50 protein-coding genes are annotated in these 52,036 nt (G+C 74.3%); 27 read left to right on the forward strand and 23 right to left on the reverse strand.

The genetic code is table 11. The annotated features are described in order from the left end of the window. Positions 1-325: 325 nt before the first annotated feature. Positions 326-943 (forward strand): class I SAM-dependent methyltransferase, encoded by a 618-nt coding sequence (locus ACFFHU_RS24015; RefSeq protein ID WP_377342463.1) that lies wholly within the window; start codon positions 326-328, stop codon positions 941-943. A gap of 43 nt (positions 944-986) precedes the next feature. Here the strand turns inward: ACFFHU_RS24015 and rnhA are convergent, their stop codons facing one another. Next, a complete protein-coding gene (rnhA, locus tag ACFFHU_RS24020) occupies positions 987-1,472 on the reverse strand; it encodes a ribonuclease HI (RefSeq protein ID WP_377342464.1) in 486 nt (161 codons plus the stop codon). Positions 1,473-1,482: 10 nt separating this feature from the next. After that, a complete protein-coding gene (locus tag ACFFHU_RS24025; RefSeq protein ID WP_377342465.1) occupies positions 1,483-2,055 on the reverse strand; it encodes a GNAT family N-acetyltransferase in 573 nt (190 codons plus the stop codon). A 120-nt stretch (positions 2,056-2,175) separates the two neighbouring features. Here ACFFHU_RS24025 and ACFFHU_RS24030 point away from each other — a divergent pair, with 120 nt between their 5' ends. Both ACFFHU_RS24030 and ACFFHU_RS24035 read left to right on the forward strand, forming a co-directional pair. After that, positions 2,176-3,321, forward strand: coding sequence for a WXG100 family type VII secretion target (locus ACFFHU_RS24030; protein ID WP_377342466.1), 1,146 nt, complete (start codon positions 2,176-2,178; stop codon positions 3,319-3,321). 19 nt (positions 3,322-3,340) lie between these two features. After that, positions 3,341-3,652, forward strand: a complete 312-nt coding sequence (locus ACFFHU_RS24035) for an immunity protein CdiI family protein (RefSeq protein WP_512699505.1) — start codon at positions 3,341-3,343, stop codon at positions 3,650-3,652. Between the two features lie 110 nt (positions 3,653-3,762). Here ACFFHU_RS24035 and ACFFHU_RS24040 read toward each other — a convergent pair whose 3' ends face one another. Further along, positions 3,763-4,284: an NUDIX hydrolase gene (locus ACFFHU_RS24040; protein WP_377342468.1), complete on the reverse strand. Its 522-nt coding sequence runs from the start codon at positions 4,282-4,284 to the stop codon at positions 3,763-3,765. Between the two features lie 89 nt (positions 4,285-4,373). Between ACFFHU_RS24040 and ACFFHU_RS24045 the strand changes: the two genes are divergently transcribed. After that, the gene (locus ACFFHU_RS24045; RefSeq protein WP_377342469.1) at positions 4,374-4,604 is read left to right on the forward strand and encodes a hypothetical protein; all 231 of its coding nucleotides are present in this window, start codon (positions 4,374-4,376) and stop codon (positions 4,602-4,604) included. 80 nt (positions 4,605-4,684) lie between these two features. Further along, positions 4,685-5,104, forward strand: a complete 420-nt coding sequence (locus ACFFHU_RS24050) for a YchJ family protein (protein WP_377342470.1) — start codon at positions 4,685-4,687, stop codon at positions 5,102-5,104. A gap of 103 nt (positions 5,105-5,207) precedes the next feature. On the opposite strand, the gene ACFFHU_RS24055 is transcribed toward ACFFHU_RS24050, so the two are convergent. Then, positions 5,208-6,656, reverse strand: coding sequence for an MFS transporter (locus ACFFHU_RS24055; protein WP_377342471.1), 1,449 nt, complete (start codon positions 6,654-6,656; stop codon positions 5,208-5,210). Positions 6,657-6,758: 102 nt separating this feature from the next. Between ACFFHU_RS24055 and ACFFHU_RS24060 the strand changes: the two genes are divergently transcribed. Together ACFFHU_RS24060 and ACFFHU_RS24065 are read left to right on the forward strand one after the other, a co-directional pair. After that, positions 6,759-7,142 (forward strand): MarR family winged helix-turn-helix transcriptional regulator, encoded by a 384-nt coding sequence (locus ACFFHU_RS24060; protein WP_377342472.1) that lies wholly within the window; start codon positions 6,759-6,761, stop codon positions 7,140-7,142. Positions 7,143-7,170: 28 nt separating this feature from the next. Then, positions 7,171-7,938 (forward strand): LLM class flavin-dependent oxidoreductase, encoded by a 768-nt coding sequence (locus ACFFHU_RS24065; protein ID WP_377342474.1) that lies wholly within the window; start codon positions 7,171-7,173, stop codon positions 7,936-7,938. 150 nt (positions 7,939-8,088) lie between these two features. Here ACFFHU_RS24065 and ACFFHU_RS24070 read toward each other — a convergent pair whose 3' ends face one another. Beyond that, complete coding sequence (locus tag ACFFHU_RS24070; RefSeq protein WP_377342475.1) at positions 8,089-8,412, reverse strand: hypothetical protein; 324 nt, start codon at positions 8,410-8,412, stop codon at positions 8,089-8,091. Positions 8,413-8,586: 174 nt separating this feature from the next. Beyond that, positions 8,587-8,826 (reverse strand): hypothetical protein, encoded by a 240-nt coding sequence (locus tag ACFFHU_RS24075; protein ID WP_377342476.1) that lies wholly within the window; start codon positions 8,824-8,826, stop codon positions 8,587-8,589. A gap of 167 nt (positions 8,827-8,993) precedes the next feature. Here ACFFHU_RS24075 and dinB point away from each other — a divergent pair, with 167 nt between their 5' ends. Continuing rightward, positions 8,994-10,181: a DNA polymerase IV gene (gene dinB, locus ACFFHU_RS24080; RefSeq protein WP_377342477.1), complete on the forward strand. Its 1,188-nt coding sequence runs from the start codon at positions 8,994-8,996 to the stop codon at positions 10,179-10,181. Positions 10,182-10,293: 112 nt separating this feature from the next. Then, positions 10,294-10,632: an MmcQ/YjbR family DNA-binding protein gene (locus ACFFHU_RS24085; protein ID WP_377342478.1), complete on the forward strand. Its 339-nt coding sequence runs from the start codon at positions 10,294-10,296 to the stop codon at positions 10,630-10,632. A gap of 69 nt (positions 10,633-10,701) precedes the next feature. Here ACFFHU_RS24085 and ACFFHU_RS24090 read toward each other — a convergent pair whose 3' ends face one another. Further along, entirely contained in the window at positions 10,702-11,256 is a 555-nt protein-coding gene (locus ACFFHU_RS24090) for an Lrp/AsnC family transcriptional regulator (RefSeq protein WP_377342479.1), read from the reverse strand. An 86-nt stretch (positions 11,257-11,342) separates the two neighbouring features. Between ACFFHU_RS24090 and ACFFHU_RS24095 the strand changes: the two genes are divergently transcribed. From ACFFHU_RS24095 to ACFFHU_RS24125, 7 genes are all read left to right on the forward strand, one after another. Further along, the gene (locus tag ACFFHU_RS24095) at positions 11,343-12,311 is read left to right on the forward strand and encodes an EamA family transporter (protein ID WP_377342480.1); all 969 of its coding nucleotides are present in this window, start codon (positions 11,343-11,345) and stop codon (positions 12,309-12,311) included. 1 nt (position 12,312) lies between these two features. Further along, positions 12,313-12,495 (forward strand): hypothetical protein, encoded by a 183-nt coding sequence (locus tag ACFFHU_RS24100; RefSeq protein WP_377342481.1) that lies wholly within the window; start codon positions 12,313-12,315, stop codon positions 12,493-12,495. After that, on the forward strand, positions 12,495-12,725 hold the full coding sequence (locus ACFFHU_RS24105; protein WP_377342482.1) for an aldo/keto reductase: 231 nt from the start codon (positions 12,495-12,497) through the stop codon (positions 12,723-12,725). Before ACFFHU_RS24100 ends, ACFFHU_RS24105 begins: the two co-directional genes overlap by 1 nt. 181 nt (positions 12,726-12,906) lie before the next feature. After that, entirely contained in the window at positions 12,907-14,751 is a 1,845-nt protein-coding gene (locus tag ACFFHU_RS24110) for a hypothetical protein (RefSeq protein WP_377342483.1), read from the forward strand. Between the two features lie 155 nt (positions 14,752-14,906). Next, complete coding sequence (locus ACFFHU_RS24115) at positions 14,907-15,764, forward strand: class I SAM-dependent methyltransferase (RefSeq protein WP_377342484.1); 858 nt, start codon at positions 14,907-14,909, stop codon at positions 15,762-15,764. A gap of 148 nt (positions 15,765-15,912) precedes the next feature. Continuing rightward, a complete protein-coding gene (locus tag ACFFHU_RS24120) occupies positions 15,913-18,639 on the forward strand; it encodes an FtsK/SpoIIIE domain-containing protein (RefSeq protein ID WP_377342485.1) in 2,727 nt (908 codons plus the stop codon). Between the two features lie 26 nt (positions 18,640-18,665). Next, positions 18,666-19,355 carry a hypothetical protein gene (locus ACFFHU_RS24125; RefSeq protein ID WP_377342529.1) on the forward strand — a complete coding sequence of 230 codons (690 nt, stop codon included), beginning with the start codon at positions 18,666-18,668 and terminating at the stop codon, positions 19,353-19,355. Between the two features lie 222 nt (positions 19,356-19,577). Here ACFFHU_RS24125 and ACFFHU_RS24130 read toward each other — a convergent pair whose 3' ends face one another. The 6 genes from ACFFHU_RS24130 to ACFFHU_RS24155 form a co-directional block, all read right to left on the reverse strand. After that, the gene (locus ACFFHU_RS24130) at positions 19,578-20,585 is read right to left on the reverse strand and encodes a sugar phosphate isomerase/epimerase family protein (protein ID WP_377342486.1); all 1,008 of its coding nucleotides are present in this window, start codon (positions 20,583-20,585) and stop codon (positions 19,578-19,580) included. Next, positions 20,582-21,781: a Gfo/Idh/MocA family protein gene (locus ACFFHU_RS24135; RefSeq protein ID WP_377342530.1), complete on the reverse strand. Its 1,200-nt coding sequence runs from the start codon at positions 21,779-21,781 to the stop codon at positions 20,582-20,584. The genes ACFFHU_RS24130 and ACFFHU_RS24135 overlap by 4 nt, the downstream gene beginning before the upstream one ends. A gap of 44 nt (positions 21,782-21,825) precedes the next feature. Continuing rightward, a complete protein-coding gene (locus tag ACFFHU_RS24140) occupies positions 21,826-22,887 on the reverse strand; it encodes a substrate-binding domain-containing protein (protein ID WP_377342487.1) in 1,062 nt (353 codons plus the stop codon). 87 nt (positions 22,888-22,974) lie between these two features. Further along, positions 22,975-24,087, reverse strand: coding sequence for an ABC transporter permease (locus tag ACFFHU_RS24145; RefSeq protein ID WP_377342488.1), 1,113 nt, complete (start codon positions 24,085-24,087; stop codon positions 22,975-22,977). Continuing rightward, on the reverse strand, positions 24,084-25,760 hold the full coding sequence (locus ACFFHU_RS24150) for a sugar ABC transporter ATP-binding protein (protein ID WP_377342489.1): 1,677 nt from the start codon (positions 25,758-25,760) through the stop codon (positions 24,084-24,086). The genes ACFFHU_RS24145 and ACFFHU_RS24150 overlap by 4 nt, the downstream gene beginning before the upstream one ends. 102 nt (positions 25,761-25,862) lie before the next feature. Next, positions 25,863-27,053, reverse strand: coding sequence for an ROK family protein (locus ACFFHU_RS24155; RefSeq protein WP_377342490.1), 1,191 nt, complete (start codon positions 27,051-27,053; stop codon positions 25,863-25,865). 348 nt (positions 27,054-27,401) lie between these two features. Between ACFFHU_RS24155 and ACFFHU_RS24160 the strand changes: the two genes are divergently transcribed. Then, a complete protein-coding gene (locus tag ACFFHU_RS24160) occupies positions 27,402-30,380 on the forward strand; it encodes an AfsR/SARP family transcriptional regulator (protein ID WP_377342491.1) in 2,979 nt (992 codons plus the stop codon). A gap of 76 nt (positions 30,381-30,456) precedes the next feature. Then, positions 30,457-30,630, forward strand: a complete 174-nt coding sequence (locus tag ACFFHU_RS24165) for a hypothetical protein (RefSeq protein ID WP_377342492.1) — start codon at positions 30,457-30,459, stop codon at positions 30,628-30,630. Here the strand turns inward: ACFFHU_RS24165 and ACFFHU_RS24170 are convergent, their stop codons facing one another. Beyond that, entirely contained in the window at positions 30,631-31,227 is a 597-nt protein-coding gene (locus ACFFHU_RS24170; RefSeq protein WP_377342493.1) for a TetR/AcrR family transcriptional regulator, read from the reverse strand. It lies immediately after the preceding gene. A gap of 69 nt (positions 31,228-31,296) precedes the next feature. On the opposite strand from ACFFHU_RS24170, the gene ACFFHU_RS24175 reads away from it, so the two are divergent. Both ACFFHU_RS24175 and ACFFHU_RS24180 read left to right on the forward strand, forming a co-directional pair. Beyond that, positions 31,297-31,734, forward strand: coding sequence for a DoxX family protein (locus ACFFHU_RS24175; RefSeq protein WP_377342494.1), 438 nt, complete (start codon positions 31,297-31,299; stop codon positions 31,732-31,734). A gap of 68 nt (positions 31,735-31,802) precedes the next feature. Next, positions 31,803-32,336 (forward strand): DUF6817 domain-containing protein, encoded by a 534-nt coding sequence (locus tag ACFFHU_RS24180; RefSeq protein ID WP_377342495.1) that lies wholly within the window; start codon positions 31,803-31,805, stop codon positions 32,334-32,336. Position 32,337: 1 nt separating this feature from the next. Here the strand turns inward: ACFFHU_RS24180 and ACFFHU_RS24185 are convergent, their stop codons facing one another. Further along, the gene (locus tag ACFFHU_RS24185; RefSeq protein WP_377342497.1) at positions 32,338-33,225 is read right to left on the reverse strand and encodes an aminoglycoside phosphotransferase family protein; all 888 of its coding nucleotides are present in this window, start codon (positions 33,223-33,225) and stop codon (positions 32,338-32,340) included. A 16-nt stretch (positions 33,226-33,241) separates the two neighbouring features. Further along, on the reverse strand, positions 33,242-33,751 hold the full coding sequence (locus ACFFHU_RS24190) for an NUDIX hydrolase (RefSeq protein WP_377342498.1): 510 nt from the start codon (positions 33,749-33,751) through the stop codon (positions 33,242-33,244). A gap of 91 nt (positions 33,752-33,842) precedes the next feature. Between ACFFHU_RS24190 and ACFFHU_RS24195 the strand changes: the two genes are divergently transcribed. From ACFFHU_RS24195 to ACFFHU_RS24210, 4 genes are all read left to right on the forward strand, one after another. Next, the gene (locus ACFFHU_RS24195) at positions 33,843-34,340 is read left to right on the forward strand and encodes a hypothetical protein (RefSeq protein WP_377342500.1); all 498 of its coding nucleotides are present in this window, start codon (positions 33,843-33,845) and stop codon (positions 34,338-34,340) included. Between the two features lie 141 nt (positions 34,341-34,481). Then, a complete protein-coding gene (locus ACFFHU_RS24200) occupies positions 34,482-37,127 on the forward strand; it encodes a zinc dependent phospholipase C family protein (protein WP_377342501.1) in 2,646 nt (881 codons plus the stop codon). 506 nt (positions 37,128-37,633) lie between these two features. Beyond that, positions 37,634-38,692, forward strand: coding sequence for a hypothetical protein (locus tag ACFFHU_RS24205; protein WP_377342502.1), 1,059 nt, complete (start codon positions 37,634-37,636; stop codon positions 38,690-38,692). Positions 38,693-38,951: 259 nt separating this feature from the next. After that, positions 38,952-39,617, forward strand: a complete 666-nt coding sequence (locus ACFFHU_RS24210; protein WP_377342503.1) for a DUF998 domain-containing protein — start codon at positions 38,952-38,954, stop codon at positions 39,615-39,617. A gap of 117 nt (positions 39,618-39,734) precedes the next feature. On the opposite strand, the gene ACFFHU_RS24215 is transcribed toward ACFFHU_RS24210, so the two are convergent. After that, positions 39,735-40,769 carry a hypothetical protein gene (locus ACFFHU_RS24215; RefSeq protein ID WP_377342504.1) on the reverse strand — a complete coding sequence of 345 codons (1,035 nt, stop codon included), beginning with the start codon at positions 40,767-40,769 and terminating at the stop codon, positions 39,735-39,737. A 157-nt stretch (positions 40,770-40,926) separates the two neighbouring features. On the opposite strand from ACFFHU_RS24215, the gene ACFFHU_RS24220 reads away from it, so the two are divergent. Together ACFFHU_RS24220 and ACFFHU_RS24225 are read left to right on the forward strand one after the other, a co-directional pair. After that, positions 40,927-41,415, forward strand: a complete 489-nt coding sequence (locus ACFFHU_RS24220; RefSeq protein WP_377342505.1) for a hypothetical protein — start codon at positions 40,927-40,929, stop codon at positions 41,413-41,415. Between the two features lie 520 nt (positions 41,416-41,935). Then, the gene (locus ACFFHU_RS24225) at positions 41,936-45,073 is read left to right on the forward strand and encodes an AfsR/SARP family transcriptional regulator (protein WP_377342506.1); all 3,138 of its coding nucleotides are present in this window, start codon (positions 41,936-41,938) and stop codon (positions 45,071-45,073) included. A gap of 8 nt (positions 45,074-45,081) precedes the next feature. Here ACFFHU_RS24225 and ACFFHU_RS24230 read toward each other — a convergent pair whose 3' ends face one another. From ACFFHU_RS24230 to ACFFHU_RS24245, 4 genes are all read right to left on the reverse strand, one after another. Next, positions 45,082-45,720, reverse strand: a complete 639-nt coding sequence (locus ACFFHU_RS24230; protein WP_377342507.1) for a dihydrofolate reductase family protein — start codon at positions 45,718-45,720, stop codon at positions 45,082-45,084. 127 nt (positions 45,721-45,847) lie between these two features. Next, positions 45,848-46,789 (reverse strand): sugar phosphate isomerase/epimerase family protein, encoded by a 942-nt coding sequence (locus tag ACFFHU_RS24235; protein ID WP_377342508.1) that lies wholly within the window; start codon positions 46,787-46,789, stop codon positions 45,848-45,850. A gap of 68 nt (positions 46,790-46,857) precedes the next feature. Continuing rightward, complete coding sequence (locus ACFFHU_RS24240) at positions 46,858-48,039, reverse strand: DUF993 family protein (protein ID WP_377342509.1); 1,182 nt, start codon at positions 48,037-48,039, stop codon at positions 46,858-46,860. Continuing rightward, a complete protein-coding gene (locus tag ACFFHU_RS24245; RefSeq protein ID WP_377342510.1) occupies positions 48,036-49,211 on the reverse strand; it encodes a Gfo/Idh/MocA family protein in 1,176 nt (391 codons plus the stop codon). Before ACFFHU_RS24245 ends, ACFFHU_RS24240 begins: the two co-directional genes overlap by 4 nt. A 107-nt stretch (positions 49,212-49,318) precedes the next feature. Between ACFFHU_RS24245 and ACFFHU_RS24250 the strand changes: the two genes are divergently transcribed. Further along, positions 49,319-50,377, forward strand: a complete 1,059-nt coding sequence (locus tag ACFFHU_RS24250; RefSeq protein ID WP_377342511.1) for a LacI family DNA-binding transcriptional regulator — start codon at positions 49,319-49,321, stop codon at positions 50,375-50,377. A 156-nt stretch (positions 50,378-50,533) separates the two neighbouring features. Here ACFFHU_RS24250 and ACFFHU_RS24255 read toward each other — a convergent pair whose 3' ends face one another. Beyond that, positions 50,534-51,370, reverse strand: coding sequence for an SMP-30/gluconolactonase/LRE family protein (locus ACFFHU_RS24255; protein WP_377342512.1), 837 nt, complete (start codon positions 51,368-51,370; stop codon positions 50,534-50,536). A gap of 156 nt (positions 51,371-51,526) precedes the next feature. Beyond that, positions 51,527-51,910, reverse strand: a complete 384-nt coding sequence (locus ACFFHU_RS24260; protein ID WP_377342513.1) for a hypothetical protein — start codon at positions 51,908-51,910, stop codon at positions 51,527-51,529. Positions 51,911-52,036 lie beyond the last annotated feature (126 nt).

A 52,036-nucleotide genomic window follows, 5' to 3' on the forward strand; every position in this document is an offset into this window, starting at 1 on the left:
CGGCGGCCGGGTGGGGACGCGCGCGATGATCGGCCGGTACGGCGGCCGCGCCGGAAAGCCTGGGATCGAGCCGTACGTCAGGCGACGGATACGGCTACTACTCGGCGTACTCGCAGGGGTCGGCGACGGGCAGCAGGCATGTCTCCGCACTCCTTCCGGGCGAGCGCCAGCAGTGGCTCGCCGACGGCACTCGTCGGCGCTGCCTCCCATGCTACCCGCTCGGCCCGCCCGCCGGGGTGCGCGGCTCGCGTACCCTGATCTTGCGCAATCTGGACGGACCTCGACGGACGGAGGCGGCGCGGTGGCCACGAAGGTTTCGCATCCGATGTTCGCTCGGATGTTCGAGCGGCAGATCGTGCGGCTGGACGCGGCCGGCGGGGCCGAGCTGCGGCACCGGCTGCTGGCCGGGCTGGCCGGCCGGGTCCTCGAGGTCGGCGCCGGCAGCGGCAGCAACTTTCCGCACTACCCGCCGACCGTGACCGGGGTGCTGGCGGTCGAGCCGGAGCCGCGGCTGCGGGCGGCCGCGGCGCGGGCGGCACCCGCCGCGCCGGTGCCGGTCACCGTCGTGGACGGGGTGGCGGACGCGCTGCCGGCCGCCGACGGCGAGTACGACGCGGTGGTGTTCTCCCTGGTGCTCTGCTCGGTGCCGGACCAGACCGCCGCGTTGGCCGAGGGCCGTCGGGCGCTGCGGCCCGGTGGCCAGGTGCGGTTCCTGGAGCATGTCCGCGCCGAGCGGCCGGGCGGGCTGCGCCGGGTGCAGCGGGCGGTGGACGCCACCGTCTGGCCGCTGTTCTGCGGCGGCTGCCACACGTCCCGGGACACCATCGGGGCCATCGAGGCCGCCGGGTTCGAGGTCACCGCGCTGGACCGGTTCCGCTTCCCCGAGACCCAGGTGCCGGTGCCGGCGGCCCCGCACGTGCTCGGCACGGCCGTACGCCGCTAGCTCAGCCGCGCGCCCGGGCCGGCGCGGCCATAACGCCGCTAACTCATCCGCGCGCCCGGGCCGGTGCCGCGGCGGCGCGGGCCTCGGTCATGCCGCGGTTGGCCAGGCCGTCGGCCCGGTCGTTCTCCGGGTGCCCGCTATGGCCCTTCACCCACAGCCAGGTGACGTCGTGCCGGGCGCACGCCGACTCCAGCCGCTGCCACAGGTCCGCGTTCTTCACCGGCTGCTTGGCGGCGGTCTTCCAGCCGTTGCGCTTCCACGACGCCAGCCAGCCGGTGATGCCGTTGCGCACGTACGTGCTGTCGGTGTGCAGCCGCACGGTGACCGGCCGGGTGAGGCTCTCCAACGCCTGGATGGCGGCCATCAGCTCCATCCGGTTGTTGGTGGTGCCGGCCGGCTCGCCGCCGCACAGCTCCCGCTCGTGCCCGCCGTACCGCAGCAGCGCGCCCCAGCCGCCCGGGCCCGGGTTGCCGCTGCACGCGCCGTCGGTCCAGATCTCCACGGCCCCACCGGCCGCCGCCTCCACCATGCCCGGCAACCTACCGGCCGGTCGGCGGCCCCGGTGCGACCGCCCCGCCGGCCCAGGCTTCGCGGCTCACCCGGTAGACCACCTGGCGGCGGTACGGTCCCTCCGGGGCGTCGGGGTCGTCATGGTCGTCGGCCGAGTCGGTGGTCATGCCGAGCCGGCGCATCACCGCCTGGGACCGCAGGTTGCCGGCCGCCGTGATGGCCAGGATCTCGGCCAGCCCCAGGGTCTCGAAGCCGTACGCCAGCACCGCCCGGGCCGCCTCGGTGGCGTACCCGTGCCCCCACGCCGATCGGGCCAGCCGCCAGCCGGCCTCGATCCCGGTCACCGGCAGCCCGTCGTCCACCCGGTCCAGACCGGTGAAGCCGATGAACTCGCCGGTGTCGCGCACCTCCGCCGCCCACAACCCGAAGCCGTTCCGGTCCAGGTCCGACTGGAAGTTGCGGACCGACGCCGCGGCCTGCTCCGGGGTGAGCACCGGGCCCAGGTACTCCCGGACGGCCGGGTCGGCGTTCATGGCGGCCCAGGCCGGCAGGTCGGAGTCGCGCCAGTCCCGCAGGACCAGGCGTTCGGTGGTGATCAGCACGCCGGAAGGCTACGCGGGGAGCGGCCGGGCGGCAGCCGGATTTCGCCGGCTTCCGAGGGTCGAGGCCCGTCGATGCAAGCTGATACCGTACGGGGACGGCTCGGGCACGGACGGTGAGCGATGACGGTCAACCCGCTGGTCGCCGGCCGGCTGGACACGCCGGTGGACGCCTGGTCCGGCGTCTGGATCGCCGAGGACATCGAGCTGATCAACCAGGGGATCCGCTTCGGCAGCTGGATCGACACCGGACTCGGCGTGATCGGCGCCGGACTGGACGCCCTGGCCGCCGTCTCCGACCCGATCGGCACGCTGCTGCAGTACGGCGTCGCCTGGATCATCGAGCACGTCAAGCCACTCAGCCAGGCGCTCGACTGGCTCGCCGGCGACCCGGGCGCCATCGCCGGGCACGCGCAGACCTGGCGCAACGTCGCCACGAGCCTGCATCAGCAGGCCCAGCAGGCGGCGACCAGCGTCCGGCTCGACCTGACCGAGTGGAGCGGTGCCGCCAGCGACGCGTACCGGACCTGGGCCAACGAGCAGCAGCAGGCCGTCGCCGGGCTGGCCGGCGCGGCCGAGGCGATGGCGCTGATCACCGAGGGCGCCGGGGCGCTGATCGCCGCGGTCCGGCTGCTGGTCCGGGACGCCATCGCCACGTGCGTCTCGCGGCTCATCACGTACGCGGCCGAGGAGGCGGCCACCCTGGGCATCGCCACTCCCCTCGTGGTCGAGCAGGTCAGCACCCTGGTCGCCTCGTGGGCCGCGAAGATCGCGCGCTGGTTGAACGGCCTGCTGAGCAGCCTCCGGGCGCTGCTGCCGACCACCCGGCGACTGGCCCAACTCATCGAGCGGCTCAAGCAGATCCTCGGCCGTCTCCGTCGCGGCGAATCTGGCCCGGGTCGACCCGGCCGGAACAGCCGCGACCAACTGCTCGACGAGCTGAGGCGGCAGGGCGTGAAGCACAATCCCGAGGACATGGTCCACATCGGCCGGGATGCGGAGGGCCGGATCGTCTTTCTCGAGAACGGAAACGACCGCGCGGGTCTCCAGCACCTCCTCAATCGCCATGCCGGCGACTTCGACAAGGTTTGCGTCGTACGGGATAAAATCGGGGACCTCGTGTTCGCCGCGGTGACCACGGGAAAGCAGATCGGCCTGCAGCGGAGCCGACCGATATACGAGGTCTTGTTCGAGGGAAAGACATACCGGCTGGCCGTGTCGGTCGGGAACAACGGCTTCATCGTGGGGGCGAATCCGGTTGGACGCTGAGAGAGATGCGTTGCGGGTGATGGCCGACTACGGCTGCTTTCCGCTGTGGCTACGGCGGCCAGCTTCGAGCGAGAACACCGATCCCACGTCGCTGCCCATCTCCACCGGGCTTGTCGACGGGCTGATGGCTTGGGCGCAGCGTTACGATGCGACCCTTGATGAGGATGACCCGACGGCCTCGGGCTTCCCTGACGCCCGAAGCGAGTTGGAGTTCCGGGAGGAAGGCCTTCGACTGGCCAGGCAGCTCGCGGCCGAACTCGGCCCACGCTATCTCGTGGAGTACTACGACGAGGGCAGCGGCGCGCCTCACCCCGTCACCTCGGTCGGCTGAGCTGGCGATGCCGACGGCCGACGGGCTGGAGCGGACGCTACAACGCCAACCCCGCCCGAGGTGAGCCGGCGCCATCGGGTCTACCCGACACGCGTGGCGACTCCGGGTCTTCACCTCCCCCGGGCCAGCAGCCTGCGGTAGGCCTCGAGGCCGTCCGGCACCCAGTCCCACTCGTCGAGCCGGCGGGCCACCTCCGCCTCCGGCAGGAAGGCGTGCCAGGCCACCTCCTCGGCCTGCGGCCGGACCGGCAGCGCGCAGGTCACCTCGTACACGCCCGACCACCAGCTGTGCTCGGGCGTGTCATAGCAAAACCGGAACAGGGGCGTCGGGGCCGGCAGCCCGGAGACGCCCAGTTCCTCCTCGGCCTCCCGCAGCGCGGCCGCGTCGTACGTCTCCCCTGCCTGCAGCACGCCGCCCACGAACATGTCGTACCGGCCCGGGAAGATCAGCTTTGTGGTGGTCCGGCGGTGCACGAAGATTCGCCGCTGTGGGTCACGGGCCAGCACGAACGCGCACCGGTGCCGCAGCCGCCGGGCGTAGGCCTCGGAGCGGGTCGCCCGACCCACGACCCGGTCCTGCTCGTCGACCACGTCCACCAGCTCGCCCGCGGGCCCCTCGCGCCGTTCGGTCACGCCTCCCATCCAAGCGCATCCCGGTCGGCGATCCTCGCCACCGTCCCCTACCCTCGGGTCCTGATCGAAGACCGGAAGGGATCAATCCCGTGGGAAGGCTGATCACCGCTCGCAAGATCGCCGAGCGCCCGGACGAGGTGCGGTACGAGTTCGGGCAGAACAAGCGGTATGACCAGGTCCTGGTGATCGACCCGCGGACCATGAAGGCGCGGGCCGAGAACGGCGACTTCAACTGGCTCGCCAGCTCCATCGCCGCGAAGATCCTGCGCGCCCGGGCAGCCAGGGGAATCTTTCCGGACAGCATGACCTTCGTCGGCTGACCGGGCCGTCCCGGCTGGGGCTGCCGTGGGACGGTGACGCCGGGCCGGCCACCGGGGCCGCGATGCCGCACAATGGCGCCGTGCCGAAGCGTCCATCTCGCGCCGCCGGCGGGCCCGCCGCACCCTGCCCGTGCGGCACGGGCCAGCCGTACGTCGACTGCTGCGGCCCGCTGCACGCCGGGCGGGCGGCCGCCGCCACGGCCGAGCAGCTGATGCGCTCCCGGTACAGCGCCTTCGCGCTGGGCGAACCGGCGTACCTGCTGGAGACCTGGGCCGCGACCACCCGGCCGGCACGCCTGGAGCTGGATCCGGAGCAACGCTGGTTCCGGCTGGACATCGTGGCCGCGGACCGCGGCGGACTGCTCGACAGCGTCGGCACGGTGGAGTTCGACGCCCACTACCGGACCGGCGGCCGGCCGGGGACGCTGCACGAACGCAGCCGGTTCGTCCGGACCGACGGTCGCTGGCGGTACGTCGGTCCGCTGCCGGACCGACCCTGACGGCCGGTTGTTGCTCGGCCGGTTGTTGCCCGGCCGGCAACAACGGCCAGCGCCGGCGGACCGGCCTCCGCCGCGGACCGCGGGGCGCAGGCCGGCCCGGCCGTCAGGCGCGGTGGCTTCCCCGCGGCCGGCTCAGCACGGCCGCCAGGTTGAGCGCGAGCCCCACCAGGGCCACGCCGGTGACCAGGTTGACACCCGGGTGGTACGGGCCGAACCCGCGCCCGCCGGAGCCGCCGGTCACCAGCGCGGTGACCCCGGCCAGCACCAGGGCCGCGCCCACCTGACCGGAGGTCTGCACGAGGCCGGAGGCGAGGCCCTGTTCGGAGTCGCGGATCCCCTGCGTGGCCTGCGCGGTGATCGAGCTGAAGCCGAACGCGAAGCCGCCGCCCAGCAGCAGCATGGTGGGCAGGACCGTGGCCAGGTAGTGCGGCGCCGAGCCGGCGGTGGTCAGGAACCACAGGTAGCCGAGGCCGAGCGAGGCCATGGCGGCCAGGATGAGCCGCTGGCTGCCGTACCGGTCGATGAGCCGGCCGACGAACGGTGACCCGACCGCGACCAGCAGGCCCGCGGGGAGCAGCGCGAGCGCCATCCGCAGCGGCGACCAGCCCAGGGTCCCCTGCAGATAGAGGGTCATCATGAACTGGAAGCTGAGGTACGAGCCGAACAGCGCCACCATGCTGAGGTTGGCCCGCACCAGCGCGCCGGTGCGCAGGATGCCCAGCCGGATCAGCGGGTGGCGTACCCGGCTCTCCGCCGCGACGAAGCCGGCGAGCAGGAGCACGGCGACCAGCGCGGAGCCGAGGGTGACCGGGTCGGTCCAGCCGCGGTCGGGCGCCGAGACCACGGTGTAGACGGCCAGCATCATGCCGCCGGTCAGCGTGGCGGCGCCGAGCAGGTCGTGGCCGCCCTCGGCGGCCGGCCGGTCCCGGGGGATCAGGGCGAGGCCGGCCGTCAGCGCGGCGATCGCGATGGGTACGGGGATGAGGAAGGTCCACCGCCAGCCCAGACCGGTGAGCAGGCCGCCCATGACCAGGCCGGACGAGTAGCCGCTGGCGCCGAAGACCGAAAAGATCGACAGCGCCCGGTTGCGGGCGGGCCCCTCCGGGAACGTCGTGGTGAGGATGGACAGCGCCGTGGGCGCGGTGAACGCGGCGGCCAGGCCCTTGACGAACCGGGTGGCGATCAGCAGCGTCCCGTCGTCCACCAGGCCGCCGAGCAGCGAGGCGGCGGCGAACGCCGCCAGGGCGATCAGGAAGATCCGGCGCCGGCCGAGCAGGTCGGCGACCCGGCCGCCGAGCAGGAGCAGGCCGCCATAGCCGAGGACGTAGCCGTTCACGATCCACTGCAGCGAGGTGGTGGAAAGGTTGAGCTCGGTGCCGATGGACGGCAGTGCCACCCCGACCATGGAGACGTCGAGCGCGTCGAGGAACAGGACGGCGCACAGCACGCCGAGCACGCCGCGCAACCGTGGGGTCCAGTGGGTCGCGGACGGGACGGGTACGGGGCCCGCCGCCGGCGACGCCGGGCGGGTGGTGGTGTCGGTAACGGTCACCCGGCGAACGTTATATGCGCGTGCATGTGATGTCCATGCACTTGATGCGTCGGCATTTTTTGTAGGTGCATAGTTGCCCCTCATCCGGGTAGGATGCCCGACATGATCGCCGAGGCCCACCTGATTGAGCGCTGGCGGGCGCTGCTGACCTGCTACAACGAGGTGGCCGGCCAACTGGAGCGTGCACTGCACGACGGGCACGACCTCACGCTCAGTGAGTTCGAGGCGCTCGACCGGCTGGTGTCGGCCGGCTGTGATCAGCGCCGCATGCAGGACCTGGCCGGGCAGATGTACCTGAGCCAGAGCGCCCTGTCCCGGACGGTCGCCCGGCTCGAACGCGCCGGGCTGGTCGAGCGCGCCCTCTGCCAGGCCGACCGGCGTGGGGTCTTCGTGGCGCCCACCGACGCCGGAGTCCACCGGCACGGTGCGGCCCGCACGACGTACCTCCGGGTGCTCGCCGAGCACCTGACGCCGAGCGCGGCCTGAGCCCGGGCGGCCGCTACCGTCTCCGGGCATGGTTGCCCGATACGCGATCGGCCTGCCCACCGTCGGCGAGTTCGGCGCCCCCCAGACCCTGCTGGACCTGGCCACCGCGGCGGAACGGTACGGATGGGACGGCGTCCACCTGTGGGACCACCTCCTCTACCACCGTGCGGATTGGCCGGTGACCAGCTCCACCGTGGCCGCGGCGGCGATCGCCGGCGCCACCACGCGGCTGCGGATCATCCTGACCGTCGCGCTTCCCCGGCGGCAGGTCCAGGACGTCGCCCGGGACGCGGCCGCCATCGACGAGCTGTCCGGACGGCGACTCACGCTGCTGGCCACCATCGGCTCGATGGACCGGGAGTACGCGGACTTCGGGCTCGATCCCGACCTTCGCGCCCGAGGTCGGACGCTGGACCGACAGCTGGCTCGGTTGACGGAGCTGTGGACCGACTGGGGCGTGCCCGGCGTACCCATCTGGTGCGGCGGTCGCTGGCCGAACACCGCGGGGCTGCGCCGGGCGGCCAGGTTCGACGGCGTCATGCCGACGTTCGCCGAGCAGCGAACCCGCAACGTCGCGCCCGCCGACTTCGCCGCGGCGGCCGAATTCGTCCGGGCCCGGTCCGCCGACCCGGTGGAGATCGCGGTCGAGGGCGCGACCACCGGCGCCGAAGCGGCCGGTGTGCTCCAGCCGTACGTCGAGGCCGGCCTGACCTGGTGGGTGGAGGCGACCGGATGGTGGCGCGGCGGCCCGGCGGCCGCGATGTCCCGGATCGCGGCCGGACCGCCCACCGACTGAGATCCGAGCCGAACGGCCGCGGACGCCGGCGCCGTCGGGCGGCCCTCCGCCACGGAAGCCCGGCCCGAACCGCCACGGAACCGCAGGGATGTCAGACGGCGCTGGACCGCTGTGGCCCGACCGGAGCAAGCCGCGGGCGGCGATGTGCTGTCAGGCGGCGCTGGACCGCGGCGCCGACCAGGCGGCCGGAGCCTCGGTGCGGGCGGCCGGCCGCGCGGCCCCGCCCGAGGCCGCGCCGCCAGCGTGGACGTCGGGGTGAGCGGGGGCGCCTCCGGAGACGCGTAGGGCGCGCTCGGCCCACCTCGCCGCGGCGCACGGGCCCTCGGTGGAGTGGCACTGCAGGTTGTGGCAGCGGCCGTCGGCGTCCAGCCGATGCTCGGCGGCGACGCGGGTGGCGAGGCGCCACAGCAAGGAATCGGTGACTCCCTCCGGAACGGCGGTGGGCTCGCCGGAGGTGCGGACAGGATCGGACACGGAGCTGCCTCTCGTCGACTGACACCACGATCGCTACTGGCGCTGCCTCTGCCCCACATCTGGCCGGCTCAAACGCGATGTTTGCTAAGTATCACGTATCACCGGCTCGACCGGGGGGCGCGCCCTCGATGGTTGCTTAGGGCAGTGTTCCCATGATGACCGACTCCGCCGCGCTCAGTGCGGGTGGATCACGCCCACCGCGCCGAGAGTGCCGAGCACGACCATGGCGGCGCCGACGACAACGGCCAGGATCCGGCCGTACCAGATGGTGAACGCGCGGCGGCGCGTGCCGGGCGGCAGGTCGATGCGGTAGAAGCGCCGGCTCGTCTCGATCCCCGCATCACCGAAGCGCTTGTTTTGGATCATCGCGAGGATCCCCACAACGACGGCCATGGCCGCCATCACCCGGTTCATGCCGCACCCCCGTTCGTCGCCGCGGCGTCTCCTGCCCTCTCCGGGACGGCCCGCCGGCAAACCTCGCTCCGCGCCCACCCGGCGAACGTCCGCGGGCGGGGAGGCGTGGCCGCCGTCAGGCCAGGGAAGTCCTCGCAGGTCAGCCGGTTCTATGCGAACATATGTTCGTGTCGCCGGACGCCAGCATTCTGCACGCCGACCTTGACGCGTTCTACGCCTCGGTCGAGCAGCGCGACGATCCCCGGCTCCGCGGCCGGCCGGTGATCGTCGGGGGTGGCGTGGTGCTCGCGGCGAGCTATGAGGCCAAGGCGTACGGGATCCGCAGCGCGATGGGCGGTCGTCAGGCGCGGCTGCTCTGCCCGGACGCTGTGGTGGTGCCACCGCGGATGTCGGCGTACAGCGCGGCCAGCCGGGCCGTCTTCGACATCTTCCGGGACACGACGCCGCTGGTGGAGGGCCTGTCCATCGACGAGGCGTTCCTGGACGTGGGCGGCCTGCGCCGACTCGCGGGCGCGCCCGTCGACATCGCCGCGCGGCTGCGGCGGACCGTCCGGGACCGGGTGGGCCTGCCGATCACCGTCGGGGTGGCCCGGACCAAGTTCCTCGCCAAGGTCGCGAGCGGCGTCGCCAAGCCGGACGGCCTGCTCGTGGTTTCGCCCGAACGGGAGCTGGACTTCCTGCACCCGCTTCCGGTGGAACGATTGTGGGGGGTCGGTCCCGTCACCGCGGCCAGGCTGCGGGACCGGCGGATCCGTACGGTCGGCCACGTCGCCCGGCTGGGCGAGTCGGCCCTGGTGTCGCTGCTCGGCGCGGCGGCGGGGCGGCACCTGCACGCGCTGGCGCACAACCGCGACCCCCGGCCCGTACGGGTGGGCCACCGACGCGGGTCGATGGGTGCCCAGCACGCCCTGGGGTTGGGGCCCCGCTCACCGGCCGAGCTGGACGCGATCCTGGCCGGCCTGGTCGATCGGGTGACCCGGCGGATGCGGTCGGCGGGCCGCCCGGGGCGGACGGTCGTGCTGCGACTGCGGTTCGCCGACTATCGCCGGGCCACCCGGTCCCGCACCCTCGCCAAGGCGAGCGCCGACACGGCGGTGGTGCTGGGGGCCGCGCGAGCGCTGCTGCGGACGGCGCTGCCCGAGATCGACCGGCGCGGGGTGACTCTGCTCGGCGTGTCGGTGGGCAACCTGGACGGCCACGAGGTGCAGCCGCCGCTGCCGTTCGACGCTCATCCGGGGGCCGAGCTGGACGCGGCCGTGGACGCCGTGCGAGACCGGTTCGGTTCCGCGGCCCTCACCCGGGCGGCGCTGCTGGGCCGCGAGTCGGGCCCGGAAATGCCGCTGCTACCGGACTGAGGCCGGTGCACGGTCGGCGGTTACGACGTGCCGCCACGACCGGGCACCGGTTCCGGATCGGCGCCGGTGTCGTACCGGCGGTCTACGGTGCTGGCGTCGAAGGGACAGGCGCATGGTGACGGCCCGGGACGTGGAGCAGTTGGCCCTGACTCTGCCGCGCAGTGAGCGACATCTGATCCGGGACCGGGTGAAATTCCGGGTGGGCCGCCTGGTCTACCTGAGCATCGCCCCGGACGAGCTGTCGATGGGCTTCGGCTTTCCGAAGGAGGAGCGGGACGCGCTGGTGGCGGCCGAGCCCGCCAAGTTCTTCCTCCCCCGGCCCTCGGACCTGCGGTTCAACTGGCTCGAGGTGTGGCTCGCCGAGCTCGACGAGGAGGAGATGCGGGAGCTGGTGCTGGACTCCTGGCGGATGGTGGTGCCCAAGCGGGTGGCGGCCGCCTACGCCGGCTGACTGCGGACCGCGGGCGGCGGTGTCCGGGCGGCATGGCGCACCGTCTCGCGCCGGCCCCGCCGCTGTTCGTCAACCCCGCCGCGGCCGGGTGAGCCCCGTTCTCCCGCCGGCCCGGCCCGGCCCGGACGGGGCCGGCTCGGCCCGGGGCGATCGCGGCGGCGCCGGCAGCGGCAGCGGCCGCGGTGGCACGGGCGTGGCGACCACGATGGACGTGGTGGTCTGGCCGAACATCAGGAAGGTGTCCAGGAGGGATTCGAGGTCCCCGATCGACGGTGCGTGCATCTTGAGCACGAAGCAGTCCTCGCCGGTGATCCGGTGGCACTCGACCACCTCTGCCGTCTCCCGGATCGCGTCGGCCAGCTTGGTCAGCAGCCCGGGGCCGGGCCGGATCCGCACCACGGCGGCCACCGGCAGGCCCAGCGCGGCCGGGTCGAGCTCGAGGCGGTAGCCGACGATCACTCCGGCCGCCTCCAGACGCTGAACCCGCTCCGTCACGGCCGGCGCCGACATGCCGACCCGACGGCCCAGCTCGGACATGGACAACCGCGGATCAGTCTGCAGCTCGGCAAGCAGACGAAGATTCACCTCATCCAGGCCGGGCACCGGACCGGTCAAGGAAGTCATGGCATCCGTCCTTCAAATTCCAGGAGATTGGGGATCCGCGCCTTCATCCTGCCCTTCAGTGGCCGCGCGTACCACCGGAGGATGCCATGGTGACCCGAGACCATCCTCCGGGGCCGGCGGGCGGCGTTCCGGTTCCGGTGATCCTGGCTGTGAGCGCGGTCTTCCATTACCTCGGGCCGGCCATGGCGGTCCTGCTGTTCAGCCGGATCGACGTCCGCGGCGTGGCGTGGCTCCGGATGGCCAGCGCGGCGCTGGTCTTCGCGGCCTGGCGCCACCCATGGCGGCTGCTCCGGCCACTCTCCCGCCGACCCCAGCCACCGGCCCGGCGACGCCGGGCAACCACGGGCGGCCAGGCAACCACAAAGACCCAGGCAACGAGCGGCGGTCGGCTGAGCCTGGTGCTCGCCCTCGGGCTGACCCTGGCCGGCATGAACCTGGTCTTCTACCTCGCGATCGCCCGGTTGCCGATGGCCACCGTCGGGTCGATCGAGTTTCTCGGCGTGCTCGCCCTGGCCGCCGCGGGCGCTCGTACCGGTCGCAATCTGCTGGCAGTGGCGCTCGCGGCCGGCGGCGTCGGCGTCCTCGCCGACGTCCGGCTCGGCGGCAGCCCGCTGGGCTTCGCGCTCGCGTTGGCCAACTGCGCCCTGTTCATGCTGTATGTCACCCTGGCCCACCGGGCCGCCAACGCCGGAGCGCCGGACGGCACCCGCCGGCGGGGACTGGATCTGCTCGGCGCGGCGATGCTGGTGGCCGCCGTAGCGGCGGCGCCACTCGGCGTCGGTCCGGCCGCGCCGGCGTTCCGGCGGCCCGGCCTGCTGCTCGCCGCGGTGGCCGTCGGAGTCTGCTCGTCGGTCATCCCGTACGTCACCGACCAGTTGGCGATGGCTCGGCTGCCCCGGTCCAGCTTCGCGCTGATGCTGTGCCTGCTTCCGGCGAGCGCCACGGTGCTCGGGGCGCTGGTGCTGCGCCAGGTGCCCACCGCCGGGGACCTGCTCGGAATCGTCCTGGTGACCGCCGGGCTGGCCATCCACCGCCCCACCCGGAGCGGGAGCTGAGATGCGGTACGTCCGGCTCGGCTCGTCCGGAATCCGTGTCTCGCGGATCGCGCTCGGCATGATGAGCTACGGGAATCCCGCAAGCGTCCCGTGGTATCTCGACGAGGAAGCGGCGGAACCGATCGTGCGGCACGCCGTCGATGCCGGCGTGACGGCAAGGTCCGGTACGTCGGCGCGTCCCTGATGCGGACGTGGCAGTTCGCCTGCGCCCAGTTCGCGGCCAGGGCGACCGCGGCGCGGATCGCCCTGGCCTGGGTGCTCGGCCGACCGGCCGTGACCGCGGCGATCGTCGGGGCGACCCGGATGGGGCATCTCGACGACGCGGTGGCCGCGGCCGAACTGCGGTTGAGCGCCGACGAGACGCGCCGGCTCGATGCGCCGTACCGGCCGCGCGAGCCGTACGGCTACGACTGATCGGTGTCCGGTGCTTGTCGGCGAGGAGCCGGGGAGTAACGCACGGTGCGGGCGGGACGACGCGCCGGCCGGGTACGGGAGGCGGGTCCCGCGTCCCGACCCGAACGGCGGTAGCGTTGCGCCTCATCGTGGCCCGCCGGCCGTCCCCGGCGGGCGGCCGGGATCCTACGGAGGATGGCGCATGTCCACCAGCGACGGAGCGTTCACAGGTTTCGACGACTTCGCCGCGCGGCCGAACTTCGAGGTCGGGCTGCGGGGCTACGACAAGCGCCAGGTGGACCGGTACGTCGAGCAGACCGAGAGCCGGTTGGCTGCGGTGAACCTCGAGCATGGCCGGGCGGCCGAACAGGCCCGGAAGCTGGCCGACCAGCTCCGGGAGCAGAGCCGGCAGGACGAGCGGCTGCGGGCCGAGCTGACCGAGCTGCGGCGCCGGCCGAGCATGCCGGACCGGGCCACCTTCCGGGACCTCGGTCCGATGGTCGACCAGATCCTCGACCTGGCCGAGAAGCAGGCCGGGGTGATCAAGGAGATGGCCGCCCACCGGGCCGCCGACCTGCAGAGCGAGGCGGAGAAGGTGCTCGCCGAGGCCCGCGAGCGGGCCGAGACCGCGGAGCGGGAGCTGGCGGAGGAGCTGGCGGCCCGGCGCGCGGCGCAGGAGAAGGCCCTCGCGGAGGACCGGTCGCGGGCCGAGGCGGAGCTGGACCGGTCCCGGGAGCGGGCCGAGAAGCTGCGCGCGGACGGCGAGACCGCGCTGCGTACCGCCCAGGAGGAGGCCAAGCGGATCGGCGAGGCCAGCGCGGAGCAGGTCGAGCAGGCGCGGGCCGCCGCCGAGGCGCTGATGAAGGCCGCCCGGGCGCAGATCCAGCAGGAGACCACGGCGGCCCGCGAGCAGAGCCAGCAGGAGCTGGCCCAGTGGCAGGCCAGCGTGGAACGGGAGATCGCCGACCGGCGCGCCGCGGCCGAGCGCTATCTGGCCGACCACCGCGAGGCGGCCGAGCGGGAGCTGGCGAGCCAGCGGATCGCCGCCGAGCAGAAGACCGGATTGCTGATCGCCGAGGCGCAGCGGTACTCGGCCGAGGTGAAGCAGCGGGCCGAGGAGCAGGTGTCGGTCCACGAGGAGCGACTCGCCGGGCTGCGGCGGGACGTCGACGAGCGGGACCGCGAGCTGACCGGGCTGCGCGAGGAACTGGCGGCAGCACGGACCGAGCTGTCCGAGTCGCGGGCCGGCAGCGCTGCCGCCAAGCGTGAGTTGGCCGCGGCCGAGCAGCGACTCGAGGAGGTCCGGGCGGAGGCGACCGCCGAGCTGGGCCGGCTGGACGAGGCGCGGCGCGCCGCCGAGTTCGCCGAGCGGCATGCCAAGGACGTGCGGGCGCGGGTGCAGCGGGAGGCCAAGCGGGTGGCCGACCTCGCCGCCGCCGCGGTGCTGGCGGCCGCGGCCGGCGGCGGCGGGGAGACCGCGGAGTACCCCATGCTGACCGCCCGACACTCCGCCGAGCCCCACGAGCCGCGGGTCATCGACGAGCCGGACACCGATGGCTGGCGCGGCCGGATCCCCTCCCAGCGGCCGGCCGTCGAGCCGCCGGCCGGGGAGCGGTCGGGGACCGACGGCGAGCGGTCCCGTACCGCCGAAGCCTGGTCCGGCGCCTCGGACGACGACCGGTCCGGCCGCGACGATTGGTCGGCCGCCCCCGGCGGCGACCGGTCGCGTGCCTCGGGCGGCGATCGGCCCGAGACGGACGACGACAGGTCCGGGACCGACGAGGGCGAACGGTCCGGGACGGACGACGGCGGATGGTCCGGGACGGACGACGGCGAACGGTCCGGGACGCACGAGGGCGAATGGTCCCGGATGGACGGCGGCGATCGGTCGAGGACCGACGACGGGGAACGGTCCGAAATCGCGGCGGGCGAGGCCCGCCGCCCGGCGCGGGACGGCTACCGGGCGCCGATCGCGCTTCCGGCCGAACCGGTGGAGCGACCCGCGTACGCGGCGGGCGAGCCGCTGAACGGCAGAACGGTCGGCTGAGCCAGCGGCCGCGACCGGGCGGCCGGTCCGGCGGAGACCGGGCCGCGACCGGCCGCCGCTCGCGCTGAGCCAGCGGCCGCGACCGGGTGGGCGGGCGCCACGCGCGGCCCGTGCGCCGGCTGGACATCGACCGCGGGCCGTGCCTGGATAAGGGCATGACCGACGACTTCGACCAGGCCACCCGCCAACGGATGGCCACCATCGAGGCCAACTGGGACGAGCGGACGCCCATTCACGCGGCCAGCCGCTTCTACGACGTTGGCGGCAGGCCCGCGGAGTCCTGGTTTGCCGGCTACGAGTGGACGGACCTGGGAGACCTGGCCGGACGCGACGTCCTGCACCTGCAGTGCCACCTGGGCACCGAGACGGCCGCGTTCGCCCGGCGCGGCGCCCGTACCGTCGGGGTGGATCTTTCCTCGGCGGCGGTGACGGAGGCGCGGCGCATCGCCGGGCAGGCCGGCCTGGACATCGAGTACGTGCACGCGAACGTCTACGACGCCGTCGAGGCCCTCGACGGGCGGCGGTTCGATGTGGTCTACACCGGCAAGGGCGCGCTGTGTTACCTGCCCGACCTCGCCCGCTGGGCGCGGGTGCTCAGCCGCCTGCTGCGTCCGGGCGGCGCGGCGTACGTGGTGGAGTTCCACCCGGTGCTGACATCCCTCGGGCTGGTGCCGGGCGACCCGCGGGACCGGGAGCTGATCCTGCGCCACGACTACCTGGCCGGTCGCGGGGCCATCGAGCTCGACGCCACCCGCACCTACACCGACGGGCCGCAACTGCGGAAGGCCACCACCTGCTACGAATGGGCGCACGGCCTGGGCGAGGTGGTCACGGCGCTGGTGGACGCCGGCATCCGGATCGAGCGGCTGCGGGAGAGCGCGGAGCTGCCCTGGCCGCGCTGGCCGCAGATGATCCCGACCGACGACGGCTGGTGGCGGCTGCCCGACGAGCAGGCCCGGATCCCGCTGTTCTACGCGCTGCTCGGCACCGCGGGCCCGGCCCGAGCCGCCTGACCCGGCCGCGCCCACCGCGGGCCCGGCCCGAGCCGGCTGACCGAAACAAGCCGACCGCGGCCCCGACCGGCACCGGCTGACCGGAGCAGGGCCACCCGCGGACCCGACCGGGCTCGGGAGACGGTGCGCAATCCGGGGCTGACCGTGGGTGGCCGCCTTCGGTAGGGTCGGGGCCAGTGATGGTGGTCCATCGTGGTCGGGGTGGCGGGACATGGAGTCGGTGTCGTCGGCGTTCGCGAAGGCGGTGACGGCACACCGGGAGGCGGTGTCGCACCTGGCGGCCGCGCGGGCCCGGGCCGGCGACGATCGGCCGGCCGGCTTCGACGCCGCCGGACGCGCCGATCAGGTACGCGGGCTGGCGACCGAGCTGCGCCGGCTGGGTACGGCGCTCGCCCCCGGCTGGCTGGGCTGCCCGCTCGACGGCTCGGTGGCGAACCTGCCCACCGGGGTGCAGCAGCACGCGGGCCGGCCGGTCCTGATCCGGGTGGGCGACGCGGTGCCCGCCGCCGATTGCTGGTTCCCGGTGGTGGCGCCGTTCGTCGGGGCCGGTCATCTGGCGGTGGACCGGGACGCCCGGGATCCTGCGGTGGCCCGCTGGCTGCGCGGGTTGCTGCTGCGGGTGCTGGCCGCGCTGCCCGAGGACACGGCGCGGGTGGCCACGGTGGACGGCGCCACCCTCGGCGCGGTCTTCGCGCCGTTCCGGGATCTCGCCGAGTCCGCGGCGTGGCCGCCGACGGCCACCGACCTGGCGGGCCTGCACGCCGTGCTGACCGAGGCCGAGCGACGGATCGCCGGGGCGCCGGCCGGGGCGGTCCCGGCGCGGCCCGAGCCGGCCGGCGCGGCGGATCCGGCGGTGCTGCTGGTGTGCTGCGCGGCGCTGCCCGAGGGCACGGGGCGGGCCGAGTGGTCGCGGCTGGCCGGCATCGCCCACGCGGGGCCGCCGGCCGGGGTGTACCTGCTGCTGGCCGGCTATCCGCCGGCGCAGCTTCCGGGGCTGCCCGTGGCGCCGCGGCTGGTCTCCACCACCCACCTCACGGCGCTGCGGGACGGGACGTACGCGGTGTCGGACCCGCCCGGTCCGCACCGGTTCGGCGCGGGGTCGCCCGGCCTACCGGTGCCGGTACGGCTGGACCCGGGGCCGCCGGACGAGCTGGTGGAGCTGGTCTGCCGGCGGTTGGGCAGCTCGGCGCGGGCGCTCGCGTCGACCGACTTCGCGGCGCTGATGCCGGACCGGCTCTGGACCGCCTCGTCGATCGACGGCGTGCGTACGGTGGTCGGCCGGGAGGGTCGGGGCGAGGCCGTGCTGGCGCTGGACGACGCCACGCCGCACTGGCTGGTGGGCGGCCGCACCGGATCGGGCAAGACGGTGTTCCTGCTGGACGTGCTCTACGGGTTGGCCTCCCGGTACTCCCCCGACGAGCTGGCGCTCTACCTGCTCGACTTCAAGGAGGGCGTGTCGTTCGCGGAGTTCACCCCGACCGCGGTGGACCCGTCGTGGGTCCCGCACGCCCGGACCGTCGGGATCGAGTCCGACCGGGAGTACGGCCTGGCCGTGCTGCGGTCGCTGTCCCGGGAGATGGCGCGACGGGCCACCGAGCTGAAGCGGGCCGGCGTGACCAAGCTGGCCGACCTGCGCACGGGCCGGCCGGACGTGGCCATGCCACGGCTGGTGGCGGTGATCGACGAGTTCCATGTGCTGTTCGAAGGGAACGACGGGCTGGCCCGGCAGGCGGTCGGGCTGCTGGAGGAGCTGGCCCGCAAGGGCCGCTCGTACGGCATCCATCTGATCCTGGCGTCACAGACCATCGCCGGGGTGGAGGCGCTGTTCGCCAAGACGGAGTCGATCTTCGGGCAGTTCCCGTTGCGGGTCGCCCTGGCCGGCGGGGGCGGCGTGCTCGATCAGCTCAACGACGCCGCCGACAACCTGCCGGTGGGGGTGGCCGTGGTGAACACCGCGGCCGGTCTGGCGGGGTCGAACCGGGTGGTGCGGTTCCCGGACGCCGACACGGTCTCGGTGACCGCGCAGCGGCACCGGCTGTGGGAGGCGCGGCCGCCCGGTGACTCGCCCCCGGCGGTGTTCGCCGGCTACGCCGAGCAGCACCCCGAGCAGGATCCGGGGTTCGTCCGGCTGTCGCCACGGGTACGCCGCCGGCGGGCCGTGGTCGGCCGGGCGGTGGATGTCGGGCTGCCCACCGCCGGCTTCCCGTTCGACGCCACCCCCGGCAGCCACCTCGGGGTGCTCGGCACCTCGCCGGTGGGCGCGGACGTGCTGTACGCGGCGGCCTGCGGGCTGGCCCGGCAGCACGAGCCGGGCGGCGCGCGCTTCGTGGTCGCGCCGCTGGTGGCCGCCGCCGACGAGGCCGCCGACGCGACGGTGGCGGCGGTCGCCGCAGCCGGTCAGGACTGCGAGACGGTGGACGTCACCGGGCTGCGCGACCTGCTGGGTCGGCTGGCCGGGCGGGCCGGCGCCGCCGGTCGGGCCATCGGTACGACCACGTACCTGGTGGTGTTCGGCGCGGACGCCGCCAGCGGACTGCTGGCCGCCAGCGACCCGACGACGTACCGGTCGGGCCACGACGACCTGCGGGCGGTGCTGGCCGGCGGGCCGAGCGCGGGGATCCACCTGCTCGGGTGGTGGCGCACGCTGAGCCGGTACGCCGCGGACCTCGGCCCGACCGGCGGCGGTGAGATCGCCCATCTGGTGGTGCTCAACCTGCCGGCCGCCGACGTGGGCTCGCTGCTCGGCGACTACACGGCGGAGTGGCGGCCCCGGCCCAACCGCGCGTTGCTGATCGACCGGGACGACAACCGGCGGACGCTGATCGTCCCGTACGTCCGGCCCGGCACGCTGGACGGGCTGGAGGCGGCGTCGTGACCGACCCCGGCGAGCACCCGCCGCCGGTGCCGGCGCCGCGGCGGTCCGGCGCCGAACGCCCCGGCCGGTACGCCCCCCAGCCGGTCAGCTGGGCGGCGTACACCGAGACCGCCCGGCGGCTCGGCGAGATCCTGCACGGCGAGCGCGCCCGGGTCGACCAGCAGGCGGCCCGGGACCGGCGGCTGCGGACCGGCGCGGACGAGTTGGCGCACCGGCTCGCCGTACAGGGTCAACACCTCGCCGACCTGGCCGGCACGCTGCGGCTCCCGCAGCCGCAGGTCGGTAACGTCGCCCCCGGCCCGGTGCCGGATCCGGCCGAGGCGCTGCGGCGGGGCGCGGTGGCGGCGGACGCCGCCGACGCGGCGGCCGCGGAGGCACACGCCCGGGCCGGCCGGCCCGCGCTGCTGCCCGGGCTCCCGCCGGTGGCCCGCAACGCCCTGCTGTACGCCGCCGCGGCCCTGCTGGGCAGCGGCGTCTCGATGCTGCTGTTCCTGCTGAGCCCGGGCGACCTGGGGCGCATCCCCTGGCAGCTCGTGCCGTGGTCGCTGTGCGGGCTGCCGGCCCTGGCGTTCTTCGCCGGCTACCTGGCGATCGGCCTGCTCGGCCGGCCCCGGCTCGGTGGCGGCGGCACCCGGTCCGCCCGGCTGGGCGGGGCCATCTGCTTCCTCGGCATGCCGTTGCTGTGGCTCGTGTTCCTCGCCGCCACCCGCGGCTGACGGAGTCCTGCCGGCGCTCACCGCCGGCACCCAGCAACCGGCCGTGCTGGCGCCATCGGCAAGCTCGCGGCGGCCAAGCAGAGGTTCGGCGAAGGCGGCGGGCTGATCCGGGCCGCCATCGGGCAGACCGACAAGGACAACGCGGTCCTGTGCGGTGCGACCCGGGCGGGAGCGCCCGGGTCGCACCCGATCAGGCCGCCGGTCCGGGGCCGGCCGGGAGACTCAGTCCCGGCTGGAGAACGCGGCGTCGAAGGCCGCCGACGGCGGATCGAAGGCGAGACGGCGGACGAACGCCAGCGCCTCCGGCGCGCCGACCAGGCGGTCCATTCCGGCGTCCTCCCACTCGATCGAGATCGGTCCGTCGTAGCCGATCGTGTTCAGCGCCCGGAAGCAGTCCTCCCACGGCACGTCCCCGTGCCCGGTGGAGATGAAGTCCCAGCCGCGGCGCGGGTCGGCCCAGGGCAGGTGGGAGGCGAGCCGGCCGCGGCGGCCGTCGCCGGTGCGTACCTTGGCGTCCTTGCAGTCGACGTGGTAGATCCGGTCGGCGAAGTCGAGCAGGAACCCGACCGGGTCGAGCTCCTGCCAGACGAAGTGCGACGGGTCCCAGTTGAGCCCGAAGGCGGGCCGGTGACCGATCGCCTCGAGGGCGCGCTTGGTGGTCCAGTAGTCGTACGCGATCTCGCTGGGGTGCACCTCGTGGGCGAACCGCACCCCGACGGAGTCGAACACGTCCAGGATCGGGTTCCACCGGTCGGCGAAGTCCTGGTAGCCCTCGTCGATCATGGACGGCGGGACCGGCGGGAACATGGCCAGGGTGTGCCAGATGGCCGAGCCGGTGAAGCCGACCACCGTACGCACGCCGAGCCGGGCGGCCGCGCGGGCGCTGTTCTTGATCTCCTCGGCCGCCCGCCGCCGCACGCCCTCGGGATCGCCGTCCCCCCACACCCGGGCCGGCAGGATGTCCTGGTGGCGCCGGTCGATCGGGTGGTCACAGACCGCCTGACCGACGAGATGGTTCGAGATGGCGTACACGGCGAGGTTGTGCTTGGCGAGCGTCTCCCGCTTGCGGTCGACGTAACCCTCCTCGTTGACCGCGCGGTCCACATCGAAATGGTCGCCCCAGCAGGCGATCTCCAGGCCGTCGTAGCCCCACTGGGCGGCGAGCCGGCAGACCTCGTCGAACGGCAGATCGGCCCACTGTCCCGTGAACAGCGTGATGGGTCGGGTCATCGGGTGCTCCCCCCGGTGGGTGTGGCGGACGGTTGGACGGCGGCGTCGGGCACCGGGGTCCAGGCCGCGTCGGCGGCCGCGCTGCGCTCGACGGCGTCGAGCACGCCCTGCACCCGCAGCGCGTCGGTGAAGGACGGCTCGGGGTCGGCCCCGGTGGCGACGGCCTCGACGAGGTCCCGGATCTCGTGCGTGAAGGAGTGCTCGTACCCGATGATGTGGCCCGGCGGCCACCAGGCCGACAGGTACGGGTGGGTGGGCTCGGTGACCAGGATGCGGGTGAACCCGCGCTCCGGCTCCGGCGCCGTGGTGTCGTGGAACTCCAGTTCGTTGAGGCGTTCCAGGTCGAACACGGCCGAGCCGCGCGACCCGTTCAGCTCCACCCGCAGCGCGTTCTTGCGGCCGGTGGCGAACCGGGTGGCCTCGTACGTGGCCAGCCCGCCGCCGGAGAGCCGGGCGAGGAAGACGGCCGCGTCGTCGACCGTGACCGGCCCGGTCTGTCCGCTGTCGGCTCCGGCCGAGGCTGAGAGCCCGCTCGCGTCGGCCGGCAGCGGTCGTTCCCGGACGAAGGTCTCGGTGAGGGCGCTCACGCCGCTGATGAGCTGGCCGGTGAGGTGCTGGGTGAGGTCGATGATGTGCGCCCCCAGGTCGCCCAGGGCCCCCGACCCGGCCCGTTCCCGCTGCAACCGCCACACCAGCGGGAACTGCGGGTCCGCGATCCAGTCCTGCAGGTAGACGGCGCGGACGTGCCGGATCTCGCCGAGCCGACCGGCCGCCACGAGCTGCCGCAGGTAGGCCACCGCGGGCACCCGCCGGTAGTTGAAGCCGGCCATGGCGCGTACCCCGTGCAGCCGGGCCATGTCGGCGGCCGCGGCCATGGCGCGGGCCTCGTCGAGCGTGTTGGCCAGCGGCTTCTCGCACAGGACGTGCTTGCCGGCCGCGAGCGCCGCCAGGGCGATCTCGCAGTGGCTGTCGCCGGGCGTGCAGATGTCGATGAGGTCGATGTCGTCCCGGGCGACCAACTCGCGCCAGTCGGTGACCGCCTCGGTCCAACCGAGCCGGTCCGCGGCGGCGGTCACCCGGGCGGGATCCCGGCCGGCCACGGCCACCATTCGGGCGCGCAGCGGCAGGTCGAAGACGCGGTTCACGGTGCGCCACGCCTGCGAGTGCGCGGCGCCCATGAAGGCGTGGCCGACCATGCCGACCCGCAGTTCCTGTGCGGACACTGATGGTGCTCCCTTGGTCAGGACCTGAACCCGAGCGGCAGGTACTTGTCGACGTTCTCCTTCGTGATCGTCTCGGAGGCGAGCACGATCTGCTTCGGCACCTGGAGTTCGACGAGGTCGGACAGGCCCTTGCCCTGCGCGATGAGCCGGGCCAGCGACATGGCCGAGGCGGCCATGCTGGGCGGGTAGGTGACGGTGCACTCCAGCGGCGTGTCCCCGGCCTTGATGTGTTCCATCGCGTCCAGCGAGCCGGCGCCGCCGACCATGAAGAACTCCTTGCGGCCCGTCTGCTTGATCGCCGCGAGCACCCCGACGCCCTGGTCGTCGTCGTGGTTCCAGATGGCGTCGATTTTGGACGCGGCCTGCAGCAGGTTGGCCGTCACGTCCTGCCCGGACTGGACGGTGAACTGGGCCGCCACCCGGTTGGTGACGCGCAGCCCGAAGGTGGCCAGCGCCTCCTTGAAGCCCCGGGACCGTTCCTGGGTCAGCGGCAGGCTGTCGATGCCGGCGATCTCGGCGATGACCGCGTCGGTCTTTCCCTTGAGCTTGGTGCCGATGTAGGTGCCGGCGGCCACGCCCATGCCGTAGTTGTCGCCCTTGATCAGCAACCGCGAGGCGCCGGCGTCGGAGAACTCGCGATCCAGGTTGATCACCGGGATGCCGGCCTGCATGGCGGCCTTGCCGGCCGCGGTGAGCTGGGCGCCGTCCTGCGGCAGCAGCACGATCGCGTCGGGCTTCTGCTGGATCAGCGTCTGCAGCGCGGCCACCTGCGCCGGCGCGTCCTTGCCGGCGTCGACCTGCACGAGCTTCACGTCCGAGTACGTGCCGGCCTGCTTCTTGGCGTTGTCGGTGATGGCCCGGATCCAGCCGTGGTCGGCGGCCGGAGCGGAGAAGCCGATGGTCACCGACTTCCCCGGCGCGGCGTTGCCCCCGCCGGCCGCCGCGGTGTTCTGCGCGCTGGCGGCGCCGGTCGGCTTCTCCTCGTTGGAGGTGCAGGCGGTCAGCAGGGTGCCGGCGCCCAGCACGGCGCCGCCCAGCAGCATGCGGCGGCGGGATAGGTCTGTGGAGACGTGCGTCATGACGACCTCCTGGTCGGAAGTGGATGCGGCGTGCCGGTCCCTGGTCGACTGCGGACCCGGGACGTTCCGAGGTGGGTGGGGCGGTGCTCAGCCGCCCCCGGGAGCGGAGCGGGGGAGCGCTGCGCTCCCGGGGGTGGACCGGCGGAGCGCGGCGGGACGGAACTGCTGGACCAGGACCGCGCCGACGATGATCGCGCCCTGGGCGATCAGCTGGTACTCCAGCTGCAGGTTGTTGACGATGAACAGGTTGTTGATCTGCGTGAAGACCAGCACGCCGAGCACCGAGCCGACGATGGTGCCGCGGCCGCCGGACAGGGACGTGCCGCCGATGATGGCGGCCGCGATGGCCTGCAGCTCGTACAGGTTGCCGTGGTCCGAGGAGCCGGCGTTGGCCAGCGAGGTGACCATGACCGCGCCGATCCCGCAGCACAGGCCGGAGAGGGCGTAGAGGGCCAGCTGGGTGCGCCGGATGTTGATGCCGGCCAGCCGGGCCGCCTCCGGGTTGCCGCCGATGGCCACGGTCCGGCGGCCGAAGGTGGTGCGGTTGAGCAGCACCCAGCCGGCCACCGCCACGGCCGCGAAGATCAGCACCAGCAACGGGATGCCGAGGATCTTCGTCTCGGCGATCCGGTTGATGCCGTTCACCTTGACGATCTGGGTCAGCTTGCCGGAGATCTTCTGCGCCACGCCGCGGGCCGCCACCATGGTGGCCAGGGTGGCGATGAACGGCACCATCCGGCCGTACGCGATGAGGACGCCGTTGACCAGGCCGGCGATGGCGCCGACGAGCAGCGCGGCCAGGATCATGACGCCCGGCCCGTAGCTCTGGGTGGCCACCGTGGTGGACCAGACGCTGGCCAGGGCGAGCAGGGCGCCCACGGACAGGTCGATGCCGCCGCTGATCATCACGAAGGTCATGCCCACCGTGATGACGCCGATGCTGGCGGCCTGGGTGAGCACGGTGAGCTCGTTGCTCCACAACCGACCGGGGTGCACGAAGATGTCCGGCCGGGCGAAGGCGCCGATCAGGTAGAGCACCACCAGCACGCCGACCAGGCCCAGGTTCCGGCGTACCGGCTCGCTCGCGTCCTCGCGCCACCAGCGGCCGCGGCCGGGCCGGGCCAGTGCGCCGCCGGCCGCCGGGGACACCGGGCGGGCCGGGCCGCCGCTCCCGGCCACGGTGTCCAGTTGCTCGCTCATGGCGCCGTCACCTCCAGCAGCGACCCCGCCATGACGAGGTCGAGTACGGTTTCCTCGGTCAGCTCCGCCGCCGGGGCCTCGTGCACGAGGCGTCCCTCGCGCATCACCAGCACCCGGTCGGCGAGCCCCAGCACCTCCGGGACCTCGCTGGAGACCAGCAGGACGCCGACGCCGCTGTCGGCGAGCCGGCGGATGACCTGGTAGAGCTCTGCCCGGGCCCCCACGTCGACCCCGCGGGTGGGCTCGTCGAGCAGCAGCAGCCGGACGCCCCCGGCCGCCGGCCCGGCGGTACCGGCCACCGGCCCGGCGGTACCGGCCGCCGGCCCGGCGGTACCGGCCGCCGGCCCGGCGGTACCGGCCGCCGACCCGACGGCGCCGGCGGGATCGCCGGGATCGGCGCCCTCGCCGCCGAGCAGCCAGCGGCCGAGCACCACCTTCTGCTGGTTGCCGCCGGAGAGCGTGCGCACGGTGCGCCGGACGTCGCGGGGGTGCAGCGCCAGGGCGTCCGCGATCCGGGCGGCCACGGCGCGTTCCCGGTCCGCGTGGGTGAGGCCGGCGGTGGCGTACCGGCCGAAGCCGGCCAGCGTGATGTTGCGGTAGATCGGCTCGTCGAGCAGCAGCGCCTGGCTCTTGCGCTCCTCGGGCGCCATGCCGATGCCGGCCCGCACGGCGGGGCCGACCCGGCCCGGCGGCAGGGTGCGGCCGGCCATCCGGACCCGGCCGGCGTGCGCCCGCCGGGCGCCGTAGACGGTCTCGAGCAGCTCGGAACGTCCGGAGCCGACCAGGCCGGCGATGCCGAGGATCTCGCCCGGGTGGACCGTCAGCGAGACGTCGGTGAACTCGCCGTGCCGGGTCAGGCCGGTCACCTCGAGCAGCGGCGCCGCGCCGGGCGCCCGGACGCCCGCGCCGCGCGGCGGGAAGACGTACTCGATGGACCGGCCGGTCATCCGGGACACCAGCTCGGCCGTGGGGGTGTCGCGGGCCGGCAGGTCGACCGCCGAGGTGCGGCCGTCCTTCAGGACGGTCACCCGGTCGCCGATCTCGCGGATCTCCTCGAGCCGGTGCGAGATGTAGATGACCGCGATGCCCTGCGCGGTCATCTCGCGGATCACCCGGAACAGGTTGGCCACCTCGTCGTGCGCGAGGACGGCGCTGGGCTCGTCCATCACGATCAGCCGGGCGTCGTACGACAGGGCGCGCGCCATGCTGACGATCTGCTTGGCCGCGGCCGGGAGCCGGCCGACCGCGCGACCGGCGGGGATCTCCGGATGCCCCAGCCGGCCGAGGATGGCGCGGGCGTCCCGGCGCATCCGGCGGCGCCGGACGAAGCCGGCGGTGCGATGCTCGTGGCCGAGGAAGACGTTCTCGGCCACCGTGAGGTCCTCGACCAGATCCAGCTCCTGGTAGATCGTGGCGATGCCGGCCCGGGTGGCGGCCTGGGGGTTGCCGAACGACACCCGCTCGCCCTGCCAGCGCAGCTCGCCGGCGTCCGGGCGGTGCACCCCGGCCAGCACCTTGATCAGGGTGGACTTCCCGGCGCCGTTCTGGCCGAGCAGGCAGTGCACCTCGCCCGCCCGCACCTCGAGCTGGACGCCGTCCAGCGCGCGTACCCCGGGGAACGTCTTGACGATGCCGTCGAGGCGCAGCACGACCGGCCGCTCGGCCGCGCTCATGTCGGCTCCTCGCTCCGCTCGCTCATGTCGGCTCCTCGCTGCGCTCGGACCCGCCATGAGGCACCAGCGCACAGTGCTCAATGATTCGCTCGCTGCGCTCGCTCATGACGGTTGCCCGTAGAACATGTCGCTGGCCAGCACGGCCGCGCCCACCACGCCGGCCCGGCCGCCGAGTTCGGACATCACGATGGGCAGGTTGCCGGTGGCCAGCGGCAGGGACCGCCGGTAGACCACGCTGCGGATCTCGGCGAGCAGCAGGTGCCCGAGCCCCGCCAGGCCGCCGCCGATCACGATCATCGACGGGTTGATGAAGCTGACCAGGCCGGCCAGGACCGTGCCGACCCGCCGGCCGCCGTCGCGGATGAGCTGGATGCACCGTACGTCGCCCTCGGCCGCGCCGGCCGCCACGTCGGCGGCGGTGAGCGTCCCGCTGCCGGCCAGGCGTTCGGCCAGCGCCGGCGACTGCCCGGCGCGGGCGGCCGTGAGGGCGTCCCGGGACAGCGCGGCGCCGCCGAAGTACGCCTCGAGACAGCCGACGTTCCCGCAACTGCAGACCGGGCCCTCCTCGTCGACCTGAATGTGGCCGATGTCGCCGGCGCTGCCGTCGGTGCCGCGGTAGACCCGTCCACCGAGGTAGATCCCGCACCCGATGCCGGTGCCGATCTTCAGGAAGAGGAGGTTGTCGGTCATGTTGGCCACTCCCCCGTAGTGCTCACCGATCGCCATGATGTTGACGTCGTTGTCCACCACGACCGGGCAGCCGTGCTCCCGGCTGAGCACCTCGCGGACCGGGTACCGGTCCCAGCCCGGCATGATCGGCGGCGAGACCGGATGCCCGTCGCGGAAGCTGACCGGCCCGGGCACCCCGATGCCGATGGCCTGCAGCCGCTGGTACGCGCCGTCCGCGCGCAGCTTGGCCAGGATCTCGCTGACCCGGTGCAGGATCACCCGCGGCCCGGAGCGGATGTCGGCGGGCTCGGCGTGCGAGAGGAGCGGTTCGAGGCGCCCGTCGGTGATCTCGACGTCGATCGAGCGGGCGCCCAGGTCCACGGCCGCGAACCGCAGGTCGCGGTTGAGCTCGACCAGGGTGGAGCGCCGGCCGCCGCGCGAGGCGGCCGGGCCGGCCTCGGAGAGCAGCCCGGCGGCCAGCAGCGAGTCCAGTTCGGACAGCAGCCTCGGCCGGGGCACCTCGAGGTAGCTGGCGAGTTCCGCCCGGGACACCGGGCCGGCGTCGCGGAGCCGGCGCAGCAGTCGGGCGGCGAGCGGGTCCTGGAACTGGTCATGCGCCGTCATCGACGACCTCCGAAGCAGTGTGCTTGGGTCGGACGGTAGTCGAATTAGGCATCAGACGTAAAGAGCTTCACGTCCGGCAGTCCCAAACTTTTATCCGATCAGTCAAAAGTTGGCTTCGGCTCGTGCTCCCCCACTCTGTCCCACTTGCTGCGGCAGGTCGGGCAGAGTGGGGGCGGCCACGCGGATCAGGGCGAGGCAGAGTAACGGCCATCCCCCGTGCAGACCGGTACGCCAGACCGAGCGCCGCCGCAATCGTGGATCTTGCCGTTGGCTGCTCACTGGATGCAGAATGGACGACCTCAGCGTGATGATCGGATCACCGAACGGATCTGCGGGCGGGGGTGACGGGTGGGTTCGGAGGCACCGGGCGCCGCGTTGCGGATCGACCTGCTGGGTGCCGTCCGGATGTGGCGGGACGCCCGCGAACTCCCGCCGGGACCCCCTCAGCGCAGGGCCGTGCTGGCACTGCTTGCCCTTGCCGGCGGCCGGCCGGTGGGCCGCGACGAACTCGTCGACGCGTTGTGGCCGGCCGAGCCGCCCCGCGCCGCGGCCAACGTCATCCAGACCCACGTGAAGCACCTGCGCCGGGTGCTGGAGCCGCACCGCTCCGCCCGCACGCCCAGTCCGCTGCTACCGGCGGTGGGCACCGGCTACCGACTGGAAACGGCGGCGGTCGCCGTGGACGCGCTGCGGTTCCGGGAACTGGTGGCCGCGTCCCGGGAGGCGCGCGGCGCCGACGAGCGGGAGCGGCTGTGGCAGCTCACCGCGGCGGCGGTTGAGCTCTGGCGACCGCCGCTCGCCGACCTGCCCGGGCTGGCGGGACAGCCCAGCGTTGCGGCCATCTGCGCCGAGGCCGAACTCGTGCTCACCTGGCGGGCGGAGGTGGCGGTCCAGCTCGGTCGCGTGGAGCACGTGTTGCCGGCCGTACGGGAGCACGCCCGCGCCCGTCCGCTGGACGAGCGCGCGCAGGCGGACCTGATGACCTGTTATCTGGCCCTGGGACAGCGCGCCGAGGCGTTCGCCGTGTTCAACGCCGCGCGCCAGCGGCTCGCGACGGAGCTGGGTGTCAATCCCGGTCCGGCCCTCACGGAGGCCCACCGACGGCTGCTCGAACCGGCCGCCGGGCCGGCGACCCCGCAGCGCCGGCCCGGCGCCGCACCAGGCGGTGCCGTTCGGTCGGCCGGCCCGCCGACGCCAACATTGCCACCGCCGGTCGTTCCGGCGCAGCTCCCGCCCGCGGCGGTCGCCTTCGTGGGCCGGGCCGCGGAGCTTCGCCTGCTCGATGAGCTGGTGCACGGCGCCGGTCCCGTTCAGTCCGGACGAGACGGCGGGCCAGCGGTGGGCACGATCACCGGTTCGGCGGGGGTCGGCAAGACCACCCTGGCCCTGCACTGGGCCCACCGGGTGGCGGCGCGGTTCCCGGACGGCCAGCTCCATGCGGACCTGCGCGGCTTCGACCCGACGGTGGGCCCGGTCCGGGGCGACCAGGTGGTCCGGTCCTTCCTGGAGGCGCTCGGGGTGGGCCCGGATCGCGTACCGGCCGATCCGGGCGCCCGGACGGGTCTCTACCGGAGCCTGTTGGCCGGACGGCGGATGCTGATTCTGCTCGACAACGCCGGCCGCGCCGATCAGGTCCGGCCGCTGCTGCCCGGCTCCCCCGGCTGCCTGGTCGTGGTCACCAGCCGCACCGAGCTGCCCGGCCTGGTGGCCGCCGGCGCCCGGCCGATCGGGCTCGACCTGATGACCGTCGGTGAGTCCAGGGAGCTGCTGGCCAGCCGCATCGGCCGGGCGCGGGCCGCGGCCGAGCCCGCGGCCGTCGACGAGCTGGTCTCGGCCTGCGCCCGACTACCGCTGGCGCTGTCCATCGTGGCGGCCCGGGCGGGGCTGCGCCCGCAGCTACCGCTGGCGGCGCTGGCCGCCGAGTTGCAGGCCCGCGCGGACGATCTGACGGCCTTCAGCGACGAGGATCAGGCCTTCGACGTCCGCGCCGTCTTCTCGGGTTCCTACCGGATGCTCCCGCCACCGGCCGCGGCGCTGTTCCGGCTGCTGGGAATGCACCCGGGACCGGACATCACGGTGGCGGCGGCCGCCGCGCTGGCCGGGCTACCGGACGGTGCCGCGCGGGCCTCGCTGGACCAGCTCGCCCGGGCAAATCTGGTGGTGGAGCACCGGCCCGGCCGGTTCGCCTGCCACGCCCTGCTGCGGGCCTACGCGGCCCAGTTGGTGCGGACGGTGGATCCGGAGCCGGATCGGCGGGCCGCGCTGCGCCGGGTCTTCGACCATTACCTTGAGTGGGCCCGCACCGCCGACGACCTGATCTCGCCGTACCGGCATCCGGGGGGCGCCGCGACGCACCGCCGGACCGGCGGCTCGGTCCGGTCCGGTGAGCCGGCCCGCCCGCCGGCCGGTGCGGCCGGGGGGACCGTCGCCCGGGGTACGAACCGGCCCACCGACGCGCGCACCGCGCTGGCCTGGTTCACCACGGAGTACGCGGTGCTCACCGCGATGATCGATCGAGCCGAGGCGGCGGGTCTCGACGGCCTGGTCTGCGACCTGACGTGGCATCTCACCGCGTTCAACGACCGCCGGGCCGAGTGGACCGAGCAGGCGCGGGTGCAGCGGGTGGCCCTGCTGGCGGCCGTCCGGCTCGGCGACGAATCGTTGCAGGGCCGGGCCCATCGCGGCCTGGCCCGGGCCTACCTGCGGCTCGGCCGGCACGACGATGCCCGGCGCGAGCTGCGGGAGGCCGTAATCCACTACGAATCGCTAGGTGACCATGCCGGCCTGGGCAACGCCGAGATGAGCCTGGCCGACTCGTGCGAGCGGCAGGGCCGGCTCCGGGCCGCCCTGGCCCACCTGGAGCGCGCGCTGCAGTCGTACGAGCGCGCCGGTTTCCGGCCCGGACAGGCGAACGCGCTCAACGCGATCGGGTGGTGTCACGCCCTTCTCGGGGAGCCGGTGCGGGCTCTGCCGTTCTGCCGGCGGGCGCTGCGGCTGCACCGGGAGATCGTCGACCGCCGTGGCGAGGCGCACACCTGGGACACCATCGGCTATGTCAACCTCTTCCTGTCCCGGTACCGCCCGGCGATCCACTGCCTCCGGCGGGCGGTCGGGCTCTTCCAGGAGATGGCCGATCCGATCCCGGCGGCGATGTCGCTGATCCGGCTGGGCGACACCCGGCACGCGGCCGGAGATGTCCGGGGCGCCCGTGCCGACTGGTCGACGGCGTTGGCGCTGCTGTCCGAGGTGGACCATCCACGGGCCCGCGAGGCACGGAGTCGGCTGGCCGGCGGACCGGTCTCGGTGGTTCGCTCGGTGGCGAGCTGACGTCCCGCTTGTTACCGGTCCACGGCGCCCCTGCCGCTGCTTCGGCGCCTCCAGCACCTCGCCGCGTCGAAAGCACGTGCTGCGGAACCTGGCGCTGGTCTGCGTGGCGGAACTCGGCCTGGCCGGCGCGGCCGCGCCGGGCAGCCTCGAACTGCCGTACGCGCTGGTGGCCGGCGTCGCCGGGCTGGTGGTCGGCGTGCTGGTCACGGCGGCCGAGGACATCGCCGCGTTGCTGCGGCCGGTCGCTTGATCAGCCCGGCCCGGGCGGTTCGGGGCCGAGCACCCCGGCGATGACCTCGTCGACCAGACCGGCCGGGACCGGCTGGTGGGCCACGAACCGCCGGTAGAAGAACGGGCTGGTCAGCAGGTCGGTGGTCAGCTCCGGGTCGAGCCGGTCGGGCAGCTCGCCCCGCTCCTTGCCGCGGACCAGCGCGGCGACCATCGGCTCGCGGCGGCGGCGGGTGAGGTCGGCGTGCAGGGCCGCGAGCGTGGGGTCCCGCTCGGCCGCGTCGATGAAGGCCGCGAGCAGGCGCGGAAACGGGGTGTCCCGCAGCAGGGTGACGAACGCGGTGAGCAGCTCGGCCACGTCGCCGCGTACGTGGCCGGTGTCCGGCGGTGGGAAGGGCCGGAAGGTGGCGTCCATCGCGGCCACCAGCAGGGCGCCCGCGGTGGGCCAGTGCCGGTAGAGGGTGGCCTTGCTCGCGCCGGCCGCCCGGGCCACGGCCTCCATGCTGAAGCCGGCCAGGCCGTGCTCGTCGAGCACCCGGAGGGCGGCCCCCAGCACGCGCTGCCGGGCGCCCGCCCCGCGGGATATCGGTTCCCGCTCCGCCGTCGGCTCATCGGGCATTGCCTCACCCCCAACGGAACGGTACCGTACCGATAAAAGAGAACGGGAGCGTATCGATAGGAGGCCCCGATGGCGGGATTCACCGACCTGGGACGGTCCCCCGACGCCGCCGGCACGCCGCCGCGCCCCGCCGAAACGGCCTTCCGGCACCCGGTGGGCTACTGGGTGACCACCGGGATCATCGGCGCCGAGTGTGCGGTGGGCGGTCTCATGGACCTGCTCCGGCTGCCACCCTTCTATCCGGTGATGATCCAGCTGGGCTATCCCGGTTACCTGGCCACCATCATGGGGACAGCGAAGATCATCGCCGCGGCCGTTCTGCTGGCGCCCCGGCTGCCCCGGCTCAAGGAGTGGGCCTACGCCGGCGTCATGATCAACATGATCGGCGCGGCCGCCTCGCACCTCGCCGCGCACCAGCCGACCGGCCCGCTCGCGCCGGCCACGTTCGCGGTGCTGGCACTGCTCAGCTGGGCCTGGCGCCCGCCCGGGCGACGGCTGGCCGGCTGAGCCGCTACCGGCCTGAAGCCAGGAGGTCGAGCACCGCGTCGGCCACGCCGGCGGCGTACGGTGGGCCGATGACCGGCGCACGGGCGCGGGAGTGGTTGCGGCAGCGGGGCGCGGACGGCATCGCCCATCCCGGCGGAACCCTGTACGACCATCTGGGCCGGGTGCACGACCGGCTCGGCGAGCTGGGGGCGGGACCCGACCTGTGTCTGGCCGGCCTCACCCACGCCGCGTACGGCACGGACGGGTTCGACGTGGCCCTGCTCGACGTGGCCGAGCGGGCGACCCTGCGGGACCTCGTCGGGGATGACGCCGAGGCGCTCGTCTACCGGTACGGCGCCTGCGACCGCGGCCGGAGCTGGCCGGCGCTGGCCGACAGCGCCGAGGTGACGGACCGGTTCACCGGCACGGTGCACCGGATCGACCCCGCCGAGCTGCGGGCGCTCGTCGACCTGAGCATCGTCAACGAGGTGGACGTCGTGGCGCACAACCCGGCCGCGCTGGACCGGCACGGACCCGCGCTGCGCCGGCTGTTCGCCGCCTGGTCCCCGGTCGCCTCCCCGGCGGTGGCCGCCGACGCGCGGCGGGTGCTGGGCGGTTTCTAGGTCAGGCCTCGGCCAGCAGGCGATCGAGGGTGCGCCGGCCCAGCTCGGCCATCGCCGGGAAGGTTGCGTCGTAGTACCACACCAGGCCCATGGCCTGCTGGAAGGCCCACGCGCGGCCCCGCTTCCACTCCAGGTCGTCGCAGCCGAGCGTGGCCCGCAGCACCCGCCGCGGCCCGGCCTCCAACAGGTGCCACGCGCCGACCAGCTCCAGGGCCGGATCGGCGGGACCGAAGCCGCCCACGTCGAGGACCCCGGCCAGCCGGCCGGAACGGACCAGCACGTTGCTGGGAATGAGATCGCCGTGGTTCATCACGTCGGGGGCCGTGCGCGGCAGCTCGCGCAACACCGCCCACAGCCGGCGCAGGCGCGGGACGTCCAGCAGCCGCCCGCTGTGCGCGAAGCACGTTTCCATCCACTCGTCGTGGGACCGCAGGTCGCCGCCGCGGCCGGTGCCACCGAAGGTACGACCGCGGGTGTCGATCGAGCGGACCGCGGTGATGAACTCGGCGAGGTCCCGCGCGAACCCGACCGACCCGCCCGGATCCGCCACCGTGGCCGGGACGCCGGGCAGCCAGGTCTGCACCGCCCAGGGCAGCGGGTAGCCCGCACCGGGCTCGCCCAGCGCCACCGGCTCCGGGGTCGGGAACGGGGTACGGCCGGCCAGCTCGCGCGCGGCCGCCGCCTCCGACTCCAACCAGCGCCGCTTCTCCACCACGTCACCGGGCTGCAGCGGGAACCGGGCCGTCAGCGAGTCCCCGATCCGGAAGATCGCGTTCACCGTCCCGTGCCCGACGCCGCCCCGCACGGGCAGCGCCCGCCAGTCGGGAAACTGGTCGGCCACCAGCTCGCGGACGGTCTCCACCGAGATCGTCAGCTGGTCGTCATGCATGCGCGTCACCATGGGCTCAGAGCGCGTCCGGCTGCAGGAGCGCCGGGTGGCGTTCCCCGGGCTGGGCGTGCCAGGCCGGCCGGTCCGGGTCGCCGGAGGTCTCGATGCGCAGCCGCGCCCACCCGTCGAGGTCCGGCAGCCGGTCGGGGGCGAACCAGGCGACCTCGGACGACTCGTCGTCGTTGACCCGCGGCTCACCGGCCACGGCCCGGCACCGGAACCAGACGTCCAGGTACTCGCACCGGTCCCCGTTCGGGTAGACCACCGGGTGGGTGGCCACCCCACCGACCCGTTCGATCGCCACCCGCACGCCGGTCTCCTCGTACACCTCGCGCAGCACCGCGTCGGCGGGCTGCTCCCCCGGGTCGACGATGCCGGCCGGCAGCGACCAGCGACCGTTGTCGGTGCGGCGGACCAGCAGCACCCACCCGGCACCGTCCCGGACCACGCCGGTCACGCTGGGCAGCAGCAACAGGTCGGTGCCGACGTGGGCACGCAACCCGGCGACGTACGGGGAGATGGGCACCCGGCGACGCTACCCGCCGGGGCCCGGGTGCTCCCAGCGGTTATCGTGCGGGGACCCGCGGCGGGGGCCGCGGTCCGGGGAGGTTGTTTCGATGCCGAACGATGCCGGCGGCGGCGCCCACCCCGGCGGGGAGCCGATCCGGATCGGTGAGCTGCCGTTCCTCGACGAGCACGGCACCGACATCGCGGCCGGCCCGGAAACGGTCTGGCCGATCCTGGTCGAGGCGGTGGACCGGGCGTTCTCCGGCGCGCGGGCCGCGGCGTACGCCCGGCTGATCGGCTGCGCCGACCCGTTGGCGTCCGGACCGCGGCCGCTGGCCGAGGGTTCGACCGTGCCCGGGTTCCGGGTGGTCGCCGCGGTGCCCGGCGTCGAACTGGCGCTCGCGGGGCGGCACCGGTTCTCGACGTACGCGCTGAGCTTTCACCTGGACCGGGACGGCGCCGGCGGCGTCCGGCTGCGCGCCGAGAGCCGGGCGGCGTTCCCCGGCCCGGCGGGCCGGGCCTACCGGCTCCTCGTGTTCGGCAGCCGTGCGCACGTGATCCTGCTTCGCGGCCTGCTCGCCCGGATCCGCCGACGCGCGCAGCGGTAGCCCGCCGGCGCGGCCCCGCGGGTAGCCGCGAGCCGACTCAGTCCTCGATCTGACCAGGCAGAACCCTTGTCCCACGGGTCCCGCCGGGACGACGCTGCGAGGGCGACACCTCCCGTCGACCCACTTCCCGCGGGGGCGGCCATGCCCGGACACTTCACCCACATCTACACCGCCCGCCGGGTCGCCGACCTGCTCGCGAGCGGCACGTTCACCGACTGGCCGGACCTGGGCGGCGGCGGTGACGCCGTGGCCGGTCTCGATCCGGTCTTCTGCGGTCAGGTGATGCGCAAGTGGGAGAAGTTCACCGCCATCGGCGCCATCGGCCCGGACCTGTTCTTCTTCTCGCAGGACTGGAGCAACGACCTGCTCGGTCCCCGTTCCGACGACATCATGCTGGCCCTGGCCGTCTTCTACTTCTTCGACGCGGCCAAGGAGGACGACTGGGAACCGCTGCTGGTGATCCTCGAGGATGTCGACACGACCCTGACGGCGATCATCCGGTTCCTCATCAAGCTGCAGAAGATCTGGGACGACTTCAAAGCCGTCTGGGACGCCACGGTGGGCCCGCTGGTGGACGCCGCGTCGGAACTGCTGGACGACCTGACCGGCGGGGTGCTCAACGAGTTCAAGACCGGCCTGGAGCAGCTGCTCGACGCGATCGAGGCGATCGGCGTGCAGGAGCTGACCACCTTCGCCGACGTGTGGGGCGCGATGAACACCGTTGTGGCGAAGGGGTTCCCGGAGGACTCGTTCCTGTGGAGCGACATGACCCACTACCGGCGCACGTCGGCGCTGTGCCAGGCGCTGGTCGCCCAGGCGCAGGCGCAGCTCGACGACAGCGACGCCGGGCAGGAACGGTACGAGCAGTTCCTGGCGTACGCGCTGGGCTACATCACCCACATCGGCACCGACACGATCGCGCACTCGTTCGTCAACGAGCAGTGCGGCGGCCCCTACCGGGACCACCCGACCCGGCACCACCTGATCGAGAACCACATCGACGCGTGGAACTACGCGCAGAGCGGCGCCGGTGGCACCATCCCCACCGACCCGTGGGGGAAGACCGACGACTATCCCGAGGTCTCCTCGTCCGCGCTGTGGTTCGCGGTCCAGCTCACCCCGCAGGATCCGCACGGCAAGCAGCGGCCGTCGCCGCTGTCGGACGACCCGGCGGTACGCAAGGAGCAGCTGGACGTGGACGGCGAGATGCCGATGTGGATGGCCGAGTCGATCGTCAGGGCGCTGAAGGAGACCTTCGCCGACCACCCGCACCCGCAAATCTATTCCGGCGACGCGTACCAGCAGCAGATCGACCAGGGCAAGCTCACCGCGGTGGTACGGGCGGTGACCGGCCACGGCCTCGACCGCCCGTTCCAGGAACTGCTGGACGCCATCGCGCCGCCGCCACCGTTCGCGGTGCCGAAGGGCTTCCCGCTGCCCTGGGAGGTGGCCACCGCGTACCGCCTGATGATCACGCTGTACAAGCTCAACTTCAACGGCGGCTGGGAGCTGCCCAAGCCCCGGGTGCCGGACGTGGTGATCGTCCCGCCCATGTCGGACTTCACCAACCTGTTCCAGCCGCCCGACTTCTCCGGGGTGAACGGCGACAACCCGGTCGAGGACGTCTGCGACGTGTTCATCGCGCTGGTGCAGTGGGTCACCAAGGAGATAGCGGCGGTCATCAAGCTGATCGGCGACCTCATCAAGGCCGGGCTGAGCCCGATCACCTACCCGGTCCGGGTGGGGCTCTACGAGATCGCCATGAAGGTGTGGGACATCGCCACCAAGACCCACGACGTGATGGCGCACACCGGCATCCTCATGCCGCACGCCGAGCAGCGGTACCCGGACAACGGCGAGCTGAAGTGGCCGAACGAGATCGACCTGCCGCTGATCACGCTGGGTGGGACCATCGACGGGGCGTTCAAGCAGGCCCTCGCCGACGCCATCGACCCGTTCGGCAACCTCGACCAGGATCAGTCCGTCGTGGTGGCGCACTCCGTACGGGATCCCAACCAGCCGTATTACCCGGTCCTGCGGTACCACGCCGACGGCCGGCCGCCGGAGGACTGGGAATTCCACCGCCCGTGGGCGTACCCGCAGTTCAGCGAGTTCGAGCAGGGCGGGGCGAACACGCTGGTCCCCACGCCGACCGAGACGTACGACCCGAGCAAGAGCGACCCGACCGGACCGCCCGGGGCGTACAAGCCGATGCGGCCCGGGCCGTATCCGGAGGGCACCACCCCGGACCAGGTGTTCTTCCGCACCGACGCCGGGTTCGACGAGCAGGGACGGCTCGGCTACGAGTCGGCGCAGAGCCCGTGGCAGACCGACCAGCTCAACGAGGCGCTCATCGGGCACGCGGAACGGCGGGTCAGCCCGCTCGGCGACCCGGTGCCGTTCTCCGCGTACCTGATCGGGCGGTTGGCCAACCCGACCGACTACGCCACCCAGTTCAACCTGGACGCCGACCGCGGCTACGCGTACCTGACCTGGGACTGGATCCGCGGCGGCCAGACCGGACAGACGGACCTGGGCCAGTCGTACCGGCTGCCGGTGGCCGCGCCGTGGCGGGACACCGCGCGCTGGAAGCAGGGCGCCGAACCCATGCAGCTGACCTACGTCGACCCGCCGCCACCACCGGTGATCATCGAGCTTGGCCCGGGGGCAGGGAGTGCGGCCGGGGACCCGGCGTCCGGAGCCGGGGCGGCCGCGGACGTGCCGGTCAGGGACCCGGCGGGGCACGACGGAACGGCGGAGGACGACCGAGCGGGAGGTGCGTCATGACGGACAGCTGGGGTGCCGCGGTGGCCCGCTGGGGTTTCCGGTCGGACGTCCAGCCGGCCGGCGCGGCCGACCGGAACTGCCCCGACCCGACCGGCTCGGGCGGCGGCTCCCAGGGCGGCGGGGGCGGCTCCGGGGGTGGCGCGACCGGCGGTGGTGGGTCGCAGGGCGGGGGCTCGACCGGCGGGGGCGGCTCGCACGGCGGCGGATCGGGCTGCGACTGCCGCTGCCACGGTTCCGGCTCGGCGGGCGGGCGATGGGCCGACCGGGACGGCTGCCGGGACCACGGCCACCACGGCCACCACCACGGCCGACGCGACCCCGACGGCTGCGGCGGGCACGGTTGCGGCGGGCACCGCGACGGCGACCGCGGGCATGGCGGCGGATGCCGGCACGGCGACGCCGGCCGCGGCTGTGGCTGTGGCCGCGGCTGTGGCTGTGGCTGTGGCTGTGGCTGTGGCTGTGGCTGTGGCTGTGGCTCCGCCGGTCGACCCGGCGGATCGGGCGGCGTGGCCGGCCCGACCATCGGGTGGAAGAACCCCAACCGGCCGGCCCGGCACTACGGCACCAGCACGGGCCGAGTGCCCGGCGGTCAGCTCGATCCCTGCGACTTCGACACGCCGCCGTGGAATACCTGGCCGGGACCGCGCGGCGACCTGTTCCTGCCGTTCCTGTTCCTCCGGGCCAACGCGGGCGACCTGGGCGCGCGTCCGGTGGTCGGGCCGTTCTGGGAGAGCCCGGACGTCCTGCTGCTGGCCGGCACCGACCCCGCGGTCGCCCCGCCGGTCCCGCCCGAACTCGGCCAGACCGCGCTGGCCGGCAAGCCCAACACCCTGTACGCGCACGTGTGGAACTTCGGGCTGGCCCAGGCGCCCAACGTGGTGGTCGAGTTCTACTGGTGCGACCCGTCCCTCGGCATCGGGCCGGCGGGCGCGCACCTGATCGGGCACACCGTGGTCGCGCTCGGAGCCCGGGGCAGCGCCCGGTCGCACGCGGTGGTGAAGTGCCCGACGGCCTGGGTGCCCAGCTTCGTCAACGGCGGCCACGAATGCCTGCTGGTCCGCGCCTGGGACGAGACCAGCGACGGGCTCGGCACCCCGCAGTGGGACGCCGCGCTCAACCGGCACATCGGGCAGCGCAACATCCACGTCATGGCGGCCGGGTCCGGCGCCGCCGGCCGGCCCGGCGAGCTGCTGCTGCCGGCCCCGGCGACGCCGCTGACGCTGAAGGTCGGCCCGCTGTACGGCGAGGCCGCCCAGGTACGGGTCGACCGCGCCGCCCCGCACGAGATGCCGTGGCTCCAGCTGCGCACCGGCACCCGCGGGCATTTCCCGGCCCAGGCACCGGTGACCGGGGACGTCGTGCTGTCGCCGCCCACTCCGATCGGCGGCGGGCCCTCCACCGGCGGCGTCACCGGCACCGAGCACCAGGTCGTCGGCGACGACCAGCAGGTCGCGTTCAGCACCGGCGACGCGGTCCCGGCGCCCGGGCAGGCGCACGTCTACCGGGTCACGGCCAGCCAGCAGGGCCAGGTCTTCGGCGGGTACACGGTCATCCTGCTCGGCTGAGGTCTCATCGCGCCCCGGCCCACGGCCTTGGTCCGACAGCCGGTGACCGCCGCCCACCGCCGGTGGCCGCCACCGCCGTAACGGAGTGTGGCCCAGTCGGAGTCGGTACGGGTCGGGACGGTCATGCCTGACAGTCACAGTCATGACTGTCAGGCATGACGATTTCCCGGACGCCTCGGTCTCCGTACGGCCAGCCCCACCCGGACCCGGCGGCCAGCCCCAGTGCGGTCCCGCTGGCCGGTCTGGTCTGCTCGGCCGCATGAGACCAATTCCCCCGGCCCGGGCGGGCGCGCTGTGCTGGGCCCTGGCCGCGCCGCTGTTCCTGGCCGCCAACCTGGTCACCGGTCTCGGCTGGCGACACCCGCCGTACAGCTGGGCCACAAACAACATCAGTGACCTTGGCAACGTCCACTGCGGAGTATGGGACACCACCAGGCCCCGGTACGTCTGCTCGCCCTGGCACCCCATCATGAACGCCGGAATGCTGCTCACCGGAGCGCTGCTGGCGGCCGGCGTCCTGCTGACCTGGCGTGCCCTCGGCCCGGGCCGGCTCATCCGGGTGGCCCGGTCGCTGCTGCTGCTCGCCGGCGTCGGTTTCGCGCTGGCTGGCGTGTTCCCGGCCGACGCCGACGAGAACTGGCACTTCCTGGCCGCGCTGCTGGTCCTGGGCGCCGGCCCGGTGGGGCTGACGCTGGCCGGCCTCGCTCCCCGGGCCGGCGCGCCCGGCCGGTTACGGCTGCCCACCCTGGCCGCCGGCCTCCTGGCGCTGACCGGCGCGGTGCTCTTCGTGGCCCAGCGGGACGCCGGCATCGGGATGGGCGGGATGGAACGGGTGGCCGCCCTCCCGTACCCGATCTGGGCCTGCTGGATCGGTATCACCCTGTTCGCCGCTGGCGGGCCGGCCCGGCGCATCCGGCGCGGCTAGGGTCGGCACGGCCGGGAGTGTGCGGTGCCGGGCGGCGTGCCCGAGCGGCCGGACCCGACGGCCGGGTAGGTCGGTCCGGGCCCTCCGCCGGCGCGGCGGAGGGCCCGGGACCCCCTGTCAGTCGCCGAACGCGTTCTTCAGCGCGTCGGCCAGCACGCCGTGTCCGGCCAGGTTCGGGTGTGGGCAGCCGCCGAGTCCGGTCTGCTGGATCTGGGCCGTGGGCAACCGGGGCGCGGGCTGGAACGTCACTCCCGCGCGGTTGGGAAGGCCCCGCCAGATGGCGTCGTTCATGTCGGCCGTCCACTGCTGGACGGCCCCCTGCCACCAGTCATCGTCGATCAGGAACCGCGGGTCGGAACCGAACTGGCCCGGCAGCAACCCACGCAGTTTGTCCGACAGCTTGAGGCGGTACGTCTCCGCGAACAGTCCCACATCGAGCCTGGCGGGGGTGATGTCGTAGTAGCCCATCCACACCACCTTGTCGGCACCGGCCGCGATCACGCTGTTCACGATGGCGGTGACGTCCTGCTGGACCTGGTTGAGGCGGAACCGTCCGTCGTAACCCGGGATCGGGATCCGTGCGTGGACGTAATCCGCCCCCGTGATCTTGCCGGTCACCTTGAGATGGCAGGAGCCGCCGTCGATGACCGCGCCCTTGGTCGTCGGGTTCCCGTTGACGTCGAACCAGTCCACCTCGCCCTTCCAGGGGTTCTGGACCTTTGACGCGTAGTAGTCCATCAGGCCGCACTCGGCGATGGCGGTGAGCACGTCGGTCCAGTTGGTGTTGTTCACCCCGCCCGTGCTGACGAAGTAGGCGGCCTTCTTCTCGGCCTTCGCCTGGCTGATCGCCCGGTCGGCCAGCCCGAGCGGCGAGGCCACCCGGTCCCAGGGGTTGTTGCAGGAGTCGGGGTGGTTGGGCATGTTGATGATGTCGGGCGTTCCGAAACCGGTACGGGCGAAGTTGTAATACTCCACCACGTTCTGGTTCAGCGCGGTGGCGTACCTGCCCACGTAGCTGGACATCATGTCGTTGCCGGGCATGGGTGGCTTGCGATCGTCCTGGCGCGTGTTGCCGGCGCAGTCCTTCGGCGGCAGGTGGAAGACGTTCTGGATGTGCGCCGAGGTCACCGAGTCACCGGTGGCCACCACCACGACCGGCTTGTCGGTCCGGTGTCCGGGGCAGAACCGGTCCCGGCGGGCGCTGTCCAGCAGGGCCTGGTCGTCCTCGTCCTCGCCCTTGGCCGTCGAGCACGGCTCCGGATCCCCGGGCCCACCCCCGCCCGGACCACCGCCGCCCGGATCGGTGGCCGTGTCGGTCGGTTCCGCCGTCGGGCTCTCCGACGGCGACTCGCTCGCGCTTTCCGACGGGGAGGCGCTCGCGCTCTCCGACGGCGACGCGCTGCCGCTGTCCGACGGGGAGGCGCTGGTGCTCTCCGACGGCGACGCGCTGCCGCTGTCCGACGGCGACGGGCTCGCGCTGTCGGACGGCGACGCACTGCCGCTCCCCGACGGCGACGCGCTGGCGCTCTCGGACGGCGACGCGCTGGCGCTCCCGCTCGCCGACGGTGAGCCGCTCGGGCTGCCGCTGGCGCTGGGGTCGGAGCTGCCGCAGGGACTGGGACTGCCGCTCGGGCTCGGACTGCCGGTCGGGCTCGCGCTGCCGGTCGGGCTCGCGCTCTCCGGACCACTCGGGCTCGGGCTGCCGCTGCGGGTCGGGCTGGGGCTGGCGGTGGGCTCGGCGGTCCAGGTGTTGTCGTTGGTCGGCAGCGCCGTGCCGATCGCACCGAGCCGGTCCTGACGCGAGCCCCGGACGCCCGCCTGTTGCCGGCCGCGGGCGGCGGGCCGCCGGGCAGCCGGGGCGGCCGGGGCGGTGCTGTCGGTCGGTGAGGCGCTGGGGCAGTCGTGCGCGTCCCGCCAGTCGTCGTCCAGCGCGGTCTGCACGTCCGGCGGCAGCGGCCCGTCCGGGATGCAGGGGTCGAAGGTCCAATTGGTGTGTACGCCGCGATAGTCGATCTCACGTACGCAGGTCGAGGGGTCCTGACCGGGCGTGGCCGCCACGGCCCGGACGGTCAGCGGCGACCGGGGGGTCGCCCAGACGCTCCCGCCGATCAGCAGGGTGAGCGTGGCCAGCGAGGCCAGCAGACCGGCGACGGCTCGCCAGGCTCTTTCCTTGGCACGGAACGCGGATCTCATGAGCAGGCGTCTCCTCTCGATGCCGGCCGTCGGCGACGCCGAAGAGCGGCCGGCGCCCCGATTCGGCAAGGTAGTGACGTGGAATAATTCGTCGATGAATCCGCGGTGAAGCGAGGGGACGGCTCGTGCGGATACAGGTGCTGGGGCCGCTGCGCGTCTGGGACGGCGGCCGGTGGACGGCGGTCAACGCGCCGCACCACCGGATCGTGCTGTCGGTGCTGCTGGCCGAGGCCGGCCGGCCGGTCCCGAAGGACCGCCTGGTCCACGACATCTGGGGCGAGCGGCCGACCCGGACCGCGGCCAGCGCGGTCAACGGGTACGTGATGCGGCTGCGCCGGCTGCTCCGCGCGGGCGGCGCCGGCGACGTGCTCACCCGGCCCGCCGGTTACGAGCTGACCGCCGACGACGACGCCGTCGACGTGCGGGTCTTCGAACGCATGCTGCGGACCGGCAAGCGGCACGTGGCCGGCGGGCAGGTGGCGGACGGCGTACGGCAGCTCGAGGCCGCGTTGGCGCTGTGGCGCGGCCCCGCCCTCGCCGACGTTCCCGGCACGCTGCTGGTGGCCAGCGAGGCGGACCGGCTGGACCAGCTGCGCCTGGCCGCCCGGGAGGAGCTGCTCGGCGCGCAGCTGGAGCTGGGCCGGCACGCCGAGGTCGTCGAGGAGCTGTCCGCGCTGGTCCGGGAGAACCCGCTGCGGGAACGGCTGTGCCGGCATCTCATGATCGCCCTCTACCGCTGCGGGCGGCGGGCGGAGGCGCTGGACGCGTACCGGCGGGTGCGCGCGGTGCTCACGGCCGAGACCGGGCTCGAACCGGGTCCCGAGCTGCAGGCGGTGGAGCAGGCGGTGCTCACCGACGACCGGGGGCTGGCCGCGCCCGCGGTCCGCCCGGTGGCGCCGGCGCAGCTGCCGGCCGCGGTGGCCGACTTCGCCGGCCGGCACGACGTGCTGGCCGCCCTGGACGCGGTGGCCCGGGGGCGCCCGGCGCCGCCGGTGGTGATCGCGGGTCTGGCCGGGGTGGGCAAGACCGCGCTCGCGGTGCGTTGGGCGCACGCCGTACGGGCCGACTTCCCGGACGGTCAGCTCTTCGTTGACCTGCGCGGCCACTCCCTGCGGCCGGCCGTCCAGCCGATGGAGGCGCTCGCCGGCTTCCTGGTGGCGCTCGGGGTGCCCCCCGAACAGATCCCGGGGCAGCTCGACGAGGCGGTGGCGCTGTACCGCAGCGTGACGGCCGTGCGGCGGATCCTGGTGCTGCTGGACAACGCCGGCCACCCGGACCAGGTGCGTCCGCTGCTGCCGGGCGGTCCCGGCTGCCTCGTGCTGATCACCAGCCGCGATCAGCTGCGCGGGCTCACCGCCCGGGAGGGCGCCGTCGGCCTGCCGCTGGAGGTCCTGCCCGTGGACGAGGCGCGGGCGTTGCTGCGTACCCTGCTGCCCGGCGCGGCCGACGCGGACGCGGCCGAGCTGGCCCGGCTCTGCGGCTACCTCCCGCTGGCCATCCGGATCGCCGCGGCCAACCTCCGGGCCGAGGCGACCCCGGTCGCCCGGTACAACCGGCGGCTCGCCGCCGGGGACCGGCTGGCCACCCTGGGCGTCCGCGGCGACGCCATGTCGGCCACCGGCACGGCCTTCGACCTGTCGTACGGAGCGCATCCCCCGGCGGCGCGCCGGCTGTTCCGGCTGCTCGGCATCGCGCCCGGCGACACGGTGGCCGCCCCCGCGGCCGCGGCGCTGGCCGGCCTGCCGGTGGCCGAGGCCGGGGCGCTGCTGGACGCCCTCGCCACCGCCCACCTGCTGGAACGGGCCGCGCCGGACCGCTACCGCTGGCACGACCTGGTACGCCTCTACGCCCGCCGGCGCTGCCTGGCCGAGGACCCCGACCGGGACGCGGCCCTCGCTCGGCTCTACCGGTACTACCTGCGCACGATGGACCGGGCGGCCCGGCTGCTCTACCCGACCGTGGTGCGTCTCCCGCTGCCGGCAGCTGCCGACCCACGCCGCGACGCGGACGCGGACCCCGCTCCGGCCGGCGACCCCGCCACAGATGCCGACCCCGGTCCGGACGTCGACCCCGACCCCGACGCCGACCCCGCCACAGATGCCGACCCCGGTCCGGACGTCGACCCCGACCCGGACGCCGACCCCGACCTCGGCGCGGCCGCCGGGCGCCGGTTCGCCAGCCCGGCCGAGGCGCTGGCCTGGGTGGAGGCGGAACGGGCCAACCTGACCGCGGCGATCCGGTCGGCCGGGCCGGCGCACCGGGAGGCCGCCTGGCGGCTGACCGACCAGCTGCGCTGGCATCTGGACTTCACGGCGCCGTCGGCGGAATGGCTGCCCGTCACCGAGGCCGCGCTCGGGCACGCCCGCGCCGACAACCACCCGCTCGGGCAGGCGGCCGCCCACCTGAGCCGGGCCACCGTGCTGCTGAGCGGCAGCCGGTACGACGAGGCCATCGCGGACTTCCACCGGGTGCTCGACTTCGCCCGCGACGGCGGCTGGGCCGAGGGCCAGACCTGCGCGCTGAGCAACCTCGCACACGTCTACTTCGAGACGGGCCGGCTGGACCTGGCCGCCCGGCACACGATCGAGGCCCTGGACATCGACACCCGGATCGGCCGGACCGCCGGGCAGCTGTCCCGGCTGGCCAACCTCGGCAACATCCGGCTCCAGCAGGGCCGCCTGGCCGAGGCCGTGGAGTACTGCCAGCGCGTCATCGAGCTGGAAGGGCAGGTCGGCGAGTGGCACGGGCAGGGCACCGCGCACGGCTGCCTGGGCGAGGCGTACCTGCTGTTGGGACGGCACGAGGACGCGCTCGGCTACCTGACGGAGGCCCTGGCCCGGCACCGCCGGGCCAGGGCGCGCAGCTGCGAGGCCGACACCCTGCGACTGCTGGCCGCCGGGAACGGCGCGGCCGGCCGCCTGGTCGAGGCGCAGGCCCTGGCCGCGCAGGCGCTGCTCATCGCCCGCGAGGTCGGCGACCGGTGGGTCGAGGCACAGGCCCTGCTCGCGCAGGCCGATCTGGAGCTGACGGCCGGGGACGCCGAGCCGGCCGGCGCGCACCTGCGCCAGGTGCTGGCCCTGGCCCGCGGCGACGGCGGCCGGCACGCCGAGGCGCAGGCCCTGATCGGGCTGGCCCGGGCCGCGCGGCTGGGTGGCGCCGACCAGCTCGACGAGGCCCGGGCGTACGGCACGGCCGCGTTGACCATCTGCCGGGAGTTCGGCTACCGGCTGCTGGAGCAGAACGCGCTGGCCGTGCTGCCCTAGGGTCTGGGTCAGGCGCCGACACCGCGGTCGGGGGCGCTCATGTCCCCCGTGCCGGGCGTGCCGTCGGCGAGCCCGTAGCGCAGGTAAACGGTGCCCTTGGCGCCGGCCGCCGGCGGCTCCAGGAGGGTGAGGTTGGTGGGCACCGCGCCGCCGTCGAACACCCGCTTCCCGACGCCGAGCGTGATGGGGTGCACCCAGAGGTCGAGCCGGTCGAAGAGCTTCTCCCGCAGCAGGGTCTGCACCAGATCCAGGCTCCCGACCACCCGCACGTGCTCGTGCCGGTCACGGATCTCGCGTACGGCGGCCGCCAGGTCCGGGCCGAGCTGGGTGGACCCGGCCCACGGGAGTTCGGGCCGGCCGCGGGAGGCCACGTACTTCGGGACGCCGTTGAACAGCGCGGCTATCTCGCCGTCCTCGCCACCCTGCTGGTGCGGCCAGTACGCCGCGAAGATGTCGTACGTCCGCCGGCCGAGCAGGAGGGCGTCGGTGCCCTCGTACGCGGCGCCCACCTGAGCGCCGGTGACCTCGTCGAGCAGGGGCGCCTGCCAGCCGCCGAACGGGAACCCCGCGGGATCCTCCTCGGGGCCGCCGGGCGCCTGCGCGACGAGGTCGAGGGTGGCGAACAGCTCGATGTGGACGAGTCCCATGGTGTGCTCCCGATGAGTCGGTCGTTCCGGTCGGGAGTTGGACCGGGCAACGCCCGCGGACTCATCGGTGCCCGCGCCACCCATCGCGCGGATCACGGAGTTTGGGCGCGCCGGGCGAACCGCGGGTTCAGCCGCCGGTCACGCCGGCCCGGGCGAAAGCCACCGCGGTACGCGCCGCCACCGCGGCCGGGTCGTCGGCCCACAGCGCCGCGTTGAACACCTCGACCTCGACATCGCCGCGGTAGCCCGCGGCCTCGACGGCGGCGCTCAACGCCGGCAGGTCGATGTGCCCCTCCCCGGGCAGCCCCCGGGACAGCAGGACGTCCGGACCGAGTGGGGTGGTCCAGTCCCCCACCTGGTAGCTGGCGATCCGACCACCGCGACCGGCCCGGTCCAGCTGCCCGGGCAGCGCCGGATCCCACCACACGTGGTACGCGTCCACCACGACCCCGACGGCCGCGGCCGGGAACTGCTCGGCCAGCTCCAGCGCCTGACCGAGCGTCGACAGCACGCCGCGGTCGGCCGCGAACATCGGGTGCATCGGCTCCAGGGCAAGCACGACGCCGGCGGCGAGCGCGTCGTCGACCAGCTCGGCCACCGCGTCCCGGGCCCGCTCCCGGGCAGCCACCAGATCCCGGTCGCCCGGCGGGAGGCCGCCGGCCACCAGCACGAGCACCGGCGCGCCGCCGGGAGCGCCGGCGGCGGCCAGCGCCGCCGTCTCCTCGATGGCGCGCCGGTTGTCGTCGATGGCCGCCCGCCGGGCCGGCCCGGCGGGGCCGGTGAAGAACCCGCCCCGGCACAGGCTGGTCACCCGCAGGCCGGAGTCGGCCACCAGCCGGCAGGCCTGGTCGAGCCCCACGGCCGCGACCGGTTCCCGCCACAGCCCGATGGCGCCGATCCCGGCCGCCCGGGTGACCCGGAGGGCGTCGGCCAGGCCGGCGTGCTTGATGGTGGCCTGGTTCAGCGACAACCGCCGGTGCGCGGCGGGCCGGGAACTGCGGCCCGCCAACGCGGCGGCCCCACCAGCCGCCGGCGCGGCGGCCCCACCACCCTCCGGCGCGGCGGTCACGGGACCCGCCGGCACGGCGGCCCCAGCACCCGCCGGCACGGCGGCCCCAGCACCGGCCGGCGCGGCGGTCACGGGACCGCCACCCGGACCGGACGGGCCACCCCGTGCAGCGCCAGCAGCGCGTTCCAGCGCCGGGCGGCCTGGTCCGGGTCCTCCAGCGCGCCGGCCTCATCGGCCAGGCGGACAAGCTCCGACAGGTGCGGCAGGCTGCGCCCGGAGTGCAGGCCGCCGACCATCGCGAAGGACGGCTGGTGGCCGTTGAGCCAGGCCAGGAACGCGATGCCGGTCTTGTAGTAGGCGGTGGGCGGCCCGAAGACGTGCCGCGACAGCGGCTCGGTGGGCCCGAGCAGCCGCCGGTACCCGTCCGGGTCGCCGGCGTCGAGCGCGGCGATCGCCGCGGCGGCCAGCGGCGCGATCCCGGCGAACGCCCCGAGCAGGGCCTGCGAGTGCCGCTCGCCGTCGCCCGCGATCAGGTCCACGTAGTGGTAGTCGTCGCCGGTGAACATCTCCACCCCGCGCGGCAGGCGCGCCCGCAGCGCCACCTCGGCCCCGGCGTCGAGCAGGCTCAGCTTGATTCCCCGTACCCGGTCCGGGGCGTGCTCGATGATCCGCAGAGCCACGTCGGCGGCCGCGGCCGGGTCGGCCGAGCCGAAGTAGCCGTGCAGCTGGGCGTCGAACGCCGCGCCGAGCCAGTGCAGCAGCACCGGCCGGCCGGCGCGGGCGATGACCTCGCGGTAGACGTGCTCGTAGTCGCCCGGGCCGGCGGCCGCCCGGGCCAGGTGGCGGCTGGCCATCAGCACCACGCCGGCGCCCTGGTCCTCCGCGTACTGCAGCTGCTCGACGTACGCGTCGATGACCCGGCGGATCGGGATCACCTCGTCCGGCACGTGGTCGGTGTTCACGCCCACCACGAGGGCCCCGCGTACCGAGCGGGCGGCTGCGGCGGACCGGGCGATGAGCTCGCGGGTGGCCGCCGGGTCCAGCCCCATGTTGCGCTGCGCGGTGTCCATCGCGTCGGCCACACCGAGGCCGGTGGACCAGAGGTGGTGCCGGAAGGCCAGCGTGGCGTCCCAGTCAAGGTCGGCGGGGGCGCCGGGAACGTTCTCCGCGCCGACCCGCGGCACCACGTGCGCCGCGGCGTACCCGATCCGGGACCGCAACGGCAGCTCCGGCCGGCCGGGCGCCGCCGGCGGCCCCAGCCGCCACGGCCTGGCCCGGCCGTCCGGGTCCAGGAGCACGACCTCGCTCACCGGGTGGCCACCTCGGCCTCGCCGACGCCGGCGTCGGCCACCCGGAGCCGCCGCCCGGTACGCGAGCTCTCCAGCCCGAGTTCGGCCAGCCGCACTCCGCGGGCGCCGGACCGGAAGTCGTACGGATGCGGTCCGTCCTCGACAACGTGCCGGATGAACTGCTCCCACTGGGCCTTGAAGCCGTTCTCCGCCGGGTCGTTGTCGGGCACCGGCAGCCAGTCCCCGAGGTAGTCGTGCGGATCCGGGACGTCCGGGTTCCACACCGGCCTCGGCGTCGCGTTGCGCGGTTGGATGCGGCAGTCGAACAGCCCGACCACCGCGCTGCCGTGCGTGCCGTCGACCTGGAACTCGACCAGCTCGCGGCGGTGCACCCGCACGGCCCAGCTCGAGTTGATCTGCGCCACCACCCCACCGGCCAGCTCGAAGACGCCGTACGCCGCGTCGTCGGCGGTGGCCGCGTACGGCCGGCCACGCTCGTCGATCCGGCTGGAGACGTGCGTGACGGCCCGGGCGTACACCGACTCCACCCGGCCGAACAGGTTCTCCAGCACGTAGTTCCAGTGCGGGAACATGTCCACCACGATGCCGCCGCCGTCCTCGGCCCGGTAGTTCCAGCTGGGCCGCTGGGCGGCCTGCCAGTCGCCCTCGAACACCCAGTAGCCGAACTCGCCGCGCACCGAGAGGATCTGTCCGAAGAAGCCGGACTCCACCAGCCGGCCGAGCTTGCGCAGGCCGGGCAGGAAGAGCTTGTCGTGCACCACCCCGTTGCGGATCCCGGCCGCCTCGGCCAGCTCCGCCAGCTCGAGGGCCTCGGCGTACGTCTCGGCGGTGGGCTTCTCGGTGTAGATGTCCTTACCGGCCGCGATCGCCCGCCGGATAGCCGCCGGGCGCGCCCTGGTGACCTGGAAGTCGGCGTAGATCCGCCACCGGTCCTCCTCGAGCGCGGCGGCCAGGTCGGTGGTCCAGTCCTCGATCCCGTGCCGCTCGGCCAGCTCCCGTAGCGCGTCGGCGCGGCGCCCCACGAGCAGCGGCCGGACCTGGACCCGCTCCCCCGAGGCGAGCGGGACGCCCCCCTGCTCCCGGATGGCCAGGATCGATCGCAACAGGTGCTGGCGGTACCCCATCCGGCCGGTGACGCCGTTCATGATGATGCCGAGAGGCTTCGGTGCCATGCCGGGCACCCTCCTTTACGTATGGGAAAGCGCTTACCAAGATAGGGGGCGGCGTGGCCGAAGACAAGGCGTCGCCCACCGTTTGGTCGCGCACTACGCTCGCGGCCATGAACCAGAGCAGGTCCGACCGGTCCCGCCGGGCGAGCGGCCCGGCGACGTTGCGCGAGGTGGCCGAGCGGGCCGGCGTGTCGCTGGCAACCGCATCCCGGGTGCTCAACGGCAGCACCCGGGTGGTCAACCCCGAGTTGGCCGCCCGGGTCGACCGCGCGGCCGCCGAGCTGCGGTACGTCTCCAACGCCCCGGCGCAGGCGCTCGCCCGGGCCACCACCTCGGTGGTGGGCCTGATCGTGCACGAGGTGGACGACCCGTACTTCGCCGCCATCGCGGCCGGGGCCATGCGGGTGGCGACCGGCTCCGGCCTGCTCACCATGCTCGCCAGCACCTTCCGGGACGCCGACCGCGAGGTCGACTACGTCCGCCGGTTCCAGGCCCAGCGGGTACGCGCGCTGCTGCTGACCGGCAGCGGCCGGGCCGACGACGGCGGGCGGCTGGGCGACGCCCTCGCCGAGTTCGTCGAGCGCGGCGGCCGGGTCGCCGTGATCAGCGACCACGCCCTGCCCTACGACGCGGTGCTGCCGGCCAACGAGCGCGGCGGCGCCCAGGTGGCGCGGCTGCTGCACGATCTCGGGCACCGGGACGTCGGGGTGATCAGCGGACCGGCCGAGCTGACCACCGTGCGGCTCCGGCTCGCCGGATTCTGCGACGAGTGGCGGCGGCTCGGGGGCGAGCTGCCGGACGAGGCCCTGTGCACCGCCGACTTCTCCCGGGCCGGCGGGCGCTCGGCGTGCGTGGAGCTGATGGAGCGCCGGCCGGGGACCACCGCCATCTTCGCGCTGAACGACCTCATGGCCGTCGGCGCGCTCGCCGCGCTGCCGGACCTCGGGCTGCTGGTCCCGCGGGACCTCTCCGTGGTCGGCTTCGACGACCTCTGGTTCAGCGCGGACGTCCAGCCCTCGCTGACCACCGTCCGGCTGCCGCTGGAGGAGATGGGCGCCCGCGCCATGTCGCTGGTGCTCGACGCGCCCTCGAACCGGCCGCACCGGGTGCACTTCCCGGCCGAGCTGGTCGTACGCGGCACCACCGGCCCCCGGCGGAGCACCGGCTGAGCAGGGCCGACTCCGCCGCGCCCGGTCCGCCGGCCGGACCGGAAACCGATTGCCCCCGGACCCGACCCACGGCCGGATCCGCGGCCGGATCCGCGGCCGGATCCGCGGCCCGGGCAAGCCTGTCCGGGACGGGTCCCGGCGGGGCGCCGGCAGCGGTCACGGCCAGCCGGCGCCCGGCACGTCGACCTCGACCGCGAGCAGCCGACCGGTGCCCGCCGGCACCATCTCGGGCACCCCCCGCCAGGTCGCCGCCGTGATGAACAGGGTGGTGCCACCGGGGCCGCCGAGCACGCAGGCGAAGCAACCCCGGTCCACCTCGACCGTACGGATCACCCGACCGCCCTCGGCCACCCGTACGCACCGTTGGTGGGGCACGTCGGCGTACCAGACCGCCCCTTCGGCATCCACGCAGATGCCGTCCGGGGCGGCATCCCCGAGCCCAGCCCAGACCCGGCGGCCGGACAGGGCGCCGTCGTCGGCCATGTCGAAGGCCACCAGCTCGTTCCGGTAGGAATCGGCGACGATCAGGGTGGCATTGTCCGCCGTGACCGCCATCCCGTTGGGAAAGGCGATGTCGTCGGCCACGTCCCGCACCGCGCCGTCCCGGCCGACCAGCGCGACCGAGCCCGGTCGGAACTCGGCGCCGGACATCATGTCGAAACCGACCCGGTTGACGTACGCGTTGCCCCGGCCGTCGATCACGATGTCGTTCCAGCCCGGCCGGCCGAGCTCGGCGTGCCGGGCCAGGGTCCCGTCCGGCTCGCGCCGCAGCAGCCGGCCGGCCGGCGAGTCCACCAGGACCAGCCGGTCGTCCGGATCCCAGGCCGTGCACAGCGGCAGTGACGCCACCCGGGCCACCACCTCCGGGCGACCCGCGAGGTCGACGGCGAGCACCTCCCCGCTGGACCAGTCCGAGACGTACAACCGGTCGCCGTGCCAGCGGGGCGACTCGAGCAGCCCGCGACCCCCGAGCACCGTTCGGACCGTACCCATCCCGCCACCGCCCCTTCGCGCGGTCCACCGGCGACCTGCCGGCGGCCCTGCTGGCTATACGAACCGCCCGGGCCCGGATCGACACGCCGGCCGGGTTCCGGCAGGGACCGCCGGGCGTCCGGGTGCCGGCCGGGCGAGCCGCGGCCCGGCCGGGCGTTACCGGCCGGCTGCGCCCAGCCTGGTCGCGACCAACGCCTGGAGGTTGTCCCGGCAGCGCAACAGGAACGTCGCGATCTCATCGAAGACCGCCGGATCGACCCGGGTGTCCTCCCGCCACAGGGCACGCAGGGCCGACTGGCTGCGCGCCAGCTGGGTGGCCGCGCCCTCGACGTGCCGGATGAACTCCTCGCGGTGCGCGAGCGCGGCGAACTGCACCGACCCGCGGGCCGCGCGCAACGGCTCACCGGGCCGGGCGAAGACGGCGGCCGCGTCCCCGCCGGCCTGGTCCGCGCCGATCCAGGCGAGCACGTGCTCCAGCTCGGTGGCCGCCACGGTCATCCGGCCGATCGCGGTGAGGGTCTGCTCGGGAATCCGGGGCACCCGTTGCTCCTATGTCAAGCCGCTGCCGGAAGCAAGTCCGGCAGGGCTGGTTGTTGATCTTTAAGTAGGTTGAAGACGATGCGGGCGAGTCGGCGTTTGAGCGCTCTGAGGGCTTCCATGGTGGTG

The sequence above is a fragment of the Plantactinospora siamensis genome (genome assembly GCF_042434095.1).
GTDB lineage: Bacteria > Actinomycetota > Actinomycetes > Mycobacteriales > Micromonosporaceae > KBS50.

What these genes read in the sequence shown, in the direction of transcription:
- ACFFHU_RS24075 (WP_377342476.1), bottom strand. Translation starts at nt 8,826, where the DNA reads ATGAACCGGGTGATGGCGGCCATGGCCGTCGTTGTGGGGATCCTCGCG.
- ACFFHU_RS24015 (WP_377342463.1), top strand. Translation starts at nt 326, where the DNA reads ATGTTCGCTCGGATGTTCGAGCGGCAGATCGTGCGGCTGGACGCGGCC.
- ACFFHU_RS24100 (WP_377342481.1), top strand. Translation starts at nt 12,313, where the DNA reads ATGCGGTACGTCCGGCTCGGCTCGTCCGGAATCCGTGTCTCGCGGATC.
- ACFFHU_RS24095 (WP_377342480.1), top strand. Translation starts at nt 11,343, where the DNA reads ATGGTGACCCGAGACCATCCTCCGGGGCCGGCGGGCGGCGTTCCGGTT.
- ACFFHU_RS24255 (WP_377342512.1), bottom strand. Translation starts at nt 51,370, where the DNA reads ATGGGTACGGTCCGAACGGTGCTCGGGGGTCGCGGGCTGCTCGAGTCG.
- ACFFHU_RS24145 (WP_377342488.1), bottom strand. Translation starts at nt 24,087, where the DNA reads ATGAGCGAGCAACTGGACACCGTGGCCGGGAGCGGCGGCCCGGCCCGC.
- ACFFHU_RS24195 (WP_377342500.1), top strand. Translation starts at nt 33,843, where the DNA reads ATGCCGAACGATGCCGGCGGCGGCGCCCACCCCGGCGGGGAGCCGATC.
- ACFFHU_RS24105 (WP_377342482.1), top strand. Translation starts at nt 12,495, where the DNA reads ATGCGGACGTGGCAGTTCGCCTGCGCCCAGTTCGCGGCCAGGGCGACC.
- ACFFHU_RS24110 (WP_377342483.1), top strand. Translation starts at nt 12,907, where the DNA reads ATGTCCACCAGCGACGGAGCGTTCACAGGTTTCGACGACTTCGCCGCG.
- ACFFHU_RS24170 (WP_377342493.1), bottom strand. Translation starts at nt 31,227, where the DNA reads ATGCCCGATGAGCCGACGGCGGAGCGGGAACCGATATCCCGCGGGGCG.
- ACFFHU_RS24230 (WP_377342507.1), bottom strand. Translation starts at nt 45,720, where the DNA reads ATGGGACTCGTCCACATCGAGCTGTTCGCCACCCTCGACCTCGTCGCG.
- ACFFHU_RS24250 (WP_377342511.1), top strand. Translation starts at nt 49,319, where the DNA reads ATGAACCAGAGCAGGTCCGACCGGTCCCGCCGGGCGAGCGGCCCGGCG.
- ACFFHU_RS24060 (WP_377342472.1), top strand. Translation starts at nt 6,759, where the DNA reads ATGATCGCCGAGGCCCACCTGATTGAGCGCTGGCGGGCGCTGCTGACC.
- ACFFHU_RS24200 (WP_377342501.1), top strand. Translation starts at nt 34,482, where the DNA reads ATGCCCGGACACTTCACCCACATCTACACCGCCCGCCGGGTCGCCGAC.
- ACFFHU_RS24245 (WP_377342510.1), bottom strand. Translation starts at nt 49,211, where the DNA reads ATGGCACCGAAGCCTCTCGGCATCATCATGAACGGCGTCACCGGCCGG.
- ACFFHU_RS24130 (WP_377342486.1), bottom strand. Translation starts at nt 20,585, where the DNA reads ATGACCCGACCCATCACGCTGTTCACGGGACAGTGGGCCGATCTGCCG.
- ACFFHU_RS24210 (WP_377342503.1), top strand. Translation starts at nt 38,952, where the DNA reads ATGAGACCAATTCCCCCGGCCCGGGCGGGCGCGCTGTGCTGGGCCCTG.
- ACFFHU_RS24065 (WP_377342474.1), top strand. Translation starts at nt 7,171, where the DNA reads ATGGTTGCCCGATACGCGATCGGCCTGCCCACCGTCGGCGAGTTCGGC.
- ACFFHU_RS24180 (WP_377342495.1), top strand. Translation starts at nt 31,803, where the DNA reads ATGACCGGCGCACGGGCGCGGGAGTGGTTGCGGCAGCGGGGCGCGGAC.
- ACFFHU_RS24030 (WP_377342466.1), top strand. Translation starts at nt 2,176, where the DNA reads ATGACGGTCAACCCGCTGGTCGCCGGCCGGCTGGACACGCCGGTGGAC.
- ACFFHU_RS24185 (WP_377342497.1), bottom strand. Translation starts at nt 33,225, where the DNA reads ATGCATGACGACCAGCTGACGATCTCGGTGGAGACCGTCCGCGAGCTG.
- ACFFHU_RS24085 (WP_377342478.1), top strand. Translation starts at nt 10,294, where the DNA reads ATGGTGACGGCCCGGGACGTGGAGCAGTTGGCCCTGACTCTGCCGCGC.
- ACFFHU_RS24155 (WP_377342490.1), bottom strand. Translation starts at nt 27,053, where the DNA reads ATGACGGCGCATGACCAGTTCCAGGACCCGCTCGCCGCCCGACTGCTG.
- ACFFHU_RS24150 (WP_377342489.1), bottom strand. Translation starts at nt 25,760, where the DNA reads ATGAGCGCGGCCGAGCGGCCGGTCGTGCTGCGCCTCGACGGCATCGTC.
- rnhA (WP_377342464.1), bottom strand. Translation starts at nt 1,472, where the DNA reads ATGGTGGAGGCGGCGGCCGGTGGGGCCGTGGAGATCTGGACCGACGGC.
- ACFFHU_RS24035 (WP_512699505.1), top strand. Translation starts at nt 3,341, where the DNA reads ATGGCCGACTACGGCTGCTTTCCGCTGTGGCTACGGCGGCCAGCTTCG.
- ACFFHU_RS24175 (WP_377342494.1), top strand. Translation starts at nt 31,297, where the DNA reads ATGGCGGGATTCACCGACCTGGGACGGTCCCCCGACGCCGCCGGCACG.
- ACFFHU_RS24140 (WP_377342487.1), bottom strand. Translation starts at nt 22,887, where the DNA reads ATGACGCACGTCTCCACAGACCTATCCCGCCGCCGCATGCTGCTGGGC.
- ACFFHU_RS24115 (WP_377342484.1), top strand. Translation starts at nt 14,907, where the DNA reads ATGACCGACGACTTCGACCAGGCCACCCGCCAACGGATGGCCACCATC.
- ACFFHU_RS24090 (WP_377342479.1), bottom strand. Translation starts at nt 11,256, where the DNA reads ATGACTTCCTTGACCGGTCCGGTGCCCGGCCTGGATGAGGTGAATCTT.
- ACFFHU_RS24135 (WP_377342530.1), bottom strand. Translation starts at nt 21,781, where the DNA reads ATGGTCGGCCACGCCTTCATGGGCGCCGCGCACTCGCAGGCGTGGCGC.